Below are 57,671 nucleotides of genomic sequence, written 5' to 3'. Positions count from 1 at the left end.
AAAGAGGTGAACGTGTTTTTACTGATTCCCCAGAAATCAACTCTGATTGACTCGTTTTATCTAAACAAGAATAAAATAAAGTATTTAAAACGTAATAATATTAAATCTCCAAATATTCAGTTGAATACAAATTAATTTTATGGAATTCTCCCATTATTGCGTCTTAACATAGTTTAATGCATATCTTGAAGAAACTATAAAGAAAGAATTTCAAATAAACTTTAGCTTATTCACCAATTCTTTAAAATAAACTGCCCTCTTAAACCATCGAATAGGTATCGTATTGAATAAATCTCAGTTAAAATGTATCAGATGAAAGTACTTCTTTCTTTTTTATTTATATCATTCACTTCTTACTTATTAGCTCAATTCTCCCCAAAGCCATTTACTATATACGGTAAAATAAAAAATCAATCTTCAGGTTTTATTAAATTAGAATATATAAATTATAAGGGCGAATATATAACAGACAGTGCTGAGGTTATTAACGAGTCTTTTATTTTCAAAGGGTATATCCCACATCCTATAAATGCAGATATTTATGGTGATAGGGTTTTCAAAAATACCAGTGACATTAATTCTAATTCCATTTTCATAGAACCGGGTATTATGAACCTTGTTTTGGAAAAAGATAAATTTAAAGATTTAAAACTTAGGGGCTCTAACACGCAAAATCAAATTGATTCGCTTAATAATACCTACCACCATAAGAAAATAGTAGATTCTTTGGATAAACGTATTTTTTATTTTGATTTGGCATATAAATATAATTCAACAAAAAATCAATTTAAGGATAGTGCAAAAAAAATCAGACAGCAATTAAACCCTTATTATCGTGATATTAATATGCGAACTGAAAATTTTGTCCATAAAAATATTAACTCCTATTATAGTGCTTTTTATTTGGAAGTCCTCCTTCACCGACTTCCACTTGATACTGTAATAAAAACATTTAATTCATTTTCTAGTGAAATTCAAAATAGTTATTATGGTCAAAGAATCGCAGCCAATATTAGAGCGATTCAAGGAAGTAGTCCAGGATCAAAAGCAAAGAATTTCAATACCATTGATATTAACGGCGATTCTATCTCTTTAGAGCAGTTTAAAGGTAAAAATTATGTTTTATTAGACTTTTGGGCTACTTGGTGTAAACCATGTAGAGATGAATCTCCCTTTTTAATAGAGTTGCATACAAAATTTAAATCAAAAGGGCTTGAAATTATAAGCATAGCCAATGATGATGAAAGAAAGGAAGCATGGAAAAAAGCTATTCAAGATGACAAAACTGGAGCTTGGAGACATATTTTGCAAGGCGCAGGAACCTTATATGATTTAGGTATACTTTATAGTATTCAACCAATTCCAGCCAAACTACTTATTGGAAAAGATGGCACTATACTAATGCGTTATGAAGGTACACAGGGAAATAAATCATTAATGGAGGCGCTGACAAAAAATTTAAAATAATTCTTGTTTAGCCGGTACTTATCTAACAATTAATTATGACCTTAATTTATAATCATTGCTTTCATCAAAAATCTAATATGTTAAATGAAAATAATAATGAATTAAGACTAGGTATTTCTATTCTATTTCTTTTACTACTTAATTCAATATTTTCTCATTTTTTGGTATTGGGAAATCCTATCAATGTATACAATAATTCACTTTTGAATAAAAATTTTGTGTCACAGGATAGTATTATTTATTTTAAAATCATTGATTCTATTACAAAGGAATCTATTCCATTTGCGACAATCGTTTTTATTGAAAATGACACAACTAAAATGTCTATTGTTTCAAATGAAGATGGCTCATTTTCTATTCCCAATTCAAGCTCCCCCAAAAAGGTAAAAATTTCTGCAGTTGGTTATGAAGAACAACTATTTTATTTGTTTCATGTTAATCGGTTGCTTTTGAAGCCATTAAAGAGCTTATTACCTGAAATTATTATTAGAAGTAAGGCAAAGAAAACAAAAAGCGCAAACGCAATAATTAAACATGTAGCCAATCGCTTTGTGGATAACTATGGTAATTTTTCTTTTAGTCAAATTTTAAAATTTTCCTCAGAAATTTATAATTACGACACTTTAAAAGAAAAGGCTGAAGAATTTGTAAAGGTATATTATCGAAATGCTGATAAAAGCATGAAATCTCCAAATTGGATTAAAGACACTTTATATCAGGATAAACTTTTCACCAATTTTATTGGAGTTCCCCAATTATGTACAGGTGATATTATTCCATGGTTTGATATGCTCCGAAAAGGGTTGCCGATTGACGGAAATAATAATAAAGGATTAGACTTTAAACTTATTTCCAAATACAAGGATGAAAAATATGGTCTTGTTTATATTGTAAGTTTCATGCCCAATCAATCTTTTAAAGATTCATTTTTAGGTCGAACTGTTGGAGGATTAGCAAGAGGGTACCTGAAAGGGGAAATTAGGATAAGAGAATTTGATTATTCAATTATTAGATTGAAATATATCTGGGAAATGAAAGTTGAATCTCTCAATGGATTTATAACCAATTTATTTCATACTAAAACATGGCATGCAAATCGTGTTACAAAAATGATATCAGATAAAATAATTTATAAGTATGATTATATATATAATAAGGATGTTCTTACTGGTAAATATTTTATTGACTCAATCAATGCGGAATGCTTTAATTCTGGGTATCAAATAGAAACTAATCGTAATTTACTATTGAATTTAAAATTCAATGTTAGTAGTATCGGGATTGAGAAGGAAAAATGAGACTAAAACCATAGTTTATTTGTCGACTGTAAACGACAAAATATTGTTGAAATTGTCGACTGCAAACGACAATTTAATTAAGCTTTAGCTTAGTCACCAATTCTTTAAAATAATCTGGCCCCCAAATCTTAAGACCTGTATTGTCTGGTATAAAGCGAATAATGTCTTCCTTTATGGCCTCAAATGATACAGTGGTTATTTTCGATAGAAGTAGCTCTTTTAATTCTTTTTCTGTAATACTTGACTTTCCCCAATCTCCTGAATCATTCGCTCTAAATACGAAATGTGAAAGGTTTAATGGTACTCCTTTTTTAATATACCATTCTAGATCGTACCAGTCTCTTCCTTTCACTCTATGCTTCCATTGTCTAAATAATAATGCATGCATTTTGCCGGCAAATAAATGGGGAAGGGTAAAGCATTTAACATAAAATGAATAGGGGCGTAAGAGTAATTTTTCTTCTGTTTCAAATCCCAGTGGTGGGTTAGTATCAACCTCTAATTTGATTTTTATTCTTGGCGATAGCTCTAAACCAAGTTGCGGAATCATTTTTTCAAGCACGAATACATTTTTTTCCTGCACACTTACTTTCATGCCGACTGCTTCGAATTCTTGTAACATTCCTTCAAAAAATGGTTCCAAAGAAAACGATTGATTTGTTGCTAATAAAGAAAAATCTAAGTCTTCTGAATAACGATCTAATCCATGAAAAATTCTTAAAGCTGTACCACCATAGAATGCAGCTTTCTCAAAAAAGCCACTGCGGTTTAATCCCGCCAAAGCAACATCTTGCATTATCTCACGTAATGCAGATTCAGCTTCGATTCTGTTTTTAGGTTGGTATTGTTCTAGCCACTCTTTAATCATAATTGGTTGATCATTTTTAGTAGTATCGCTAAACTGCTTTGCTTAGGTGAGTCAACTATCCAGCTTTTCATCATTGCTAAGTTTAATTTTTTTAGAAGGGTTTCTTCCATTCTATAATCTTCTATTAGTAATTCTCTTGCTTGGCTTGTACTCCTAATTACAATGCCTGAAGTCATGATGATTTTATCGAACAAGGCTTTTTCAGGGGACGCAATCATAACCATTTGTTTAGCACTTAGCGCGACGCTTTGAATGCCAAATGTATAATACGGTGCTTTGGCATGTAAATAATTAAAACGCCCCATTACTGTTTTAAATGTTTTAGTTGGCTTCAGCGAGATTGAACTGATTTCATATACTCGTTCTGGAATCATTCCCCAATAAGACAAGGCCGATTCAAGGGAAATATAACTTGGTCCCCATAAATGATTAGCGATTAAAAATGGATCCGGTTGTTTTAAGTGACTGTTTGGTCCTGGCATATATAGCCCTCTTTTAATTGAGGTCAATACATTTTGCTTAACCAATTCATTGATTTTATCATTGGGCCTCTTATACTCCTTAAGAAGGTCCAATACCAATTGCCTGGTGATTGGCTCTTCTTCAAATTCCTTAAGGGCATATATAAAATCCATTTATGTAAAATTATTATACAATAATCGGATAAATTCCGATTATTAGCAAAAATAACATACATAAATCTACAGTATCGGCCTCAACCATTTCTCCGCAGTGGCTTCATCCATGCTTTTTTGTTAAAAAATTAACATATGCTGGGGGTAAAAATACCCCCCGGTTGTTTTTGAATGTATAATTGTTTTGTAAGATATTTAATTATCAAAGAAAAGCTTTTGTGCCTTTTTTCGATTTAATGTAAAGATTTTCAATTACTTATGGGTATCAAAGCTTTTTCAGTTTGTTTATTTATATTGATTTATAGTCAAACCAATGCTCAACAGCCCAATATTGGCGTAATAAGTGGAGTGGTAAAAGACAGCGCAAGCAAAAAGCCATTAAGCTTGGCGACTGTTTCCGTTTTTAAGTTAACGGATTCAAGTATTGTTTCTTTTAAGTTATGTGATGAAAAGGGCGGTTTTGAAATAAGGAATATACCAATCAATCAAACCTTAAAATTAGTCACCACATTTGAAGGGTATGAAGTAGACCGAAGAGAAGTGCGATTAACTGCTTCTGCTAATTATCCTATTGGTCCAATTTTGTTAAAGCCAACTTCAAAATCTTTGGATGAAGTGATTGTGAAATCGGAAAGGCCACCCATTATCGTTAAAAAAGATACTATTGAATTTAATGCGACGGCTTTTAAAACATTACCGAATGCACTGGTGGAAGACCTTTTTAAAAAATTGCCAGGTATGCAGGTGGATCGGGACGGTAATATTACCTACAACGGCAGACCTGTTTCAAGAATATATGTAGATGGCAAGAGTTTCTTTAATGACAATTATAAAGCGGCTACACAAATTTTGCCAAGTGCAATAGTAGCTAATGTGCAAGTTTATGATGATAAAGAGCAATTAGATGCTACACAAAAAAATACTGATTACAATAAGATTATCAATCTGAAACTGAAACAAAATATCAAGAAAAGTACTTTTGGCAAAGTGTCTTCTTCAGGCGGAACCGATAACCGATATGAACTTGCTGGTGCAGTCAATTTTTTAAGAGATACAGTCCAACTTACATTAATAGGCTATAAAAACAATCTAAACAGAGGGGTTTTTAATAGTTCAGAAATGCGGGCATTAGGTGCGTTTAATCGAAGTCAATACAAAATGAGTTTTAATGATGATAGAAATTCTTACACCTTTAATGATATATCCTTTGGAGGCGGAGTGACTGCTGAGACAGAGTCAACTGGTGGGGGTATTAATTTTAATCATGCACCTACAAAGAATACTTCATTTTATGCGCAATATTTTGTATCACATGAAGACGGCTATACGAATGAAAATACTAAAACACTTTTTTACAATAACGACACAATAAATGAGTATAAAATTAAAAATCAGTTTGCTTCAATTAAGACTGTTCAGAATTTAAATTTTGGGTTGAAGAGCAAAAGTAAATCTGGTAATAGAGATTTAACTTTAAATGTAGGAAATCAGTGGTCTGCTATAAATTCAAATACACTGAATACAACAATTAATTCGAATGATAAAGTTGGAGAAATACTTAATTCTAATGGGAAACTTGAACAAACTATCGATCCTAAGAATTATTATCATGCTTTATATTTTTTTTCACGATTATTTCAGAAAAATGATAAATACAAAGCAATCACTTTTCAGCAATCTTATAAATTATCGCAAGATGCTACAAATTTTTTAACTGAAATTGATAATTTAAGTTTGATTCCAACACCGACTACTTCAATTATAAGGCAACTACGAATCTTTAATCCCCGAAATCAAAATATAATTAATCGTTTGGTTTTATCTGGTTGGAGTGCTAAAAAATTTCAATTTGCCTTAGCTAGTAATTTTGATGTTAATAATGAGAAAAATGCAATTGTTACATACTTGCAACCCATAGGTCATATCAATTATGATAGTATAGACGCAAATTTAACAAGTGATGTTAGTGTAGCTAATTCTATTTTTAAAGTAACTCCACAACTAGATTTTGAAATAATGAAATATACTTTATCAATTCGACCCACATATTTTTCTGCACATCAAAATTTAAATATTAGTAATAAGTTATTTGATAATTATAAGAATACTTATACTTATCCTTTATTAAATGTACTCTTTTATAAAAGAGGTGGTATAAGTTTGTCTTTTAATCAGCAGGTTAATTTACCTCGAGCTAGAGACCTAACCCCAATCATGGATAATACAAATCCATTGTTTGTATTTAATGGTAATGTTAATTTAAGAGCTGAAAAAGCCACTACATTTAGTATTTCATACCGAGAATATGATGTGAAGAAACAGGTCAATTTTAATTCTGAACTTTACTATGAAGGCACTCAAAATCCAATAATTCAATCTGTTAGAATCTTGAATACTGGTAAGCAGGAAATTCAATCAATGAATGCTGGAAATAGACATTCACTTGTAATGAGATTAGGAATTAGTAAAAGTTTCCAAAAAATCAACCGCTATAATCACTCAATTAACTTAAATCTGAGTTATCAAAATATGGTTACCCCAGCTGTATTTAATGAAACTGAATTTTCTCAGAAAGTAAATGTTTTTAAAACAACTGTGGGCAACAGTTTTAATTGGCAAGATAAGTTTAGTTTTTACTATAGTTATTCTTATACTGCTAATATCAATCGGTTCACCAATAATTTTACAGCTGATGTATTATCGAATGTTCAAAATCTTGATGTAGAAGTAACTGCTCGATTATTTAAAAAAGTCTCCTTTAATACTACCTTATTGGCAAATAAAATTGTCTATGAAAATCTACCAGCCTTGCCTGTTAATTTGTTTATCAATCCATCTGTATCCGTTTATTGTTTAAAAGAGGATAAGGGTGAAATTAAACTTATTATTCGCGACCTACTCAATCGAAACAATAATTTTAGCAGAAATGTCATCGGGAATAATATTACTGAAACGAATACCAATGTTTTAGGCAGGTATTTTATGCTGACGTTTTCTTATAATTTCAAGACTTTCAAGAACGAGCAGAATAATAAAGTTAACTGGTGATGCTGGGGGTAAAAATACCCCCCGCTTTAATTTCCTATTCAGATGATTTTGTAATATCTTTTTCTTCGATATCCTTTAAATGAAGGGTATAAAAATCTTGGTAAGAATGGTCATCTTCAAAGCAAAGCCTCTATTTACTCTTATTGCATTATTTTTTAGTTGTGAAATCTTATCGCAAAGTTTAAGCTTAACTAAATTCCAATCTATTCATGGGAATTCCATTTTTAATACAATTCCTATTGGTACACTTAAATCTAAATTTCATTTAGCTATTAATAGTTATCCTAAAAATTTCAGCCCAGTATCAATAAAGGAATTCAAATTTCAGAACGGTTTAAATGACGAGGATTTTAATAAATTAAAAAGAGTCAAAATAATATTTGGTTTTATAAATGGAAATGAATATTTCATCATTGATTCAAATAACGACAATATTTTTTTAAATGAAAAGATATATGATGTTAAGAAATTAGATTATATTATAGTCCTACGAGATGTTGAATTTTTATTGAATAATCAAGTATTAAAAAAATCTGTCACTATCAAATATGTAAAAAGCGGGCTCTCGTTTGGTAATAATTATCTTAAAAATATTTTTGTTCTTGTTCCTTTTTATAATCAGACCAATTTTGTAGTAGATAAACAAACTTATTTCTTAAATTTTATTAATTATGATTATGACAATTTAAGTGTAAAGAATAAGATGGTCTTTTCAATATCCACTAATTCCAAAATTAAAAATTCACCAAAGGATGAAATTATTTACTATAAAATTGGTGATACTGTTTTGATCAATAAACATCAAGTTATTTTACAAGGCTATTATGATAATCCAATGTCAATTGGCATTAAGCTAATTAAAATGGATGATAATTTTGGTTATGACATTAATTTTAAAGCCTACGACTTTAAGTTCAAAGATATAATGACTAATAAGTCTTTTAATATTCAAAATTCGAACCAATTTATTTTATTGGACTTTTGGGGAACATGGTGTAAGCCATGCCTTGATTTACTTCCAGATCTGAAAAGTATTTTTGATCGATATGGCAGAGATAAGTTTAATATTTATGGTGTTGCACACGATGATGACCTTAGTGGAGTAAAAAATTATTTGAAATCAAAAAACGTTATATGGCCCAATGTATTTGATAAGCGAAGTAGTGCTGAATTAGTTAAAATGTATAAAATTACAAGTTTTCCAACATTCATTCTGATTGATCCCAAAGGAAAAATAATTTTTAGAGGTATTGGAAAAACGTCATTGAATTCTATTGATAACATATTATCCAATCATTATTAATTTTTAATTCTATTCCATAAATCAATTTTAACCTACAATATCGGCCTCAACCATTTCTCAGCAGTAGCTTCATCCATGCCTTTGCGGGCTGCATAGTCTTTAAATTGGTCTTGCTCAATTTTGCCAATTCCAAAATACTGACTCTGCGGATGCGAAAAATACCAACCACATACAGACGATGCTGGATACATGGCCAAGCTTTCTGTTAAGCTAATGCCTGCATTGTTTTGCGCATTCAGCAAATCAAATAACTTGTATTTCTCTGTATGATCTGGACATGCTGGATAGCCTGGTGCGGGGCGGATGCCCTTGTATTGTTCTTTAATTAATTCTTCTGGGCTTAATTGTTCCTGTGCATCATAACCCCAATATTCTTTACGCGTATGCAAGTGTAAGGCTTCTGCAAATGCTTCTGCAAAGCGATCGGCCAATGCTTGCAACATAATTTTATTGTAGTCGTCGTGTGCCGCTTCAAATTTTTCTAAATGCGGTTCTATGCCATGAATACTTACGGCAAAAGCACCGATATAATCTTTTTTATTAGCTGTTGCTGGGCTAATAAAATCTGCTAATGATAAATTGGGTTGCCCTGGTGCTTTCTTGATTTGTTGGCGATGAAAACTCAATTGTACTTTTTCTTTTTCAGAGCGTACTTCTACATCATCATTATTGCTGGCTGCTTCCCAAAATCCTATCACACCTTTTGCGGTTAACCATTTCTCTGCAATGATTTTATCTAATAAAGCATTGGCATCATTGTACAATTTAGTGGCTTCTGTACCTACCACTTCATCGGTTAAGATGGCTGGAAAATTGCCATGCATTTCCCAAGTAATAAAAAATGGTTTCCAATCAATGAATGTTCTTAACTCATTCAAATCATAATGATCAAATACTTTGGTTCCAGTAAAGCTGGGTGTGGGTGGAGTATAACTGTCCCAATTAATAGCCACTTTATTTTTCAACGCTTCTGCATAAGGCAGGTATTGCTTTACTGATTTCTTATTGTCGAATCCTTCTTTTAGTTTGCTGTACTCTTGAACCAACTCATCTAAGAATGGGGTCTTTTGTTCTTTATTCAATAAGGAACCCGCAACCGTTACACTTCTGGATGCATCTAGTACATGCACAACGCCATTTTGGTATTCTGGTGCAATCTTTACGGCCGTATGCATTCTTGATGTGGTAGCACCTCCAATCAACAAAGGCTGCTTCATATTCCTGCGCTTCATCTCTTTGGCTATATGCACCATTTCATCTAAAGACGGAGTGATTAATCCACTCAATCCAATAATATCTGCTTTCTCTCTTTCTGCTGCTTCTAATATTTTATCGGCAGGTACCATTACGCCCATGTCTACAATATCGTAGCCATTACATCCTAATACTACGCCTACAATATTTTTTCCAATATCGTGTACATCGCCTTTTACAGTGGCCAATAATATTTTTGCTGCGCCTGCTGTTTCTTCATTTACTGTTCCTGCTGCTAAGTGCGCTTGTTTTCTGTCTTCTTTTTCTTGTTCTATAAAGGGTGTTAAGATGGCCACACTTTTCTTCATCACTCGAGCACTTTTTACTACCTGTGGTAAGAACATTTTTCCTGCACCAAATAAATCGCCTACGATATTCATGCCATCCATCAATGGACCTTCTATCACATCCAATGGTCTTGGATATTTTTGTCTGGCTTCTTCTGTGTCGTCATTTATATAATCGGTAATGCCATTAATTAAAGAATGCGCCAATCTTTTTTCTACCGGCTCTTTTCTCCAAGCTTCATCTTTTATTGCTACTTTTCCCTTGGCTTTTACGGTTTCTGCGTGCTGTATTAATTTTTCTGTGGCTTCGTTGTTGTCGTTGTTTCTATTCAAGATCACGTCTTCGCACAATGCCCTTAGGGTGGGTTCTATTTCGTCGTACACTACCAACTGTCCGGCGTTTACAATCCCCATATCCATACCTGCTTTAATAGCGTGCAATAAGAAGACTGAATGGATCGCTTCTCTTACATGGTCGTTGCCTCTAAATGAAAATGATACATTCGATACACCGCCTGAAACCTTTGCCAATGGCATTAATCGCTTGATTTCTCTGGTGGCTTCTATAAAATCTACTGCATAGTTATTGTGTTCTTCTATTCCTGTTGCAATAGCAAATATATTGGGGTCGAATATGATGTCTTGTGGATCAAACCCTACTTGCTCCGTTAATATTTTGTAGGCGCGATGACAGATTTCTATTTTTCTTTCCTTAGTATCCGCTTGTCCTACTTCATCAAATGCCATCACAATTACTGCTGCACCAAATGATTTGCAAATGAATGCTTGCTCAATGAATTTGGCTTCGCCTTCTTTCATAGAGATAGAGTTCACAATACATTTTCCTTGCACACATTTTAATCCAGCTTCAATGATCTCAAATTTTGAGCTATCAATCATGATGGGAATGCGCGCAATATCTGGTTCGCTTTGTAATAAGTTTAAATAAGTGGTCATAGCACTCACGCCTTCTAACAAAGCGTCGTCCATGTTCACGTCTAATATTTGCGCACCGCTTTCTACTTGTTGTCTGGCAACGGATAGGGCTTCTTCAAATTTATTTTCTCTAATTAGTCGTGCAAATTTCTTTGAACCAGTTACATTGGTTCTTTCACCTACGTTTACAAAATTGGTCTCTGGTCTAATGACCAAAGGTTCTAATCCGGCAAGCCTTAAATATGGTTTGATTGTACTCATTGTTTAAATGGTTGGTTCAACCACAGGTAATTGTCTGGGTTGCATTTTTTGTACGTTGTCTGCAATATGTTTAATATGGTCGGGTGTTGTTCCGCAACAGCCTCCTACAATATTTACGAATCCTTGCTTGGCCCACTCTTCTATAAAGTGTGCGGTTTCGTGTGGTGCTTCATCGTATTCTCCCATGGCATTCGGTAATCCTGCATTGGGATAGGCCGATGTATAACAAGCTGCTATTTGTGATAACTCTTCTATATGACTTCTCATTTCTGCGGCACCCAATGCACAGTTTAATCCAATGCTGATGGGGTTGGCATGCATCACCGATGTGTAAAATGCTTCTAATGTTTGTCCACTCAGTGTTCTACCTGATGCATCGGTAATAGTGCCGCTGATCATGATGGGTAGTTCTGGTATTCCCTTGTCTCTGAAATATTTTTTGGCTGCGTAGATTGCTCCTTTTGCATTCAATGTATCAAAGATGGTTTCTATCAATATTAAATCTACTCCTCCGTTTACTAGTCCATCTATTTGTTCATAATAGGCGTTGGCTACTTCGTCAAAGGTTACGGCTCTGAATCCTGGATTGTTCACGTCTGGTGATAAGCTCAATGTTTTATTCAATGGGCCAATGGCACCTGCTACAAATTTGGGTCCGGTGTCTGGATGTTTTTGTTTAAACTCCGCTACTGCTTCGCGGGCACATTTAGCGGCGGCTACGTTCAACTCATACGCCAAACTTTGCATATCGTAGTCTGCCATGGCAATGGTCGTACTACTGAATGTATTGGTTTCAATAATATCTGCACCTGCTTCTAAATACAATAAGTGGATGCCCTTAATAATTTGTGGTTGTGTGATGCAGAGCAAATCATTGTTACCCTTTACGTCTAGATGCCAGTCCTTAAATTGTTCGCCTCTGTAATCGGCTTCAGTAAGTTTATGCCGCTGTATCATGGTACCCATGGCACCATCAATTACTAGGATTCTTTTCTGGAGTTCTTCTTTTATTAGCATATGTATTGGTTCAAACACCTTTTGGTGATTTAATTACCAATAAACGCCAGAATGTGGGGGGAGGCACTTCAAACGTTTATTAGTTCTAAAAACTAACCCATAGCGGTATAGTACCGTATTGGCTAGGACCTTGGCTGAACAATAAACAAATCCACCAAAGTCGGTGCAAAGATACACCCATATTGTATTCTAGCAAAATATAGCCCTTCGTAAATGGCTATTGATACAAGGCATTGATGTCTGCATTCACTTTTTCTGTTACTGCAGATGCATCAATTTTGTAGTCTTTCATTACTATTGGAAATTTTCCTGTTGCTGAAACCTTGCCTGCTTTAACGGTGATGAAACCGTTGACTGTTAAGGGTTGTGTTACTCCATGTAGGGTTAAGTTCCCTTTTACCACGGCTTTATAACTACCATCTTTCGTAAAATTGATCTCTTTAATATTGCTGATGCTTCCTTTGAATTCTGCTCTTGGAAATTTATTGCTCTCTGCATAATCGTTGTTGAACTTCTCTTGCATTTCTGCATACTCAAACTTAAACCCTTTGATGAGTAGGCTAAAACTCAGTTGTCCATTATCGGATAATCTGCTGGCTACTTCGTTGTTTACTGCTTTTACATCTTCGTCGTTGGTGGCAATAAAACTCACTTTGGCATTGCGGGTGCCAAATTGTTTTTGTGCATTCAATTGTGTAAAGCCAATAATTAAAGCGGCGAGTAATAGTATTTTTTTCATATCAGCTAATTAGTGGATGTTATTATTTTTTTACGAAATGGTTAATTAGGGTACGAGTACGCCTTCGTTAATCACCACATTGGCGTCTGGTATATAGCCGGTACATATTCCTTTAAAACGGATGGTACTGCCGGGTTTTAGTTCACCGGGGTTGGTTTTAAATGTACAATTGATTACAAAAAATGCATCGTCTGTTTTAAAATTTACCACCGATTGTCCGTCTTGATTGGTACTCTGGTCTAATACTTCTCCTTCAATTTCAATGGCTTTGTCTAAATATTTTGTGTTGGCTGCCGCTTCATCATTTTTAAATGCTTCAAATAATGCCTGAGCCTTAATCGCAATCGCTTTTTCAGTGGTTACGTCACGGTGCGGCTTCGTAAATATTTTATAAACAATGATCCCGCCGGTAACGGCACCTACCAATACCAGGGTTAATATGATTTTAGTCCATTTTTTCATGACGGCTCTATTTTAATGTTTAAACAACGAAGTTAAGATTTTGTTTGGATTCGGCATTCAAAACTTATTGCACATACTGCTGTACAGGCAATCTATTGGCAATACTTCTCGCCAAGGTCATTTCATCTGCATATTCCAACTCTCCCCCAAATGCTATGCCACGTGCGATGGTAGTGACTTTGCATTTTAAATGAGCAATCTTTTTCTGTATAAAATAGATGGTGGTATCCCCCTGTATATTCGGGCTGAGCGCAAATACCAGTTCGTCTACTTGTTCTTGGGTAATTCGGTTCACGAGTAACTCAATGCTCAACTGATCGGGACCTATTCCATCCAAGGGAGATATAATCCCCCCTAACACATGGTAGGTGCCATTGAATTGTTGCGTGCTCTCGATGGCTATTACATCTCTGATATTTTCTACTACACAAATAATTTGTTGATTGCGTAAGTTATTGGCACAAATGGAACAGGTTTCTCCGTCGCTGATATTATTGCATCTTTTACAAAATTGTATATCCCTTCTCATTTTTGCAATCGTGTCTCCAAACAATGCAACATCGTTGATGTCTTGTTTTAATAAGTGTAACACCAGTCTTAACGCTGTTTTTTTTCCTATGCCGGGCAGCTTAGAAAATTGTGCTACCGCATTTTCTAATAAGGTTGATGGGAGTTGCATTATGTAAAGATAATCGGTTTACTTTGTGCTTTAGATTTTGTATATGAAGCTGCATAATTTTAATTCTGGTCCTTCCATTTTACCTCAACCCGTTTTAACCCAAGCGGCTGAAGCGGTGTTGAATTATAATAATACTGGTTTGTCTTTGTTAGAAATTGGCCATAGAACGGCTTGGTTTCAAGAAATTTTACAAGAAGCCAACAATTCGGTGAAGCAATTAATGGAATTAGACGACTCTTATGAAATCCTTTTTTTACACGGGGGAGCAACAACGCAGTTTATGCAAGTGCCTATGAATTTGTTAGACACCCAGGCTACCGCAGCGTATTGCGACCACGGTGTTTGGGGCAACAAAGCATGGAAAGAAGCCAGCTTATTCGGAAAGGTGAAAGTGGTGGCCGATAGCAGCGACCAGCAATATCGTTACATTAATAAAGGCTTTGACATTCCTACTGATGCGGCTTACTTGCATTTGACTTCTAACAATACAGTGGAAGGTACGCAGTGGCATCAATTTCCCAACACGACTGTTCCTTTAGTGGCCGATATGAGTAGTGATATTTTTAGTAGGCCTGCTAATTATTCGGCTTTCTCTTTAATTTATGCGGGGGCTCAAAAAAATATGGGTGCTGCTGGTGTAAACTTGGTAGTGATTAAAAAAGAGATCTTAGGAAAAGTAGCGCGTACAATCCCCACCATCATGAATTACCAGAAACATATTGAAGCGGGTTCTTTAATGAATACGCCTCCTGTGTTTGCAGTATACGTGAGTATGCTTACCCTTCGTTGGATTATTCAAGAAGGGGGCTTAGATGCAATGGGTATTCGCAATCAAAAAAAATCATCTTTATTATACGATACCATTGATGCCAATCCTTTATTTGATGCACCGGTTGCGGTTGAAGATAGGAGTCAAATGAATGCGGTTTTCTTTTTAAAAGACCATGCATTGGAAGCGCCGTTTTTAGACCTTTGTAAAAAAGAAGGCATGATTGGTGTGAAAGGATATAGAACAGTGGGGGGTATTAGAGTGAGCATGTACAATGCTTTGCCTATTGAAAGCGTAACCAGTTTTTGTGACTTGTTGCATTTCTTTACCCAAAAGCATGGGTAATATCCGATTATCATAACTTTTCATTTAAGAATATATCACCGATATTTGCCCAATGGCAATTATTAAACCTTTCAAGGCATTAAGACCTCAACCTCAACTTGCTAAACAAGTTGCGAGTTTACCTTATGATGTATTAAATAGTGTAGAAGCTAAATTGGCTGCTCAAGGAAATTCTTATTCTTTTTTGCATATTACTAAAAGTGAAATTGATTTATCGGATAAAATTGATATTCATGCCCCTGAAGTATATGCACAAGCAAAAGATAATTTAGATGCTTTTATTAAGCGGGATGTATTGTTTAGAGAATCTAAAGACTGCTATTATATTTATCAGTTGGTGATGAATGGTAGAAGTCAAACGGGTTTGGTTTGTGTAAGCAGTGTAGATGATTATGAAAATGATATCATTAAAAAGCACGAGTTTACCCGTCCTGAAAAAGAACAAGATCGCATTAATCATATTAAAACCACTGGCGCTCAAACGGGCAATGTGTTTTTAGCTTATCGCAATCACGCTGCTGTGGACGCCATCATCAATCATTGGAAGCAAGCCAAGTCTCCTGTGTACGATTTTACTGCCGATGATGGTATTCAACACAGTATTTGGATTGTAAGTGATTCTGATATTGTTCAGTCTATTACCGCAGCATTTGAAAAAGAAATTCCTTGCACTTATATTGCAGATGGTCACCATAGAGCTGCTTCTGCTGCTAAAGTGCGCCAACAAATGCAAGAGAAAGCACCTGATGGGGCTAGTTATTTTTTAACTACGCTCTTTCCTTCGAATCAATTGCATATCATGGATTACAACAGGGTGGTAAAGGATTTGAATGGATTATCGGTATCCGATTTTTTAGCAGCTTTAGGAAAATCTTTCGAAGTTAGTTTAGTGGGCAAGCAAGTAGTGAAGCCCGAAGAAATTCATACCATGGGTTTATATATAGATGGTCAATGGTATAAATTAACTGCAAAAGAAGGTACTTATTCTAATGACCCCATTGGTGTGTTAGATGTTTCTATTTTACAAGAACAAATACTAGGTCCTATCTTAGGAATTCTAGACCAGCGTACCGATAAAAGAATTGATTTTGTTGGGGGCATCCGTGGATTGGGCGCATTAGAGCAAAGAGTAGACAGCGGTGAAATGGCTGCTGCTATTAGTTTGTATCCTGTTACCATTGATCAATTGTTTGCTATTGCAGACAGTGGTAATGTAATGCCTCCTAAAAGCACTTGGTTTGAGCCTAAGTTGAGAGATGGTTTATTAACGCATTTAATTGCAGATTAATTAAGCATGAAAAAAATATTCTTTATCCTATTTGCCTTGGTGTTAGCTGTTGGCGTAACCGCGCAAACACCTACTGTTAAACAGTTTCAGGAGTCTGCCATGGCCCTCATGCAACAAGGTGATTTTACGAATGCAATGGTTGCGCTTGAAAAAGCGAAAGCCCTTGATCCCCAAAATATAGAAACGATTAAGAATATTTCTTTCTGTTATTATTTGCAAAGGGAATTTGCACAAGCAATTGATGCAGGCAAGTTGGCGATTGAGTTACCCAATGCAGACCAGCAAAGTTTTCAGATTTTAGGCATGGCATATAAGTCTATTGCAGATTATGCAGCTGCTAATAAAATGTATAAGCGTGCTTTGAAAAAATTTCCTGATGGTGGGGTTATTTACAGTGAATATGGAGAGAGCTTACTGCAAGAAAATAAAAAAGACGAAGCCATTGCTACCTGGGAAAAAGGGATAGAGTTGGCGCCTTCTTATAGTGGTAATTATTACCATGCGGCTAAGTATTATTACAAAGAAATGAATTGGATTAGGGTCTTAATTCATGGCGAATTGTTTGTGAATTTAGAGAGTTATTCTGCTAGAACCAATGAGGTCAAAAAAGCCATGTTAGATGCGTATAAAAATATGTTAAGACCTATTGTTAAAACGCCTTATCATTTGGTTCCAAAATATGCCGACTTTGAAAAAAAGCAATTGGATATTTACGAAAAGACCAAACAGCAAGTGGCTGAAGGATTAACCATTGATCATATTGGCAGCATTAGAACCCGTTTGCTCATGGAATGGATGTCGGACAATGCTAAACAGTATCCTTACCAATTATTTTTGCATTGGCAACATATGATTAGAGAAGGCATTTTTGAAGCCTATAATCAATGGTTATTTGGCGCTTCATTTGGTGCGGATGCTTACCAGAATTGGCAAAACACCCATGCAGAAGAAGCACAAAAGTTCAAGGAGTTTCAACAAAGTAGAATCTATCGACAGCCAGGTGGTCAGTATTATTTAAACTAGCCTTATTCAAGATAGTTGTTAAGCCAGTGCAAACTGGCTTTTTTATTTGTTTTTATTTGCCTAATTTGACTCTCTAAATAAAGTGAATTCACTTTAAACGATTGCATTATGAATACGAAGCGTTTATTTGATGCGGTAACACATCAGTTGGAAAACTTTCCTAAGAATGATATGTTGGCTGCCAAAGAAAATGGGAAATGGAAAACTTATAGTACCCAACAAGTAGCTGATACAGTTAATAAATTAAGTGCTGGTTTGGTTTCGCTGGGTGTTAAAGCCAATGATTTTACACCAGAATCGAGTGATAAAATTGCCATCATCAGCAATAATAGACCTGAGTGGGTTTTTACCGATTTGGCTGTTCAACAAGTTGGCGCCATCTTGGTTCCCGTTTATCCTACTACCAATCCCAATGAATTGGCGTTTATTTTAAATGATGCTGCTGTTAAATTCATTTTTGTAAGTAGCGAAGACTTGTTGTTGAAAGTGCAAAGCATTATTGATAAAGTTCCTTCTATTCAGGGCATTTATACTTTTGATACTATTGCTGGTGCAAAGCATTGGACCGAAGTAAGTGCTTTAGCTACCGATGACTTATTGACCCAGGTTGACGCAATTAAAAAGGAAATTCCAGCTGAACAGTTGGCTACCATTATTTATACTTCAGGCACAACCGGTACGCCAAAGGGTGTAATGCTTTCTCATGCAAATATTTATACCAATGTTCAATTTAGTAAGAAGAGTTTTCCTTTCAATGATTCACCTGAATCGAAAGTGTTGAGCTTCTTGCCCTTGAATCATATTTTTGAAAAGACCTGCACCTATATTTATTTATACAGTGGCATTAGTATTTATTATGCGGAAAGCCTTGAAACCATTGGTGATAATTTAAAAGAAATTAAACCCAATGGATTTACTACTGTTCCCAGGTTACTAGAAAAAGTATTTGAAAAAATTATGGCCAAGGGCAGTGAGTTAACTGGTACTAAAAGAAAATTATTTTTCTGGGCAGTTGATTTAGCTGAGAAGTATGATAATAGAGTGAGTGGCGGTGCTTGGTACAATATTCAATTGGCCATTGCCAATAAATTGATCTTCTCAAAATGGAGAGAGGCATTGGGTGGTAATATTTCTTTTATTATTACTGGTGGTGCAGCTTGTCAGGTAAAATTGTTGCGCATTTTTAATGCAGCAGGAGTGCCTGTTTACGAAGGTTATGGCCCTACAGAAAATAGCCCTGTTATTTGCGTAAACAGACAAGAGAAAGGAGGAACAAAATTTGGTACAGTAGGTCCTCCTATTGAAGGTATTCAAGTGAAGTTGGCCGAAGACGGTGAAATCATGGTAACCGGACCTTGTGTTATGAAGGGCTATTATAAGCGCCCAGACCTAACTGCAGAAACCATGAAAGACGAATGGTTGCTTACAGGGGATATTGGTGTTTGGGACGAAAACAAATTCTTAAAAATAACCGATCGTAAAAAAGAACTCTTCAAAACCAGTGGTGGCAAGTATGTTGCGCCTCAGCCTATCGAAAATAAATTGAAAGAAAGTCCATTTGTGGAGCAAGTGATGGTGGTGGGATCGGAGCGTAAGTTTGTAGGTGCTTTAATTGTTCCTTCTTTTGCAACGCTAAAAGAATGGATGCGAGAAAAAGGAATTCCTTATACCACCAATGAAGACGTGATTCATCATCCTAAAGTATTAGAGTTGTATCGTGAATTGGTAGAGAGCTTTAATAAATTCTTTAATCATGTAGAGCAGATAAAGAAGTTTGAATTACTGCCAAGAGAATGGACCGTAGATACTGGAGAAATGACACCTAAGTTAAGTTTGAAGCGTAAAGTAGTGAACGAGAAATTTAAAGACGCCATAGAAAGAATCTATGCCTGAACCTAATGCTTTATTGTGTATTTTAATAGTAGAAGATAATCCTGCTGATTTATTTGTACTAGAAGGACTATTATGGAAAACCAGATTGCCCATTGGGCAAATCATCAAAGCAAGTAGCAACGAAGAGGCCGACCATTTGCTAAAAAATGAAAAACCGAGTTTAATTTTACTGGATCTTTCTTTACCTGATAGTGTAGGGATTGAATCGTTTAAGCATATTAATCAACTTGCGCCGAATATTCCCATCATAGTCTTAACGGGCTTATCTGATATGGACATGGCGCTCGAAACCATGGCTGCTGGTGCACAAGATTACTTGGTTAAAGCAGAGTTCGACGAAAAACTACTTTCTAAATCTATTCAATACAGTATTGAGCGTAAGCGCAACTTAGAAAATATTAGAGTTAGTAATGAACGATATAATATTGTGGTGAAAGCCACCAGTGATGCGGTTTGGGAATTGAATATTAACGATCAATCGGTTTTATGGGTGGGTGATAATTTTAAAAAGACTTTTGGGTATGATTTAGTGGATGTATATGTAGATGCCAACGATTGGATTTTTAAAATTCATCCTGATGATAGAGACCGAGTTCAAAAAAGCATCACAGACGCTTATTCAAATTCAGACAGTCCTTATTGGAAAGAAGAATATCGATTTTTAAAATCGAATGGTCAATACGCATATGTGCTTGATCGTGGTTACATCATTTATGAAAATGAGCAACCAGTTAGAATGATTGGGGCTATGCAAGATATTACGGAACGCAAGGAAAACGCGGAGATGATTATGCTTTCCGAAAAACGGTATCGAAGTTTATTCTACTATAATCCCATGGCTATTTTTATTTGGGATTTGCAGTCGCACCAAATTTTGGAAGTAAATGATATGGCCGAAAAGGAATACGGCTATACCCGTGATGAATTTGTACAATTGACCTTATGGGATTTAAGAACCCCTGATAATTTTGGCAAGCTCAAATTATTTATTGAACATATTGCTAGCTCTGATGAAATGGATTCTGGGGGAACCTGGGAACATATTACCAAAAATGGGGAGCGAATATTCATGAATATTTTTTCGCATCGCATTCAATACAATGGAAAAGATGCGGTAATGGCTATTGCACAAAATGTAACAGGTAAATTATTGCTCGAGAAAAAATTGGAAGAAGAGCGCTTGATTAAGCAAAAAGAAATTGCTGAAGCAGTAATTAATACGCAAGAAACTGAACGTCACGATATAAGCCGAGAATTGCACGACAATGTGAACCAACAGTTAACTGTAGCCATGATGTACATTGCTTCTGCCGAAAAAAAACAACTACCTGGTTCAGATTTACTTCGCCAATCGGCCGATTTTATATTGCACGCAATTGAGGAAATACGTAGGCTTTCTAAAGGATTGGTTACTCCTTTAATTAAAGACTTTGGATTGGTTAAAGCAATCGAAAGTGTGTTAGAAGACTTAACAGCAGTGAATGATATGCAGATTGAATTTGTTTCGGATACTTTTTTTGAAGACGATATCCATTACGATTTTAAGCTTAGTATTTTTAGGATTGTGCAAGAACAAGTGAATAATATTTTAAAACATTCTGGCGCCAGTCAATTAAAAATTGATTTGGGTAGAAATATCAATAGCATTTATTTATCTATTTATGATAACGGGGTAGGCTTTGATTTGGCGGTACAAAAAAAGGGAATCGGTTTGTACAATATAACCAGTAGGGTTGAACTGTTTAATGGCAGCATTAGTATTCATACTGCCCCTACCTCTGGCTGTGCAATGCATATGAGTTTTCCTATTACCCAAGAAATTATGCGTCACTAATTCTTTTAGTTGCTGCTATAAATTTTTGACGAATAATACTCTGTACTGGTTTTCGTTGAATTTTACTCTCAAGCCATGAAATAAAATCGAGGTACATAAATGCCCTTGTTTCCATTCTGTCGTTGGCCATTCCTTTTAGTTCGGTCAATAGTTGTTGAAATAATGGTTTAACCTTATTGGGAGAACTATGAAAGGATTGTTTTAAGAAACTAAATACGGCTTCTTCTGCTGCACTTAGGTTTTGCATCTTAGCCATGAATCGATAAACAGATTTCAGTAAATATTTAAGTAAGTCAAAATTGCCCATTTCATAATGTGCTATCATATGTAAGAGTCGGGCATAACATTGTAAATCTGTTCTGAGGTCTACTTTTAAGTTGATGATCTTATTTAAATAATCAATGCTTTTTGCTGCGTCGCCACTACCAAAATACAGGGAAGCAATTTTATAATAAAAGACTAAGGTTCTATGTCTGTCTAAATACAATTCGTATTCCAATAGTCTTTCTTCTATTTCTGGAACCAAGGATAAGCCCTTTGTAAAAGTTCCCTCCATGAAATGTTTATTCAGTTTGGCGGTGTACAAATACGTGAAGCATTGCACTTTGTTGTTAATATTATTTTGAACTACTGGGGTTTCAATAAATGCTTCAAATTCCTTGATGGTTTCATTAAATTTTCTATAATTCCTCAAATCAAAATGAGCGCCCAATAAATTATGCATGCCCTTGATATAGTGGGCTGTTTCAATCTCAATCATTTTAGGTTCTGCATTAAATAGTTCTGTCCATTTAATGCAGTATCTATAGTACATCAAAAATTCTTGGGTAATAAATGCATACCAACAATAACACTGGTATAAGTAGAGTTTTTCATAAAAACCTTTTCCCTGTTCGTTTTCATGCAAAATGGGATGCTTGAAATATAGATCCAATGCTTGCTTATCTGCTTCGTTTCGGGCATGCCCATTTCTAATATACCACTCGTACAACAACAACGATAAATTGGAAAGTGTGCTAATATTGACCAATCTTTCATTGGTTTCGTCTGATTCCGCGCAAAGCTTTTCTGCTCTATCCTGCATACTTCTGGTAATATGCAACGATTCAATTTTTTTCTCTAAAAAAAGTACCTGTTGAATATAAGTTACTTGATTATTGGCCTTGGCTAATTCTTTTACCTTGTCTAATATTTTTAAACTTTGAATATTGAGTCCTTTATTGTACAAGATTCTAGCGAAGTCTAATTGTTCATGCAGCTGCAAGTCTATATTTTCCTCTTGCTTTAATAAACGAACACTTGCTAGTATTTCTTGGTACAAATGTGCTTTTAAATTAGATAGTTGTTGCTTTTGTATGCTGGGTGTTTTCTTCAGTAAAATGGCTTCATCATATTGAGCCATTTTATCTAATGCATCAAATAATTGAACCACTTTTAAGTTACCGGTTCCCGAATTACGGGTCATATATAGTTTGAAATTGCGCTTTTCGGCTCTTTCAAGCGATTGAATTAATTGAAATAAGGCGTCTGTTGTTCTGTTGGGCATCGTAATTGAGTTGGGCTATAATTCAATACTGTATTGACTTTTATGGTTTTTGAGCGGCTTTACACAGCGTAAAAACCTCCTTGTTTTGTTTCAGAACTAAAGATAAGGCAATCTAAATTCGAATACGACAGGCCGTACTGTTGTTATTAAAGGCAATCAATAGCAATAGCTACGCGCCTGTCTTTTTATATTAAAAATACCATTGAATATGGCCGAAAAGATTCACATTTTTGATACTACCCTTAGAGATGGGGAGCAAGTGCCTGGTTGTAAACTCAACACCAAAGAAAAATTGGGCTTGGCATTACAGTTAGAAGAACTGGGTGTAGACATTATTGAAGCAGGGTTTCCTGTTTCTAGTCCAGGCGATTTTGAGTCGGTTACCCAAATTGCCAAGCATATTAAAAATGCAACGGTTTGTGGGTTAACCAGAGCAGTACAAAAAGACATTGAAGTGGCTGCACAAGCATTAAAATATGCAGTGAGACCAAGAATTCATACTGGAATTGGCACTTCAGATTTTCATATTAAAGCCAAGTTCAATTCTACACAAGATGAAATTCTAGCTCGTGCCATTCAATGTGTTAAATGGGCTAGAAATTTTACCGATGATGTAGAATTTTATGCAGAAGATGCAGGTAGAACAGATAATGAATACTTAGCCAGGGTAGTTGAAGCCGTGATTGCAGTAGGTGCTACGGTAGTGAATATTCCGGATACCACTGGTTATTGCTTGCCTCATCAGTATGGTGAAAAAATTGCATTTTTAAGAAACAATGTTCCCAATATTGACAAAGCCATTCTTTCTTGTCATTGTCACAATGATTTGGGTTTGGCTACAGCCAATTCTATAAGCGGGGTAATGAATGGGGCTCGTCAAATAGAATGTACTATTAATGGATTAGGTGAACGTGCGGGCAACACTTCATTAGAAGAAGTAGTAATGATTATTGCTCAACACAAACAATTGAACTTATATACCAATATCAACACCCAGATGCTGAATCCATTAAGCAGAGAAGTGTCTGATATTATGCGTATGCCTGTTCAACCCAATAAGGCCATTGTTGGTTCTAATGCATTTTCTCATTCATCCGGAATTCACCAAGATGGTTTCTTAAAGTCTGCTGAAACTTACGAAATCATTAATCCAGAATTGGTAGGTGCCGAAGGGAGCAAAATTGTACTAACTGCAAGAAGCGGGAGAAGCGCTCTGGCACACCGTTTTCAAAAATTGGGATACGAATTTAATAGAGATGATATAGACGCTTTATACGAACATTTTTTACAAGTTGCCGATGGTAAAAAAGAAGTAGTAGAGGCCGATTTGCAAAGTTTAGCAATCAGCTACAATAAGGTTAGGGCAATAGCATAATTAAGAGAAAATGAAGCAAACATTATTTGATAAAATTTGGGATGCACACGTTGTAGAAAAAATACAAGACGGGCCTTCCGTATTATATATAGACAAACATTTTATTCATGAAGTAACGAGTCCGCAAGCGTTTAAAGGAATTGAAAACCGCGGATTAAGTTTATTTAGACCCAAGCAAACCATTGCAACCGCCGACCACAATGTACCTACTTTAAATCAGCACTTACCTATCAAGGACTTGTTGAGCAAAATGCAGGTAGATCAATTGATAGAAAATTGTGAAAAGCATGGGGTTGAATTATATGGATTAGGACATCCTTATCAAGGTATTGTACATGTGATTGGTCCAGAATTGGGTATTACACAACCAGGTATGACCATTGTTTGTGGAGATAGCCATACCAGTACGCATGGCGCATTCGGAACCATTGCATTTGGAATTGGAACCAGTGAAGTAGAAATGGTTTTTGCTTCTCAATGTGTTTTGCAAACCAAGCCCAAAACCATGCGCATCAATATTGATGGAGTATTACCGAATGGGGTTGTTTCAAAAGACATTATTTTGTACATCATTGCTAAAATTTCTGCAAGCGGAGCTACTGGATATTTTGTGGAGTATGCAGGGAGTACTATTCGCTCCCTTTCTATGGAAGCTAGAATGACCATTTGCAATATGAGTATTGAAATGGGCGCTAGAGGTGGTATGATTGCGCCAGACGAAATTACTTTTGAGTACATAAAAGGAAGAACCTACGCACCCAAAGGAGCAGACTGGGATCAAAAATTAGCCAATTGGAAAAAATTGTATTCGGATGATGATGCAGTATTTGATGTTGAAATAAATATTGATGCTGCTGAAATTACTCCGATGATTACCTATGGTACCAATCCAGGACTGGGTATGTCGATTGATGCAAGTATTCCATTAATTGAATCAAAACAGAACGAAGGAGAAAAGAAAAACCTAGCGAATGCTTTAACCTATATGGGTTTAACTAGCGGTACTGCTTTGTTGGGTATGCCTATTCAGCATGTATTTATAGGAAGTTGTACCAATTCTAGAATTGAAGATCTAAGATTAGTAGCCGAATTGGTAAAAGGTAGAAAAAAACATGAATCGGTAAAAGTGATGATTGTACCTGGCTCTCAACAAGTAGCTAAGCAAGTTCATGCTGAAGGATTAGATAGAATATTTGCAGAAGCGGGTTTTCAAATAAGACAAGCAGGATGTAGCGCTTGTTTGGGAATGAATGAAGACAAAATTCCAGCCGGCGAATATTGTATTAGTACCAGTAATAGAAACTTTGAAGGTAGACAGGGTGCTGGTGCTAGAACATTATTGGCTAGCCCATTAACTGCAGCGGCTGCAGCCATCACTGGTGTAGTTACAGATGTAAGAGATTTAATTAATCATAATTAGTAGTTCATATAATATGCAAGCTTTACAGCAAATAAAAAGTTCATTTGTTCCGCTACCCATTGAAAACGTGGATACGGATCAAATTATTCCTGCACGTTTTTTAAAAGCGACTACCAGAGATGGTTTTGGTAAAAACCTTTTTAGAGATTGGCGCTATGAACAAGATGATGAATCAAAACCAAAGGCTGATTTTGTTTTGAATCAAAGGGTATTTTCTGGAGATATATTGGTGGCAGGAAAAAACTTTGGTTGCGGTTCTTCTAGAGAGCACGCGGCATGGGCTTTATTAGATTATGGATTTAAGGCAGTGGTCTCAAGTTTCTTTGCAGATATTTTTAAAAACAATGCACTAAACAATGGGGTATTGCCAGTAATTGTGTCGGATGATTTTTTACAGCAAATTTTTGCTTTGGGTGCTTCAGACACGCTGAGTATTGATGTAGCTGCACAAACTATTACCATAGATGCTTCGGGTGCACAAGCTTCTTTTGAATTGAATCCGTATAAAAAAACTTGCTTGTTGAATGGATACGACGACATCGATTTTTTGATTAGTCGAAAAGCAACGATTGAAAAATTTGAACTAGAAAAAGGCTAATATGGAAAAGAAAATTGCAGTCATTAATGGGGATGGAATTGGTCCTGAAGTAACGGCTCAATCTATTAAAGTGCTCAACGCAATTGCAGAAGAGTTTGGTCATCAGTTTACGTATACGCATGGATTAATGGGCGCGGTTTCCATTGATGCAACAGGCGCTGCCTTGCCAGAAGAAACATTGGCAATTTGTAAGGAAAGCGATGCCATTTTATTCGGTGCAATTGGTCATCCAAAATTCGATAATGATCCCTCTGCAAAAGTGAGACCCGAACAAGGTTTGTTGCAATTGCGTAAGGAATTGGGCCTATTTGCCAATATTCGTCCAATCAATACTTATCAATCGCTCCATCATCTTTCTCCATTAAAGAGCAAGCAATTGGAAGGTGTTGATTTTATTATATTCAGAGAATTGACGGGGGGTATTTATTTTGGTAAGCGAACACTTACCGAAGATAAAACCTATGCTACTGATGAATGTGCTTACCATGAATTAGAAATAGTTCGAGTGTCTAAAATGGCTTTTCAATACGCACAGAAAAGAAGAAAAAAATTAACGCTGATAGATAAGGCCAATGTGTTAGAAACATCCAGACTATGGCGCCGAATTGTTCAGGCCATGGCAATGCAATTTCCTGAAGTAGCCGTAGATTATATGTTTGTAGATAATGCTGCTATGCAGATTATTGTTAATCCAGCCCAATTTGATGTTGTATTAACCGAGAATATGTTTGGTGATATTATTAGCGATGAAGCCAGTGTATTAAGTGGTTCTTTGGGTTTATTACCATCCGCGTCTGTTGGAAAAACGGTTGCTATGTTTGAACCTATTCATGGATCTTATCCGCAAGCTGCTGGTAAAGACATTGCCAATCCTTTAGGATCTGTTTTATCTGCTGCAATGATGCTAGACCATTTTGGTTTAATGGCAGAAGCCAATGCAGTTAGAGATGCAGTGAATTGGACCTTAACGCATGCTTTTGTTACAAAAGATATTGATCCTATAAATAATTATGGTACCGAGGCAGTGGGCGATTTATTAGCCGATTATATTAGAAAGAAGCACGAAACTAATCAAGGTGCCAATGCTTCTTTGAATGCTTCTACTATTATTTAGTAGGGATTAGAAAAAGTACTTTTTAAAAAAATCAACTCAAATGAATTATTACCAAGCCGATACCATTATTTATCACAATGGGGAATTTGTAAAAGCTGCCGACGCAAAAATGGATTTGTATAGCCAATCGCTTCATTATGGCTATTCTGTATTCGAAGGCATCCGTTCTTATAAAACAACTACTGGCTCAACGGCTATTTTTAAAGCGGTAGAGCATTTTGAGCGTTTTAAAATTTCCGCTGAGGCAATTAATCTTCCTTATTCTTTTGATACTCAGGAATTAATTGATGCTACTTATGAAGTGCTGAAACAAAATAATTTAGGCGATGCATATATAAGACCTGTTGTGTATGCTCCGGCGAATATGAGTTTTGCAAAAAATACTGAATCCTATGTTTTTATTGAAGCTTGGGAAATGGCTCCTTTTTTAGGAGATAAATTATTGCGCATCATGACTTCTTCTTTTCAGCGTCCTAATCCTAAAGCTTTTAAAATTCATGCTAAAGCAGCTGGGCACTATGTGAACTCCATATTAGCCAGTCAGGAAGCCAAAGACAAAGGTTATGATGAAGCTTTTTTATTAGACATGAATGATCAAGCGGCTGAAGGTCCTGGAGCCAATGTTTTTTTTGAAAAAGATGGCATACTGTACACGCCTCAACCTGGTCATATTTTGGCTGGAATTACAAGAGCAACAGTAGTAGAAATTTGCGCCCAACTGAATATTGAAGTGAAAGAAGGGGTGTATTCCATCAACGATATTAAAGATGCAGATGCTGCATTTTTCTGTGGTACAGCTGCTGAAGTAATTGGTTGGCAGTCTTTGGATGAATATGTATTTCCTAAAGCTTGGAATGAAACCAATAGTTATAAAATACAGCAAGCTTATAAGCAATTGGTGGTAAAGCCATTGTAGGCACAGTTTAAATAGCAATTATGATGGAATTAAATAGATACAGTAAAACCATTACACAAGATCCTACGCAGCCTGCTGCACAAGCCATGTTTTATGGGATTGGCTTAACAGATGCCGATTTAAAAAAAGCACAAGTAGGTATTGTTAGCATGGGGTATGATGGCAACACGTGTAATATGCATTTGAATGACCTAGCTAAGTTGGTAAAGAAAGGTGTTTGGGATAATGATTTGGTGGGGTTAATTTTTAATACCATTGGGGTTAGTGATGGTATGAGTAATGGAACACCGGGTATGCGTTACTCTTTGGTAAGTAGAGATATTATTGCAGATTCCATTGAAACCGTTTGTGGTGCACAGTATTACGATTCAATTATTGCAATACCGGGATGCGACAAAAATATGCCTGGTGCTTTAATTGCGATGGGTAGATTAAATAGACCTGCTATTATGGTGTATGGTGGTACCATTGCACCGGGTCATTACAAGGGCCAAGATCTAAATATTGTTTCTGCTTTTGAAGCACTAGGGCAAAAATTAGCTGGTCAATTAGACGAGAACGATTTTAAAGGAATCATTCAACATGCTTGCCCTGGGGCAGGCGCTTGTGGTGGAATGTACACTGCAAATACCATGGCTTCTGCTATTGAAGCGTTGGGAATGAGTTTGCCTTTTTCTTCTTCCAATCCTGCATTGAGTATAGAGAAGCAACAGGAATGTTTGAATGCGGGTAAAGCCATTCAAATTTTAATGGAAAAGAATATTCTTCCTTCTGATATCATGACGCGTAATGCATTTGAGAATGCCATTACGATTATCATGGTATTGGGCGGTAGTACCAATGCTGTTTTGCATTTGATTGCAATGGCCAAGAGTGTGGGGGTTGCTTTAACGCAAGATGATTTTCAAACCATTTCAGATAGGGTTCCTGTGCTTGCAGATTTTAAACCTAGCGGAAAATATTTAATGCAAGACCTACACCAATATGGGGGGGTGCCTGCGGTAATGAAATACTTGTTGTCTAAAGGATTATTGCACGGAGATTGTTTAACCGTGACAGGAAAAACAATTGCAGAAAATTTAGTGAACGTACCCAATTTAGATTTTGAAGAACAAAAAATAATTCTTCCTATTGAAGCGCCTTTAAAAGCAACGGGTCATTTGCAAATTCTTTATGGCAATTTGGCTACTGGTGGTAGTGTTGCAAAAATCAGTGGTAAGGAAGGTGAATTATTTGAAGGTCCTGCTAGGGTTTTTGATGGTGAACATGAATTAATTGAAGGTATACATAGCGGTAAAATAAAACAAGGAGATGTAGTTGTGATCAGAAATGTTGGGCCTGTTGGCGCCCCAGGCATGCCTGAAATGTTGAAGCCTACTTCGGCCATTATTGGTGCTGGATTAGGTAAGTCTGTTGCCCTTATAACAGATGGTCGTTTTAGTGGAGGAACCCACGGTTTTGTGGTGGGTCATATTACCCCAGAAGCGGTAAATGGTGGTTTAATTGGATTGGTACATGATAATGATATTATTGAATTAAATGTGGCCACTAAAAAAATGACTTTGAAAGTTTCGGATGAAATAATTGCTGAACGTAAAGCTAAATGGGTTAAACCTGCTCTGAATGCAACCAAGGGAGTTTTATTTAAATATGCGTTATCTGTTAAAGATGCTTCTGAAGGTTGTGTAACCGATGAAGCTTAAATATTTTTTGTATGAGTTCAATTGTAAAAGAAGCCGATAAAAAAGACACACTAATTCAACTCAGTTCAACTGCACCTGTTGAAGCTAGGGAGATTTCTGGTTCACAGGCTGTATTAGAAGCTTGTATTGCAGAAGGGGTAGACACCATATTTGGATATCCGGGCGGTGCCATCATGCCTATTTATGATGCGCTGTACGATTACAATGATCGTTTGAAACATGTGTTAGTAAGGCATGAGCAAGGAGGAATTCACGCAGGTCAAGGCTACGCAAGAAGCAGTGGTAAAGTAGGGGTGGTATTTGCTACAAGTGGTCCAGGTGCTACCAATTTAGTTACCGGTTTAGCAGATGCTATGATTGATAGTACACCATTGGTTTGTATTACCGGACAAGTGTTTGCTCATTTATTAGGTACCGATGCTTTTCAAGAAACGGATGTAATTAATATTACGACTCCTGTTACTAAATGGAATTATCAAATTACCGATGCAACAGAAATTCCACATGTTTTATCAAAAGCTTTTTATATAGCGGGTTCTGGAAGGCCGGGTCCTGTATTAATTGATATTAGTAAGAATGCACAGATTCAAAAATTTAATTACGAAGGATATACCAAGTGCAATCATATTAGAAGTTATAGACCCAAACCAATTGTTCGAAAAGAATACATTGAAGCTGCCGCTCAATTAATTAACGAAGCTAAAAAACCCTTTGTGATTTTTGGTCAAGGTGTAATATTGGGAAGGGCCGAAAAAGAATTTAAAGCATTTATAGAAAAAGGAGGGTTGCCTGCTGCTTGGACTATTTTAGGGTTAAGTGCTTTGCCCACTGATCATCCACAAAACGTGGGTATGTTGGGTATGCATGGTAATTATGGTCCGAATGTGTTAACCAACGAATGCGATGTGTTAATTGCAGTTGGGATGCGTTTTGATGATCGTGTAACGGGTAGACTAGACAAATATGCCAAGCAAGCAAAAATTATTCATTTAGATATTGATCCTGCGGAAATAAATAAGAATGTTACTGCAACAGTTCCAGTATGGGGAGATTGTAAAGAAACATTGCCATTGCTAACACAGTTGATTCAAGAAAAGCAACACAAAGAATGGTTGGCCTTGTTTAATCAATATACAAAAGACGAACAAGATGCAGTGATTCAGGCAGAATTACATCCTACTCAAGGTGAGTTAACCATGGGTGAAGTAATTCAATTATTGAATGAATTGACAGATGGGAATGCAATTGTAGTAACCGATGTAGGTCAGCATCAAATGGTTGCCTGCAGATATGCAAAGTTTAACGAAACCAAAAGCAATATTACTTCTGGTGGATTAGGTACCATGGGCTTTGCTTTACCCGCTGCTATTGGAGCAAAGTTTGGAGCGCTGCACAGAACGGTTGTTGCTGTTATTGGGGATGGTGGCTTTCAAATGACTTTACAAGAGATGGGTACCATTATGCAAACTGGATTGAATGTAAAAATCTTGATTTTAAATAATCGATTCTTAGGGATGGTTCGTCAGTGGCAAGAATTATTTAATGATAGAAGGTACTCATTCGTAGATATACAAAGCCCTGATTTTGTTCAGTTGGCAAAAGCTTATGGTATTGATGGGGCAAGTATAGACAACAGAGGTTTACTGAAAAACGCGTTACAAAAAATGTTGGATCATGATGGGTCTTATTTGTTAGAAGTGATGGTAGGAAAAGAAAATAATGTATTTCCCATGGTGCCGCAAGGTTGTAGCGTTTCTGAAATCAGGTTAAAATAATTGCTATGAAAAAAGAATATACCATTACCGTTTATACTGAGAACCAAGTTGGGTTGCTCAACCGTATTGCAATTATTTTTTCTAGAAGAAAAATTAATATAGACAGTTTAAATGTTTCTCCTTCTGAAGTAGAATCTATTCATCGTTTTACCATTGTAATTAATGAAACAGTTGAAGTAGTTAGGAAGCTGTGCTTGCAAATTGAAAAACAAGTAGAAGTTTTAAAAGCTTATTACAATACCAATGAAGAAATCATTTGGCAGGAAATGGCTTTATACAAAGTACCTACAGATGCTGTAGCAGAAAAATTAAAAGTAGAAAGGTTATTAAGAGAATATGGTGCTAGAGCTGTGGTGATTAGAAAAGACTATACCATTTTTGAAACGACGGGTCATAGAGAAGAAACCGATCGCTTGGTTCAATTTTTAGAACCCTATGGCTTAATTGAATTTGTAAGAACAGCTAGAATTGCTATCATTAAAGCGAGTAGTGGATTTCATGATAAGATTCGTGAGTTTGAAGCAGTAGAGCCTGCTGAAGAACTCATTGAAAATGAATTTCTAGATAAGGGTCAGGCTGTTTTTACTATGTAACCTACAATTTTTTAAAAATATCAAAATAAATAATATGGCAAACTATTTCAATTCTCTACCACTGCGTGAGCAACTAAATCAATTAGGTGTTTGCGAATTCATGGACCAATCTGCTTTTGCAGATGGGATTAATGCATTGGTTGGGAAAAAACTAGTCATTATCGGATGTGGTGCTCAAGGGCTGAACCAAGGATTAAATATGCGTGATTCAGGATTAGACATATCTTATGCTTTGCGCAAAGAAGCTATTGAACAGAAAAGGGCTTCTTTTGTGAATGCTTCCGAAAATAATTTCCCAATTGGAACCTACGAGGAATTAATTCCAATGGCAGATGTGGTAATCAACCTTACTCCTGATAAGCAACATAGTGCTGTTATAAATGCTGTTATGCCATTAATGAAAAAAGGTGCAACACTTTCCTACTCACATGGTTTCAATATTGTAGAAGAAGGCATGCAAATTAGAAAAGACCTTACGGTTATTATGGTTGCACCAAAATGTCCGGGAACGGAAGTGCGCGAAGAATATAAAAGAGGATTTGGGGTTCCCACTTTAATTGCTGTTCATCCTGAAAATGATCCGGAAGGAAAGGGCTGGGATTATGCCAAAGCTTATTGTGTTGCTACTGGTGGTCATAAAGCTGGCGTTTTGAAATCTTCTTTTGTTGCCGAAGTAAAGTCAGACTTAATGGGAGAACAAACCATTCTTTGCGGGTTACTTCAAACCGGTTCTATTTTATCGTTCAATAAAATGATTGAAAAAGGAATTAATGCAGGCTATGCTGCTAAACTAATTCAATATGGATGGGAAGTAATTACCGAAGCCCTTAAGCAAGGTGGTATTACTGCTATGATGGATCGATTGTCTAATCCTGCTAAGTTGAAAGCTTTTGAATTATCTGAAGAGCTAAAACAAATCATGCGTCCTTTATTCCAAAAACACCAAGATGATATCATGAGTGGTGCTTTTTCTTCGGGTATGATGGAAGACTGGGCCAATGGCGATAAAAAACTATTGACTTGGAGAGAAGCAACAGGTGCAACTGCTTTTGAAAAAACAGCACCAGGCACTATGAAAATAGGAGAGCAAGAATATTTTGACAATGCACTATTATTGGTTGCTTTTGTTAGATCAGGTGTTGAGTTGGCTTTTGAAACAATGGTAGAAGCTGGAATTAAAGAAGAATCTGCTTATTATGAATCCTTGCATGAAACACCATTAATTGCCAATACCATTGCCAGAAAAAAACTATATGAAATGAATCGGGTTATTTCTGATACTGCAGAATATGGATGTTATTTATTTGATCATGCATGCAAACCATTGTTGGCTGGCTTTATGGAGAAAATTGAAACCGATACCATTGGTAAAAATTTTAACGAGGCTAAAGACAATGGGGTAGATAATAAAACTTTAATAGCGGTTAATGCAGTGATACGTTATCATCCAGTAGAAATAGTGGGCGAAAAATTAAGACAAGCAATGACCGAAATGAAAACCATTGCAACAAACCTTTGATTCAATCTATCATGATAGGCAACCATACAACCATACCATCTTTTGGTTTAGATATTGATGCAGCAAGTTTAAAACTGCGTCAAGTGGTTAAGCATACACCATTAATTTTTAATGCTTCACTCTCTAAAAAATACAATTGTACTATTTATCTGAAAAGAGAAGATTTACAAATAGTACGATCGTATAAATTACGTGGTGCCTATAATATGATTAGTAGTTTGTCCGAAGCACAAAGAGCGAATGGAGTGGTTTGCGCTAGTGCAGGCAACCATGCACAGGGTTTTGCCTACAGCTGCAAATTGCTCAATATTAAGGGGGTCGTATTTATGCCCATCATTACTCCAAATCAGAAAGTGACGCAAACAAAAATGTTTGGGGATGGTCATATTGAAATTAAATTAGTGGGAGACACTTTTGATGATTGTGCCACTGCAGCAAAAGCATATACGGAAGTCAACGGAATGACTTTTATTCCTCCTTTTGATGATGTGAAAATTATAGAAGGACAAGCAACAGTAGGGGTAGAGATTTTAGAAGAATTGGCGCATATTGATTATTTGTTTGCTCCTGTGGGTGGTGGAGGATTAGTTGCTGGAGTTGGGGCTTATTTTCACGATAAGTCTCCATCCACCAAAATTATTGGTGTAGAACCTGAAGGTGCACCTTCTATGACTGCTGCGTTGCAAGCTGGTCATCCGGTTAAGTTAGATAATATTGATCCTTTTGTAGATGGAGCTGCAGTTAAAAGAGTGGGCGATCAAACTTTTGCTATTTGTAAAGAAGTGATTAACGAAATGACATTGGTTAATGAAGGGAAAGTGTGCGCTACCATTTTGAAACTATACAACGAAGATGCAATTGTAGTGGAACCTGCAGGTGCATTATCTATTGCGGCATTAGATGATTTTACAGAAGCAATAAAAGGCAAAACGGTGGTATGTATTGTGAGTGGTAGCAATAACGATATTGATCGGATGCAAGAAATTAAGGAACGTTCCTTGCAATTTGAAGGATTGAAACATTTCTTCTTAATTCGGTTTGCACAAAGACCAGGCGCTCTGAAGGAATTTGTAAACCATGTATTAGGTCCTACCGATGATATTGTACGTTTTGAATATATGCAAAAGCACAATAAAGAAACGGGGCCTGCTTTAGTAGGAATTGAAATGCAGGATAAAGGTGATTATGAGCGTTTATTAGCAAATATGAAACAGTATCATATCAACTTTACCCCTATCAATAAAAATGATAACTTATTTGGGTACTTAATTTAATAATGAATGTATATGCAGGTATTGAAGTTTGGGGGGAGTTCTGTTTCTAATGCAGAAAATATTAGTAAAGTAGCATCTATAGCTGCAAAAGCCATTCAAACAGCACCTACTATCTTAGTGGTTTCTGCATTAGGAGGGGTTACCGATCAATTAATTGAAATTGGTGTTAAAGCAGCTTCAGGAAATGAATTGTATAAAGCGCAAATTCAATTACTAGAAAACAAGCATTTAGAAACGGTCAGGTCTTTACTGCATATACAAAATCAAAGTGCAACCTTAAGTTGGGTAAAACAACAGCTCAATGAATTAGAAAGGGTATGTGATGGTATTTTTTTATTGGGAGAATTGTCTGCTCGAATTAAAGATCGATTGGTGAGTTATGGGGAATTGTTATCGTCTTATATTATTACTGCAAAATTGGCTGAGATGAATTTACAGCCCATTTGGGCAGACGCCAGACAATTGATATTAACCAATGAACAATATGGCAATGCAACCGTTCAATTTGAAAAAACAAATGCCAATATTGAAGCTTTTTTACAAGCGCATCCTGCACAGTTGTATGTAGCTCCTGGTTTTATTGCATCCAACGATAAAAATTACACCACTACATTGGGTAGGGGTGGATCTGATTATACCGGTGCCATTTTTGCTGCAGCCATCAACGCAAGTACTTTAGAAATTTGGACGGATGTAACTGGTATGATGACTGCTGATCCACGATTGGTGCAAAATCCCAAACCCATTGAAGCCATTTCTTATCAGGAAGCGATGGAGCTTTCTCATTTTGGGGCAAAGATTATTTATCCGCCAACGATACAACCGGTAATGAAAAAGAATATTCCGGTTTGGGTGAAGAATACATTTGAGCCTGAAGCTGCAGGCACAGTAATTCAACAACATGCAGTTACCAATAATGATATTGTTAGAGGTATTTCTAGCATTAATAAAATTGCTTTGCTCAGTTTGGAAGGTAGTGGCATGATTGGTATACCTGGCTTTAGTAAGCGTTTGTTTGAAGTACTGGCCATGCGCAATATTAATGTGATTTTAATTACGCAAAGTTCTTCAGAGTATTCCATTTGTGTAGCCATTAATGAAGCAGATGCTTCTGTTGCACAACATTCTATTGATGCATTCTTTGCTTATGAAATTGAAAATGGAAAAGTGAATCCAGTAACGGTAGAAACCAACTTGAGTATTATTGCAGTGGTAGGAGAACAAATGAAAAGTCATCCAGGTATAAGTGGTAAAATGTTTGGTGGCTTAGGACGGAATGGTATTAATGTTCGTGCAATTGCGCAAGGTTCTTCAGAAAAAAATATTTCTGCCGTCATTGCTGCAGCCGATGTAAAAAAAGCCATCAATGTATTGCACGAAGACTTTTTTGAAACTACGTATAAACAATTGAATGTATTTATTGCTGGTGCTGGAAATGTGGGAGGTAAGTTGTTGAGTCAGTTGCACCAACAAATGCAATACCTAAAAGAGCATATGCGTTTGCAAATACAAGTTGTAGGAATTGCCAACAGTAAAAGATTAATTTTAGATGATTCCGGTATTGACTTAACCAATTGGAAGTCTTTATTAGAAGAAGCGCCAGAAGCGAATATTCATTCATTTGTGGAATCGATTATTCAAAAAAACTTACGCAATAGTGTTTTTGTTGATGTAACAGCCAATGATACCGTTGCTTCTGTGTATGGTAGTTTATTGCAGAAGAGTATTGCTGTAGTTGCTTGTAATAAAATTGCTTGTTCGGCAAAGTTTGCTGATTATAAAAAGTTGAAATCATTAGCCAGAACATTTAATACACAGTTTTTATACGAGACCAATGTAGGAGCTGGCCTTCCCATTATTGGCACTTTAAATGATTTATTAAGAAGCGGTGATAAAATCAATAAAATTCAAGCAGTGCTATCGGGCACATTGAATTTTGTATTTAATCACTATGATGGAACGATTCCATTTGCGCATGTAGTAAAGCGTGCGCAAACCGAAGGGTACACAGAACCTGATCCCCGATTGGATTTGGGTGGAACCGATGTGATGCGTAAAATCATGATTTTAGCAAGAGAAGCAGGAGAGCCTATGGAAATGGAGCAAATTGCCAACGAATCTTTTTTACCTGCCAGTTGTTTTCAAGGGTCTGTTGACGACTTTTATGCAGAAATGGAAAAACAAGAACCTCATTTTAAAGGGTTGTTTGAAGCTGCAAAAGCAACCAATGCTAAATTGAAATTTGTTGCTGAGTTTGATAATGGTGTAGCTAAAGTTGGTTTGCAGCATATTCCTGCCAATTCTGATTTTTATCATTTGTACGGGAAAGACAATCTGGTTCTTTTTTATACAGCTCGTTATCCCGAACAACCTTTGGTTGTTAAAGGTGCAGGTGCTGGAGCAGAAGTAACTGCATCAGGCGTATTTGCCGATATTATTAGAGTAGCGTAATTATTTTATGGCATCAAAAATTAAGATACATAGTCCTGCTACCGTTGCCAATATGGTTTGTGGTTTTGATGTATTAGGATTTGCAGTAAATGAACCCTATGATATCATGTATATTGAATACAAAGCCGAACCTGGTATTACTATTGTAAATGAAGATGCCTACAATTTACCTACAGATCCTTTGCAAAATGTTGCTGGCGCTGCTTTATTGGCGCTGCTAGAAGCATATGATAAGCCTGTAGGTTTTAAGCTTACTATTAATAAACAAATTAAACCCGGTAGTGGGGTGGGCTCAAGCGCAGCTAGTTCTGCTGGTGCTGTTGCTGGGGCTAATGCATTACTCGGAAATCCGTTTACAAAAGAAGACTTGGTAAGGTTTGCCATGAACGGCGAAAAACTAGCTTCTGGCGTAAAACATGCAGACAATATTGCTCCATGTATTTATGGAGGCGTCACACTAATTCGTTCCGTTTTTCCACTCGATATTATTAAACTATCTGTTCCAGATTTATTTGTAACCATTGTACATCCTCAAATTGAAGTGAGAACGGCTGATGCAAGAAGCATTTTGAAACAACAGATTCTATTGAAAGATGCCATTAAACAGTGGGGTAATATTGCAGGCTTAGTAGCTGGTTTGGAGCAAGGAGATTATGATTTAATTGGGCGTTCTTTAGAAGATGTGTTAATAGAACCTACCCGAAGTATTTTAATTCCTTCTTTTGATCAAGTAAAAAAAATTAGTAAAGAATTGGGTGCATTGGGCGGAGGTATTTCTGGCTCAGGTCCATCCATTTTTATGTTGAGCAAAAATGAAAAAACTGCTAAAGCGGTACAATTGGCAATGGGTCAAATTTATGATTCAATTGGATTAAGCTGTCATACTTATGTAACTACCATTAATACCAATGGTATACAACTAATGGAAGCGTCATGAAATATTTTAGTTTAAATAATCAATCGCCTATTGTTAATTTTAAAGAGGCTACGTTACTGGGGCAAGCACCCGATAAGGGTTTGTACTTTCCTGAAACAATACCACAGCATCCAGCTAATTTTTTTTCGAGTATCCGTTCGTTTTCAAAAGAAGAACTTGCTTACAGAGTGGTGGAACCCTTTGTGGGTGATGCTATACCTGCTGATGAATTATATCGAATAGTAAGTGAAACAGTCGATTTTCCTTTCCCTTTAAAGTCAATTCAACCTTCAATTGCTTCACTAGAATTATACCATGGCCCCACATTTGCATTTAAAGATGTTGGCGCTAGATTTATGAGTAGGTGTCTCTCGTATTTCTCCAAATATCAACAAAATAAAATCACCATTTTGGTAGCCACTTCTGGAGATACAGGCGGTGCAGTGGCAAATGGTTTTTTAGGGGTAGAAGGAATTGATGTAATCATTTTATATCCTTCTGGTAAAGTAAGCCCGGTTCAGGAATTACAATTAACCACCTGTGGTGAAAATATTACTGCCCTTGAAATTGATGGAAGTTTTGATGATTGTCAGGCTATGGTGAAAGCTGCATTTGCAGATAAAGATATTAATACCAAGATGCAGTTGAGTTCTGCCAACTCTATTAATATTTCCCGATGGCTTTCGCAGCAGATTTATTATTTTCTAGCTTATCAACAATGGGAGGAACCTACTGCTCCAGTGATTGCAGTGCCCAGTGGTAATTTTGGAAATCTTTGTGCAGGTATAATGGCGTACAAAACAGGATTACCTGTGAAACATTTTATTGCTGCATGTAATGTAAATGATGCTGTACCTGATTATTTACAAACGGGTATTTTTAAGTCCAAACCAACTACTCCCACCATTTCAAATGCTATGGATGTGGGTAATCCCAGTAATTTTATTCGAATATTAGCATTGATGAATCACGATTACCACGCTTTTAGTTCTTTGGTAACCGGATATGTTATTTCTGATGAAACAACCCTTCAAACCATACAGGGTGTTTACAACCAATTTGGTTATTTGTTAGATCCTCATGGTGCAGTGGCTTATGCAGGATTAAAACAATACCAACAACATCATACGGTTGCCAATGGGTATATTTTAGAAACAGCAGATCCTGTGAAATTTCCTGATGCGGTTAAAGCAGCTATTGGTATTGCTCCTGCTATCCCCTTTGCTGCAGAAGCATTATTTCATAAAGAAAAAAGAAGCATACCCATGTTAAACGAATATGCTCCTTTTAAAGATTATTTATTAGGTAGGTAGTTAATCTCTATAATTCAATGCAGGTTTTCTATCTCCTAATAAGGGCTTGTATTGATAATTGCCTACGCTTTTCACAAACTCTTCTTTTGCTTTTATAATTACAGCTGGTTTATTGAATAAATCAATAGCGGTTAATGTCATTGTTTTGGCCGCAACCAACATTCCCTTTGTTCCAATTTCAGTGCCTCCACAAGCAACTGCTTGCCAGCTATGGGCAGATGTTCCAGGAATCCAAGTGGCTGCTTCTAGCCCAACAGTAGGAACTACATAACTAACATCACTCACATCGCTTGAACCTCCGCCTGCATCTGTTTCTTTTTGTAAAGGTTTAATGGTACTAGCTTCTTCTACTGCTGGCGCTTTATTAAAAAAACTTGCTTGTAATTTCTTTCCAAAAGCTTTTTCTTCTTCTGTATACACTACTCCGCCCACTTTTTCAAGGTTCTCTTGCATTACAGTAGCCAATGTTTTATTTATTAATAAGTCATGTGTTCCTCCCACTATTTCAAATTTCATTGTAGTACCTGTGCCCAGTGCTGCTCCTTCTGCAGCTTTGGTAATTCTATCAAATACATCAACAGCAACTTCTCTTTTAGGGTGTCGAACATAATAATACACTTCTGCATAATCTGGAACTACATTTGGGGCTTTTCCGCCATTGGTAATTACATAATGTATTCTTGTTTCTTGTGGTATATGCTCCCGCATCATATTGGCCATACTGTTCATGGCTTCTACTGCATCTAAAGAAGAGCGTCCATTTTCAGGTGACATGGCTGCATGAGAAGCAGTGCCATAAAATTTAAACTTGGCAGATTTATTGGCAATAAAGCTGGTCATGTACACTTTGTTTTCATCATCTGGATGCCAATGAATTACAGCGTCTACATTTTTAAATAATCCCTCGCGTACCATATATACTTTTCCACTTCCTCCTTCTTCTGCTGGGCATCCATATACTTTAATCGTGCCTGTAAATTTCTTTTCTTCTATTAATTTCTTAATTGTTATACCTGCGGAAACAGAAGCTGTTCCAAACAAATGATGACCACATCCATGTCCTCCCTGCTTTCCTTCAATTGACTTTTTTTCGGCAATGGCTTCTTGCGCTAAACCTGGTAATGCATCATATTCTGCTAGAATACCAATAACTGGGCTACCTGTTCCATATGTTGCAACAAATGAAGTAGGTATTCCTGCAACACCTGTTTCTACGGTGAATCCTGCTTCTTTTAGGTTTTGTATGTGCAATGCTGCACTCTTGGTTTCCTTATAACCCAATTCGGCATAATCCCATATTTGTAAAGCTGTTCGCTTATCAGCGGCGTATGATCCCTCCAAAAATTGAATGGCAGCTGCTTTGGCATTGTTTATTGCCGTTTCTGCTGTATTAGGGCTGCTCCTTTTTTGCGCATAGCTATTCATAGTAATCAACAATAATAGTACAGTTACTCTTTTCATGGCTTGAATTTGGTTTATCTATAGATGAAGATAAAAGGGATTTTTATTAGATAGACCAATAAATTGATTACGTATATGATAATTGTCATAGAACTGTCTGATTGAACGCAGCATTTAAGTTTTAGTTATTGACAACCTTTGTGTAGAATAAAATTTAAGATCATGAAATTCATCAACAGTGTTAAGTTCTGGATAATGACTACAGTAATATGCCTAGTGGGCTATGCAGTCAGCTGTACCAAGAATGACCAGGTAATTATGCCTGCAACATCAGAAAGTTCTAATGTGTTATTGTCTTTAAAGACTTCAACTGCTCCAACCATTGATGCCTCAATTGATGCTTCATGGGCAAGTGCGCAAAAACTGTCTTTTTCTGCTACAGTTCCTGATCCAGGTAACGGGCTTTTTGCTGGTTATATTGGCGAAAACTATACTGGTACCATGCGTTCTATGTATGATAATGCCAATATTTATTTCTTAGTAGAAGTAGAAGACAGGCAAAAAGACATACTTAGATCTCCTTGGTATTTTAATCCAACTACTCAACGTTGGGCAATAGAGCCAGGCTTAAAGCAGTTTGATGTAAACGGGAAGCTTACCAGAGATGGTTTTGGCGAAGACAAATTTGCCATGTTATGGGATATTGATAATTCAACTCCTAAATTTGCGACTCAAACTTGTTACGCATCTTGCCACGTTTTTACTTCATATTTAAATGTAGCAGTAACTCCTGCAGTAATGGTTTCAAATGCTGGAAGTGGTAATCACTATACCAATGGAACAAATGAGAAACTTGATATGTGGTGGTTGCACCCTAGTAGAGGATTTGCATTTGGTAAAATGGATGACAACTATCAAGACTGGGCTGGTGGACCTGCAGTAATGAACTTAGTTGGCGGAAATGGAAATGGAAGACATTTTGACGATTTAGTCGTGAGTGGTACCTCTACTACTTGGCCTAATAGACCTACTTATACTGCTGATGCAACACAGGGCCCAGCTACAAATACTCAACAGTTAAAACTAGATGGTACTGGAGCTTTGGTAAGTGTTCCAAAGTATGTAATACCAGGAAGTACTGGCGACTATATTACCGTTGCTGATACAACTGCCGGAACCGCCAAACTTGTTACAGGTGTTAGCTCAACTGGTGTGCTAACTTATGTTGGGGGATCAATAGACCCTAATGTTGGTACAGATTATCAAAGAATTGGAGATCCTGTTACTGGTAGTGTTGGTCCTAAGCGTATTCCAGGTTATGTTTTAAGTCCGGTATTAAGAGGCCGTGCTGATATTGATATGAAAGCGAGCTTTACTGGTTCAGGTTGGGTGTATGAATTTAAACGTGCGCTTAAAACTGGAGATGTGCTTAAACAAGACGTAGACTTTACCAGTCTTGCAGATCAGCCATTTGGCATTGCTTATTGGAATAAATCTAATAATCAACACGGAATTCATCCCAACTTATTATTGAAGTTTCAGAAATAAGTGAGTCCATCGGTTTACAATAAAAAAATAGCATCATGTTTCAGAAAAAAATTGCAATACTCACTGGCTCAATTGTTTTACTGGTAAGCATACTTGTAGGCTGTGTTAAAACAACTACTGTTGTAAAAAGTGCAGGAGCAAGTATTACAGAAACAATGAGTTTTTCCAAAGATATTCTACCCATTTTCGACAAAAGCTGCGCAATGAGTGGATGTCATGGAGCAGGGGGTAAAACTCCAGTGTTAACAGCAGCAAGCGCATATAGTTCTTTAACTATTGGCAAGTATTTTAAAGCAAACGATCCAGAAAATAGCTTATTGATATTATGGATGAACGGGAAAAAATCACCTGTAATGCCATTGGGTGCTGCTCCTGATGCTACTAATACTGCAAAGATTTATGCTTGGATAAACCAAGGGGCTAAAAACAACTAAATCAATCAAAATGAAAAAAAATATATTTCATAATACTGTAAATAACTTCAGCGTACTGTTGTTAATATTGGTAGCCATTGGTATCAACACTGTTGAATTAGTTGCTCAAGATTCTACAGCAGTAACCGAAACAATAGTTAAGAAAAAATCATACACTAGAAATACTTTTGAGGGTAATTTTTTAATTGACAATCAAACCGTAATGGTACCTATTAAAGGAACATTCGAATTTGATATTTATCACCGTTTTGCCCCAATAGATAAAGGCTTTACCGACTTGTTTGGCCTTTTTGGAAGTGCCAATATGCGTTTAGGATTTAGTTATTCTTTATTGAATGATTTGCAAATTGGTTTTGGTGCCAATAACCATAATATGCAAGTAGACTTTAACGCAAAATATGCAATTGTAAAGCAAACACGTGATAATGCCATGCCTGTTTCCGTAACCTTTTTTGGAGACATTGCAATGGATACAAGAGCAAAAAGCAGTGTATTGCCAATTGTAAATACTACAGATCGGTTAAGTTATTTTAGTCAGATAATGGTAGCTAGAAAAATTTCAGAAAAATTTTCACTTCAGGGTAGTATTAACTATACCCATTTTAATAATGTAGAAGGTTATTTAGACGATAAAAATGTAGTGCAGCCTAAAATGAAAAATGATCATTTATCTTTTGCGCTAACAAGCAGGTATAAAATTTCTCCTAAAACTTCTATTGTATTTAATTATGAGCAGCCCCTCACTACTCATTATATGAATAATCCCAAACCAAATTTGAGTTTAGGATTAGATATGAAGTCTAGCGGACACGATTTTCAGGTATTCTTTGGAAACTATGGTTATACCGTTCCGCAGAATAATAGTTTTTTGAATCAAAATGATTATGCAAAAGGCCAATATGTAATAGGTTTTAATATGTCTAGGCTTTGGAATTTTTAACAACCAACTAAAAAAAATATACAATGAAGAACATTTTTTTAATGTCGTTTGCAGTTCTCTTTATAACAGTTTCAAATGTAAATTTCTTTCAAGGCAAACCATGGGTTGCTCCTGATAAAGCCAATAAAACAGTCAATCCGGTAAAGTCTAGTGCAGCAAGTATTGCAGCAGGTAAAACTTTATGGATTCAACACTGTGCTTCTTGTCATGGTAAAACTGGTGCTGGTGATGGAAATAAAGCCGCACAATTAGAAACACCAGTAGGAGACTTTAGAACTGCAGGATTCCAAAATCAATCTGATGGCTCTATGTATTATAAAGTAGCTGAGGGAAGAGATGATATGCCTGCATTCAAGAAGAAAATTCCTGATCAAGAAGACTTGTGGAATTTGGTTGTATTCATGCGCTCACTGAAAAAATAAGGATAATGCCTAATTCAAATAATTTAAATATTCCCTCTGCCAATCCCCGAAGAAAAATTTTGTTCGGGGTTGGTTTGTTTTCATTCTTTTCTCTGTTTTCTTTTTCACGTCTGAATATTTTCTCTAGAAAAAAAGATGTGATTGCTTGTGCACCTGAAAAGGAAACTAGAATGGTCAGAATGCTCACGCAAGACGGGCAACTAGTAGAAGTAGAAGTTTCCAAATTAGGTGAAACAAAAGGGAAAGCGACCAATCAAGAATTGCAAAACTGGATAAAAAGTTAGCAATCATTAATTTGTTTTTATGAGTCTAGATAATAGTTCAAGAAGAGATTTTATTGCTGCAGGAATTTTAGGAAGTATTGCAGTTGCAGGATGCAGCAGCCCTTTTGATCCTGCTGCTAACGAAGTTGTAAAGCCTTCAGGCGAAATGGTAAAGTTGCTTTCAGTAGACGGTGAAATAATTGAAGTTGATAAAGCGTTTCTAAAACCGGTTCCTGAGTTATCAGCAATGACCAATCAAGCAGAGCGAATGGGAATTCCTGGTAGGAAATTTGTAATGGTTATAGATTTATCAAGGTGTAAAAATCTAAAAAAATGTCAGGCTTCCTGTAATCATGCTCACCAAATTCATCCAGATCAAAATTGGATTAAACTTCATCCTGTTCAAGAGTCTGAAAAAACAGCTCCTTATTGGCAACCTACTACCTGCATGCATTGCGATGAACCACCTTGTGTAAAAGTTTGTCCAGTAGATGCTACTTTTAAACGTCAAGATGGTATTGTTTTAATTGATAGTGATCGATGTATTGGTTGTAGATTCTGTATGGCTGCTTGTCCTTATTCTACCCGAGTATTCAATTGGGAAGAGTTGGATTTACCTAAAGCCATTGCAGAGAAGCCCTATTCTTGTGAAACAAGTATGCCTCAAAAAGTTGGTACTGTTGGAAAATGTGATTTCTGCCCCGATATGGTTAGAAAAGGGGAACTACCTCACTGTGTTTCTGCTTGTCCTAATGGTGTTTTCTTTTTTGGAGATAGCAATGAAGACTCAGTTACCAATGGTGCTGAAACTTTTAGATTCAGCGAATTATTAAGAGATAAAGCAGGCTATCGCTTAATGGAAGATTTAGGTACTAAGCCTAGTGTATATTACTTGCCTCCTGTTAATAGAAACTTTGCTTTTGAAGGCGAAGATCAAGGTGATGTAAAACATTAATATTCAATTAAACTACTTCTTGTGGAAATTTCAGCTAAGAATAAAATTATTCAGGATTTACTTCCCCAAAAATTTGGCAAGCCTGGTAAAATTTGGGTAAGCGTGTTATTGCTTTTTTGTGCCGTAGGTATGTATGCATATTATAGACAGTTAACAAAAGGGTTGGTAGTTACCGGCTTAAGAGATTATGTGTCTTGGGGAATTTATATTTCGAATTTTGTTTTTTTTGTTGCCATTAGTTTGGTAGGGTCTTTAATTACAGCAGTATTAAGATTAAGTGATGTTCATTGGAGTACGCCATTAACTAGAATTGCAGAAATAATTGCAGTATCTGCCATCACTTTTGCGTCCTTAATCATTATTGTAGATATGGGACGTCCTGAAAGGTTCTATAATTTATTTATTCATGGAAGACTACAGAGCCCTATCATGTGGGATGTAATAGTAATCACTACTTATTTCTTTGTGAGTATTTTACTTTTGTATTTTCCACTATTGCCAGACTTAGCTATTTTAATTAAGCTTAAAGGGAAAACAACTACTTGGTTAGATCGTATATATCATTTTTTAGGTTCTTTTTGGAAAAATACTACTGAGCAAATTAATATTAGTAACAAAGCAGTTAATATTCTTTCAATCACGATTATTCCAGTTGCCTTTGCTATTCATACAGTAACTTCTTGGTTATTTGCTACTACATATCGTCCTGGTTGGGATAGTACCAATTTTGGTGCTTATTTTATTTCTGGAGCATTTTTGGTGGGAGCAGGCGGAGTAATTGTAGCAATGTACGTATTTAGAAAATCTTATAAACTTGAAAAATACATTACCGACAGTCATTTTGATAAAATGGGCAAAGTATTGGTATTGTTGGCTTTGCTTTATCTATATTTTAATGTGAATGAATTTCTAGTGCCGGCATTCAAAATGAAAAAATCTGAGGAAGAGCACTTATTGGGTTTATTTACTGGTGAATTTTCGGTATTGTTCTGGTTTGCTATTACGACTGCAATGATTATTCCTATTATTATTTTATTATTTAAAGGGGGAAGAAAGCCATTGCCTGCATTTATTGCTGGTGTATTGGTAGTGATTGGTTCTTGGTTTAAAAGATATTTGATAGTAACCCCAACATTGTTGCATCCTTTTTTACCAATGCGAGACGTTCCGGCTAATTATCGTCACTATTTTCCTTCATGGGAAGAGTGGGCCATTGCAATGGGATCTTTAGCAGGGGCTATGTTAGTGATTACTTTTTTTGCAAGAATTTTCCCAATTATACCTATACAGGAAACTATTACTGAAACAGAAGAATTAGCACATGAAAAAGTTTAAAATTATATTATTAAGTGCTTTATGTCTTTTATTGGTTACCCAATATTTGTTTGCACAACCAATAAAAAATGATTTGCTATTAAGCTTGGCTTATTTTAATAATAATAACCAAACACAATACCTAAAAGCTACTGCAAAATCAAAAGTAAACGGAAAGTTTCAGCAAGTGGCTAATGTTTCAATTGCTTTTTATATTGATGATGCTTCTAGTAAAGTTCTTTTAGGGAAAGCTACAACAGACCATAGCGGTAATGCAATTATGCAAATTAAATCGGTTGCAAGTGAAATTTGGAAATCATCTGCTACTCAAAACTTTTCTGTTTCAACTCAAGAAGACAAATTATATAATGCTTCTGAAGCAAACCTCGCAATTGTGAAAGCAAAAATAAGTTTAGATACATTGGAAGATAAATCAATTGTTGCTACTCTTTTGGAGTTAAAGGATAGTAATTGGTTACCAATAAAAGAGGTAGATATTAGAGTGGCAGTAAAAAGAATGTTAGGTGAATTGAATGTTGCCGAAACCGCTACTTATACTTCTGATTCCCTTGGAATGGTTACTGCTGAGTTTACTAGGGATAGTTTACCAGGAGACTCAAAGGGTAATTTGATACTTATTGCAAAATTAGATGAACATGAATTATATGGTAATCTAACAGCTGAAATGATTGTACCCTGGGGTATAAAGCCTCTTGTACATTCTACTTTTAATGACCGATCTCTTTTTGCTCGAAAAGGATTAACGCCTATATGGCTTGAGCTCTTAGCTTATTCTATTATTTTGATAGTATGGTCTATTATTATTTATTTGATATTCCAGATCAAAAAAATCATAAAGCTGGGCGTTTAATTTCCTTCAATTTGTTCCGCAATCAATAATTGAATATATTACTTTATATAAAGTAGTATATGAATAAAAAATTGGCCATTTGGTCTATTACAGTTGGTTTAGGTGGTCTTTTATTTGGACTAGATGTTGCCGTAATTTCTGGCGCAGAGCAAGCCATTCAACAACTGTGGTCGCTATCTGATTGGATGCATGGAACCGCCATTGCCATGGCTTTATACGGCACAGCATTTGGCGCAGCATTGGGTAATATCCCTGCGAATAAAATAGGTAGAAAACAGACTTTAATTTGGATTGGGATTCTCTTTTTGGTTACTTCTATTGGTGCTGCCTTATCTACCAACGTGTATGTATTTATGTTTTTCCGATTTGTTAGTGGATTAAGTATTGGCGCTTCATCTGTTGTTGCCCCTGTTTATATTTCAGAAATAGCCCCTCCTAAATACAGAGGCCGAATGGTTATTTCATTTCAATTAAATGTTGTTGCAGGAATATTGATAGCTTACTTCTCTAATTATTTGTTAGCTGGAGTGGGTGGAGAAAATGATTGGCGTTGGATGTTGGGAGTGGTTGCAATCCCTTCCTTATTTTTCTCATTATTAATGTTGATTACTCCAGAAACACCACGTTGGTTGGTTTTATTTAAAAAAGACGAAGCTGCTGCCGCCAAAGTTTTGGCACTAACAGGTGAAGACGCTCCTAAAGTAATTGCGGATATTAAAGCCTCAGTTGGAAAAACAGTAACGGAGTCGTTGTTTAATAAAAAGTTTTTTAAACCCCTTTTACTCGCTTTCTTGATAGCTTTCTTTAATCAGCTATCTGGCATTAATGCCATTATTTATTTTGCGCCAAAGGTTTTTGAAATGGCTGGAATTGGCCGTGAGGGAGCATTGCTGTCTACAGTCGGGATTGGCGTGATGAATCTGATATTCACTATTACGGGGTGGTATCTGATAGACCGATTTGGTAGAAGGGTTTTGATGTTTATAGGTTCAATCGGTTATATTTTTTCACTTACTATGATTGCTGTATCATTCAATAGTACAGATCAATCAATGGTTGTGTACTATGTTTTTGTATTTATTGCAGCACATGCTGTAGGGCAAGGTGCTGTTATTTGGGTTTTCTTATCTGAGTTGTTTCCTAATTCTGTTCGAGCAAGTGGTACTTCCTTTGGGTCTTTAGTACATTGGGTATTTGCTGCTCTAATAGCACAAGTGTTCCCTTATTTTGCAGCCAATATTTCTGGCACCATCATTTTTGGCTTTTTTGCTTTCATGATGGTTTTGCAATTATTATATGTTTGGAAAATGATGCCAGAAACAAAAGGGGTTGCTTTAGAAGATATGGGTGACACAATCATCTTACACTAAAATTATTGTCATGAAAAAAATCATTATTGCTTTAGTAGGTTTCTTGTGTTTGCATTCAGCCTTTGCACAAGAGGGACTGTATTTAAGAACTCAGTTTTGGGGAGGTGGCAGTTTGGATATTAGTTGGCTCTATTTTACTAAGGATGGCGTAATCTGTAAAAATCCAGCATATGGTATCAATCCCTTTAACTTGCAAAAAGAATTAGAATTAAACAAAGTAAATACGGGTAAATTCAGTGTAGCAGCTAATAAAATGAATATTAACTGGGGAAGCGGTAAATCACAATCTATCAAAGCTGAGTTTAACGGTGGAGTTTTAAAAGGATTAGATGGAGGCATTTGTACCAAAGCTAAACCCTTTTTAGCAAAGAGTTTGGGAGGTAAAACGTATTCAGGTTATGCATCAGCTGGTGCTGTATCACAGTCAACCGTAATTGAGTTTAAAGTAGACGGAAGTTTTGTAATGAATAAAAAAGGAGCTATTACAGGATCGGGAAATATTAGCGGTTCTGCAAGTTCACAGGGAACCCAAAAAGGGAAATATAGCGTTACTGGGAATACCATAGTTTTTAAATATGATGATGGTACCGAATGGAGAACACTCGCGCAGCCTTATGACTTATGTAAGGATGAAATTATTTTAAACGATAAACTATTTAGAAAAAAATAAACCATTAATTCTTCCAACCCCATGGGGCAAGAGGTGTTTCAATTGGTTGTTTTAGATTGAAGGAAACAGTAAATAATCTATCAGATCCAATTCTTCTGAGGTTATAAGTGAAACTGCTATCATTGATGGTAATCCACCAAATATTAGACGCTGCTGCAGGAATCGTTTTTTGTGTTTGAATATCAGCGGGAAAAATTTGCATCTGCGAAAACCCTGGGTTGGTAGTAGTGCCCCCGTATTGGGTTACTTTGTCTTCTGAACCATCTTCGTGTCTATGGTCGTGTTTTAAAGTAATTCCTAACTTATTTTTAGTAAGCACCCATGTTCTAGATCTATTATCCCCTACATTAAATGGAATCCTTATCCGATTTTCTTCGCAGGCTTTCACATGCATAACCAATTTCTTATCCTTAAAATCTGCTGTAGCACCACTAGTAATCACTCCTTCATAAGCTTTGCCGCAATGTTGTTGAAGGGTATTCCAAAAACTATCAATTGTACTAGTGGGTTTTTGCGCAAATCCTTTTAGAGTTATAAACAATGCTATAAAGGTTATATATTTCATTTAGTAATTTTGAAACAATATACAGCATTACTTTTTTTTCAATTAAAATAAATATCCAGTAATCTCATTTCTAAAAACATAGCTTAGCCATACTACATCATTAATGGACATGATGCTAAATACTTGAAATTTATTATTACCTAAGAGGGCTTCATTTTTATACTCTAGTATATACAGTAATCCTCCATTGATTTTTCTTGGTACTCCTTGGTAAAATTCAATTGGCTCACCGTTAGGTTTCAAAAAAAGTTTTACTTCTTCTGCTACTTGAAAAGCCAATTGATAAGCGGTTTGTTCCGCATCATAACGATCGGCACTTTTTTCTAGTGGCACCATGAATTGATAGGTATTTAGTTTTGTTTTTTTATACATTACTTGCCCAGCTGCTCTAGGCTCCAATACATACAATTCGGTCGGAATCATTGATCCACCAGTCTTTACTTCCCAACTACTTCCTTTCTTATATAAGTCTCTGTAATCACTATGATTGGCATATGCAACCAAGGCTTTTTGCATGACTTCTATAATATTTTTAATCCTAAAATCTTTAGGTGGTTTCGATTCTGTCCATGTGATATAATTACTATTATTTTCAACAGTATAATACAGGTCATGGTTAGCTAAAAATCCTATTTCAGGAAAGATGGCTGCATTCTCTTTGCCAGGAATTCTGATATACAAATACTCAGTTTTATTTACCCAATAGCTAAAAAGATAATAAGCTTTTAATTTAGCTAAATTTTCAGTAGACAGAGTGCTTACCCCTTTGGGCCAAAGGTTGGCATTTTCTGATCTTAAGAATTCTGTTGAATCCGCTTTAAAAAGTCTTTTCATCCTGGCAGCTTTTATTTGCAAATCAGGAGGTCTTGTTACATAATAGGAAGTTGATGCTTTATAAGTGTTTAATTTATTTAGTTGAATAGGATATTGTGTATATGCTTGTATGTTTTTTGTTTGCTTACTGGTATCTGCAATTTGTTGAATTTTATTGAAATCGCTTCTGTATACTACAAAATAGTGATCTATTACTAAACAAAATGGTTTCTTAAATTTATATTCAGCAGGCACATGTTCATTCACACTTGGAAAAAACTCCAGCACTCTGTATTCATTGGATAATGCCAATATATTAAATCCATTTAGGGTTTGAATTATTTTTTCTTCTTCTGCACTAATCCCATCTTGAATCCATGCTGGCTGACCTTCTTTTTCTAATCCGTTCAATACTCTCTTTGCTTCTGAACCTGAATAGCCCCAACCATCTTGTAAATCTTTGCTGGTTGAATTTTTTGTTGCTTTATCTTTTACCATAGGGGCATCTAATACTATACCCTTTGCACTTAGTATTCGGTATTTATACATATCGCTGATATATACTTCGCTTATTTTAGATAGGGCTATTTTATTAAATCCCATCAGCAAAAGAATAAAAATAAAATAGCGTGTGTTTCTAGTAATCATAACAAAATAATTAGTAAGCAAAATAAACTTCTATTAACTTTAATGTGATACCGTTGAAACGGTATTTTAAAATTAGAATTATATGCGAATTATTCAATGCTTGCTATTAATCAGTACATCAATACTGTGCTTTGTTGAATTAGCTGCTCAAAATTCTGTACCACAATCAATAGGTCCATTATTTAGCAATGCCCCATCCTTAAAAGGGAAGCCAGCATTTTTAGCTACACCCTATGCTACTGCAGGAGAAAAGGTATACATGATTGGGCACCAGGATGGATGTTTTCCAGATTTAGGTTGGCATGTAAAAGATGAAATGGGGGGTATTTGGCATCATCCTATTAAATTAATGGATGGGTTTGATATAAGTATAACAATTGGTGAAAAAACACATCAGCTTAATAAAGCAGACCTATTTGTAAATTATCCATTTGGGAATAAACATATTTTTTCTGTGGGATTAACACCACTAAGTATTGAAAGGTATCAGTTTGTTCCAGACCAGTTGGGAGGGGTTTACATTGAATATGCTATAAAGAATAATAGTAATCAAACACAAAAAATTCAATTTGATTTCCGAGCAATTGCTAACCTTAGACCGGTATGGTTGGGTGAAAGAACGGGAATGATAGATTCGAAAGATTTAGCCAGTTATGATTTGATCAATCAACGCTGGATTGTAAAAGATTCTATGAATTCTTGGTATGTAATTTATGGATCACCTATTAAAGGGAAAGTAAGTAATTCAATTACTGCAAAAAAAAATAAGCCCAACACTACTGTCACTAATTCAGTATTTGAAATAATAATTAAGCCAAATAGTGTTTATATTTTGCCATTTACTATTGCTGGTTCGTATATATCAAAAGAAAAGGCAGAAACTACTTACCATCAACTTAGCCAATACCCATCTAGGTTGCTTGCAGAAAAGAAGAATAGAGTGTTAAGGTTGAATAAGAATTCTAAATTGACTTTAAGCGATAAAGCTATTGAAACTAGTTTTGAATGGTTAAAGTACAATAGTGATTGGTTAATCCAAGAAGTAGACGGAATAGGTAAGGGGGTAGTAGCTGGTTTGCCTGATTATCCCTGGTGGTTTGGTGGTGATATGGTTTATACCCTAAAAGGATTAATTGCGATGGGTAGAAAAGACTTGGTTTACAGTACGATTGATTTGGTGCATGCTATTTCTGAGAAAACTAACGGGAATGGTAGAATTATTCATGAAGTATCTACCAATGGTGCTGTATTTAATCCTGGCAATGTAAATGAGACACCCCAGTTTGTTTCATTAATCTGGGATGTATTTTGTTGGACAGGTGATTCCGTTTTTTTACAAAAATATTTTCCTTCTGTTATAAAAGGGTTGAATTGGGTTTTAAATGAAAATGATGCAGATAAAAATTTGTTACCAGATGGGGCTGGGATGATGGAAATTCATGGGCTTACTTCTGAAATGATAGATGTGGCAACCTACACGCAAAAGGCTTTTGATGATGCAGCTAAAATGGCTAGATACTTAAATCATGTGGGCTTAGCAGATAATTATCAGCAAAAAGCTAATTTGATTAAAGTAAAAATTAATGAACAGTTTTGGGTAGAAAAAGATCATTCTTATGCTGACTTTATAGCAACTAAACCCCAGGCTTTACAATTGATTCAAGATGCTATTGTTAGAGCTGATACACTTGATAACCAGTGGGCAGTAAACGAACTAAAAAAGGTGCAAGCACAAACTATTGCCGATACGGTTAGTAAAAGTAAAGGATTTGTCATGCATCATAATTGGGTAGTGAATACGCCTTTAGAAACAGGAATTGCAGATAAGGACAAAGCAATAAAAGCTTTAAATACTGCTAAAAGGTTTACCAATGGATTTGGAATGTATGTAACTGGAATTGATAAAAACGAAAAGAGAGATCAGAAAGAATATTCTTATGCAGCAAGTGTAGGCAAGAATGATTTCACTTATACAGGAACTGTTATGACTTTGCCTACTGCAGTGCAAATTATAGCAGAAAATAATTATGGGAGACCCGATGAAGCTTTTGAATTATTAAAAAGGGTAAATAAAACATTTGGTTATGCATTGCCTGGCTCTATGTATGAAGTGTCTCCTGATTATGGCATGATGACACAGGCTTGGAATGTATATGCTTATGGAGAACCAATTGTTAAACAGTTTTTTGGAATTAAACCACAGGCGTATAAAAAACAACTCAAACTTTCTCCTTTATTGCCTTCAGCTTTAACTAATGGTAAATTAGACAATGTTGTTATGGGTAATAATAGTGTTTCAGTTGCGTTTTCCAAGACAAAAACAAGAACAACGTTCAAAATAACACAAACATCCAATGAGTGGACGATTCTGTTTGAGCAACCTATTGGAAAATATAAATTTTGGAAATTGAATGGGAAAACCATTAAACCTGAAGTTGTTGGTTTGGTTGAGCAAATCAAAATTTTCTCAAAACAAGCTTTAGTTTCTTTGATTAATGATTAGTTATTTTATAAGCATAATTGATTGATTTTTAATAATAAAAAAAGAATAAGTAGTAGACTAAAGATCAAAATCTTAATAATTAATATTTAATTATTAATAAGTGATACTTTAAAACAATATGAGGTACTTATGTCCTGAATGCTATGACGTATTTTTGTAAAAATCCATCGCCCAAAAATATCTTCTAGCTAATCATGCATATTTTTTTTCAATACTTTAATACAATTGCCTTTTCGTTTTCCCTCTTTTGTTTAATTATAGTTTTTACTAAAGGGAAAAGAAAGTCACCAATATTTTATTTGTTTATTTCAAATACAGTATTGATTTTATCTTCAATTCTTTATTGGTTATTTGAATCTAAATTAATTTTTCAATACCCTCATTATTTAAGAATTCCTGGACCGTTTTTATATTTATTAGGTCCAAGTATGTATTTATTCGTTAGGTCTTTGCTTTATAGGGAAACTAATTTTAGAAAAAACGATTGGTTGCATATTATACCATTTGTATTAAGTATTGCCGAATTATTTCCATTTTATTTTAGTGGGGCAGAACAAAAATTAGAAATTCTTCAAATCGCTAATTTTGATTTTTCTACACATATTTCTAATTTCAATGAAGGCATTATAGGGAAAGAATTACATTATATTTTTAAGGCAGGTAGTTGGGCTATTTATTTTTATTTCTCTCTAAAAACTTATTTGACTTTCAGAAAAAATATAAAGACTGATATTATATCAGATTATAATAGAATGTTCTCTTTTGTAAGATTCTTTTTATTATCTCGATTAATTGGTTTTTTTCTTCTGAACATTACAACACTATTTGTTCATGGCAATTATTTATATACTATCATTTTAATTGCAGGTAATTTTATTAGTTTAGTTAATATATTTCTTTTGGCTTTTGAATACCCTGAAATGATTTATGGTAATGACTTCTATTCTGTGAACAATAATAATAGAGAGAATCTGATGAAGATTGTTATGAGCCAAAACGAAAACTTGAAGTTACTTGAGAATAGTAAATATGAGGGTAATTTGTTGCTTGATGTAAATTATAAGGTGATTTATTTCAACAAGCTGGCAGAGTTGAAATTTTCTGATTTATATGGTCATCAATTAAAACTAAATGAGAATTTTATTAGCTATTTAGACCCAGCTTCAAAAGCTAATTTCCTTTATTACTTTGAACAATCACTTCAAGGTAAAACTATTCAAGTTGAAGAAAAGTTCATGCTATATGACAATTCCGATTTTACCTGGTTGTTAATGAGTTTTACTTCTCACCATGCAAAAAATGGCGATTTAATTGGAGTATCAATCAGTACAACTGAGATTGATGCAAAGAAAAAAATGGAGCAATTACAAACCAAGTACTTGCATAGTTTAGATGAATTGGCCTGGAACAGCTCACATACTTTAAGAGCACCCGTTGCTAATATGCTAGGAATTTTGCAACTTTTAAAAGAAACTGACTTTGAATTAGATGCGTCAGAGAAAAAAATGTTTTTAGAACATTTATCAAAAGAAGTAAAAGGCCTAGATATAGTTATCAATAGTATGGTTAGAAATGCAAGGCAGGAGTTGGATAACTAGTATCAGTTAGATTTAAATATGCTGAAAGTGTGAATGATACAACTATTTCACTTGTGCTTGTAACTTATTTGCTGCTTATCATTTGAAACTTTACATGTTAGACTTTGATCTAAATGTATTCAAATGAAGAGTAAAATCATAAATATCCTTTTTGCCAGTATCATTTATATATTTCCAATATTTCTTTTTGGACAATTACCCAATTTAAGATCTACTGTAACTTTTGCTTTGTTCACAAATGCTGGTGCATTCGACAATGTAGGTGCTTCATCTGTTAAAGGTGATATTGGTAGTAAAACCTATACTCCTACCGGTTTCCCTCCTGGCATAATCAGTGGAAGTATTTTTAATGCGTCTGATGGCCAATCAACTTTAGCAGCTACGGATGTAGCACTTCTTTATGATGATTTATCAAGAACGCCTACAGGAGTAGTTTCCCCTACATTAGGAGGTCAAGTACTTATTGCGGGTGTTTATTCTACGGGAGTTGGTGCTGCAGCAAATTTAAGCGGGGATATAACTTTAGATGCACAAGGAAATCCAGATGCCTTGTTTATTATCCGAATTGATGGAGCATTGGGTGTTAGTGGTTCTGCAAATGTTTTGTTGATTAATTCCGCATCTCCTAATAATGTGTTTTGGCAGATTAATGGTGCTTTTAGTTTAGGTATTAGTGGGGTGTTTAGAGGCACAATTGTATCGGCGGGAGCAATTTCTTTATTGTCTAATTCTACATTAATAGGTAAAGGTTTAACTAAGGCTGGAGCTATTGAATTAAATGCAAATACGGTCATAACAAATATAAATCCAGCGGATCCAACACTTACTATCATTCAACCTACTTGTGCGGTGGCAACTGGAAGTATAACTGTTACTGCTCCTATTGCTACCGGTATGACTTATAGTATTGATGGATTTACTTATAGCAATACTTCTGGTGTTTTTTCTTCATTAGCTGCAGGTAATTATAATGTTATTGCGAAAGATATTGATGGGTTTGTGTCTGGAATCACTGTAGCTACAATCAATACGCAACCACCTACACCCACGGCACCAATAGTTGGAGCAATTACACAACCTACTTGTACAGTTGCAACGGGCAGTGTTCAACTGAGTGGTTTACCACTGGGCAACTGGACGATTAACCCAGGTGCGATCACAGGCAGCGGTGCAACAACAACGATTAATAATTTAGTAGCAGGTACATACAACTATACCGTTACGAACGCAGATGGTTGTACTTCATTGGCATCAGCGAACGTGCTCATCAACACCCAACCCCCTACACCCACTGCACCAATAGTTGGTGCAATTACACAACCTACTTGTACGGTTGCAACCGGCAGTGTTGAGTTAAGTGGTTTACCACTGGGCAACTGGACGATTAATCCAGGTGCAATCAACGGAACAGGAACAAGTACAACGATTAATAATTTA

General features: G+C 35.7%; 44 protein-coding genes and 1 pseudogene. 35 read left to right on the top strand and 10 right to left on the bottom strand.

Annotation, left to right across the window (positions count from 1 at the left end; genetic code table 11):
• The first annotated feature begins 312 nt into the window (after positions 1-312).
• The gene (locus tag Q8S25_RS11005; protein WP_305537694.1) at positions 313-1,467 is read left to right on the top strand and encodes a TlpA disulfide reductase family protein; all 1,155 of its coding nucleotides are present in this window, start codon (positions 313-315) and stop codon (positions 1,465-1,467) included.
• 35 nt (positions 1,468-1,502) lie between these two features.
• Positions 1,503-2,765, top strand: a complete 1,263-nt coding sequence (locus Q8S25_RS11000; protein WP_305537692.1) for a hypothetical protein — start codon at positions 1,503-1,505, stop codon at positions 2,763-2,765.
• A gap of 73 nt (positions 2,766-2,838) precedes the next feature.
• Here Q8S25_RS11000 and Q8S25_RS10995 read toward each other — a convergent pair whose 3' ends face one another.
• On the bottom strand, positions 2,839-3,633 hold the full coding sequence (locus tag Q8S25_RS10995; RefSeq protein WP_305537690.1) for a nucleotidyl transferase AbiEii/AbiGii toxin family protein: 795 nt from the start codon (positions 3,631-3,633) through the stop codon (positions 2,839-2,841).
• Positions 3,630-4,268 carry a hypothetical protein gene (locus tag Q8S25_RS10990; protein WP_305537688.1) on the bottom strand — a complete coding sequence of 213 codons (639 nt, stop codon included), beginning with the start codon at positions 4,266-4,268 and terminating at the stop codon, positions 3,630-3,632. The genes Q8S25_RS10995 and Q8S25_RS10990 overlap by 4 nt, the downstream gene beginning before the upstream one ends.
• Positions 4,269-4,616: 348 nt before the next feature.
• Here Q8S25_RS10990 and Q8S25_RS10985 point away from each other — a divergent pair, with 348 nt between their 5' ends.
• Both Q8S25_RS10985 and Q8S25_RS10980 read left to right on the top strand, forming a co-directional pair.
• Positions 4,617-7,316: an outer membrane beta-barrel protein gene (locus Q8S25_RS10985; RefSeq protein WP_305537686.1), complete on the top strand. Its 2,700-nt coding sequence runs from the start codon at positions 4,617-4,619 to the stop codon at positions 7,314-7,316.
• A 106-nt stretch (positions 7,317-7,422) separates the two neighbouring features.
• Entirely contained in the window at positions 7,423-8,619 is a 1,197-nt protein-coding gene (locus Q8S25_RS10980) for a TlpA disulfide reductase family protein (RefSeq protein WP_305537684.1), read from the top strand.
• Between the two features lie 32 nt (positions 8,620-8,651).
• Here the strand turns inward: Q8S25_RS10980 and metH are convergent.
• The 4 genes and pseudogenes from metH to recR form a co-directional block, all read right to left on the bottom strand.
• Positions 8,652-12,374 (bottom strand): annotated as a pseudogene (gene metH / locus Q8S25_RS10975) (methionine synthase).
• A gap of 217 nt (positions 12,375-12,591) precedes the next feature.
• Entirely contained in the window at positions 12,592-13,113 is a 522-nt protein-coding gene (locus Q8S25_RS10965) for a YceI family protein (RefSeq protein WP_305537677.1), read from the bottom strand.
• A 45-nt stretch (positions 13,114-13,158) separates the two neighbouring features.
• Complete coding sequence (locus Q8S25_RS10960; RefSeq protein WP_305537675.1) at positions 13,159-13,575, bottom strand: hypothetical protein; 417 nt, start codon at positions 13,573-13,575, stop codon at positions 13,159-13,161.
• Between the two features lie 64 nt (positions 13,576-13,639).
• Entirely contained in the window at positions 13,640-14,254 is a 615-nt protein-coding gene (recR, locus tag Q8S25_RS10955) for a recombination mediator RecR (protein WP_305537673.1), read from the bottom strand.
• A 43-nt stretch (positions 14,255-14,297) separates the two neighbouring features.
• On the opposite strand from recR, the gene serC reads away from it, so the two are divergent.
• The 5 genes from serC to Q8S25_RS10930 all read left to right on the top strand — a co-directional run bounded on the left by serC (position 14,298) and on the right by Q8S25_RS10930 (position 21,406).
• Positions 14,298-15,368 carry a 3-phosphoserine/phosphohydroxythreonine transaminase gene (gene serC / locus Q8S25_RS10950; protein ID WP_305537661.1) on the top strand — a complete coding sequence of 357 codons (1,071 nt, stop codon included), beginning with the start codon at positions 14,298-14,300 and terminating at the stop codon, positions 15,366-15,368.
• A 52-nt stretch (positions 15,369-15,420) separates the two neighbouring features.
• The gene (locus Q8S25_RS10945) at positions 15,421-16,656 is read left to right on the top strand and encodes a DUF1015 domain-containing protein (RefSeq protein ID WP_305537659.1); all 1,236 of its coding nucleotides are present in this window, start codon (positions 15,421-15,423) and stop codon (positions 16,654-16,656) included.
• A gap of 6 nt (positions 16,657-16,662) precedes the next feature.
• Complete coding sequence (locus Q8S25_RS10940) at positions 16,663-17,679, top strand: tetratricopeptide repeat protein (RefSeq protein ID WP_305537657.1); 1,017 nt, start codon at positions 16,663-16,665, stop codon at positions 17,677-17,679.
• Between the two features lie 108 nt (positions 17,680-17,787).
• On the top strand, positions 17,788-19,572 hold the full coding sequence (locus Q8S25_RS10935) for a long-chain fatty acid--CoA ligase (protein WP_305537655.1): 1,785 nt from the start codon (positions 17,788-17,790) through the stop codon (positions 19,570-19,572).
• Entirely contained in the window at positions 19,565-21,406 is a 1,842-nt protein-coding gene (locus Q8S25_RS10930) for a PAS domain S-box protein (protein WP_305537653.1), read from the top strand. The genes Q8S25_RS10935 and Q8S25_RS10930 overlap by 8 nt, the downstream gene beginning before the upstream one ends.
• Here the strand turns inward: Q8S25_RS10930 and Q8S25_RS10925 are convergent.
• A complete protein-coding gene (locus Q8S25_RS10925; RefSeq protein ID WP_305537651.1) occupies positions 21,393-22,952 on the bottom strand; it encodes a hypothetical protein in 1,560 nt (519 codons plus the stop codon). The two genes, Q8S25_RS10930 and Q8S25_RS10925, sit on opposite strands and share 14 nt — an antisense overlap.
• A gap of 208 nt (positions 22,953-23,160) precedes the next feature.
• On the opposite strand from Q8S25_RS10925, the gene Q8S25_RS10920 reads away from it, so the two are divergent.
• Genes Q8S25_RS10920 through thrC form a run of 13 tightly spaced genes read left to right on the top strand, consistent with a single transcriptional unit; the run spans position 23,161 to position 39,919 of the window.
• Positions 23,161-24,327, top strand: coding sequence for a 2-isopropylmalate synthase (locus Q8S25_RS10920; RefSeq protein ID WP_305537649.1), 1,167 nt, complete (start codon positions 23,161-23,163; stop codon positions 24,325-24,327).
• A gap of 10 nt (positions 24,328-24,337) precedes the next feature.
• Complete coding sequence (leuC, locus tag Q8S25_RS10915) at positions 24,338-25,747, top strand: 3-isopropylmalate dehydratase large subunit (RefSeq protein ID WP_305537647.1); 1,410 nt, start codon at positions 24,338-24,340, stop codon at positions 25,745-25,747.
• 13 nt (positions 25,748-25,760) lie between these two features.
• The gene (leuD, locus tag Q8S25_RS10910; RefSeq protein ID WP_305537645.1) at positions 25,761-26,345 is read left to right on the top strand and encodes a 3-isopropylmalate dehydratase small subunit; all 585 of its coding nucleotides are present in this window, start codon (positions 25,761-25,763) and stop codon (positions 26,343-26,345) included.
• 1 nt (position 26,346) lies between these two features.
• A complete protein-coding gene (gene leuB, locus Q8S25_RS10905; protein ID WP_305537643.1) occupies positions 26,347-27,459 on the top strand; it encodes a 3-isopropylmalate dehydrogenase in 1,113 nt (370 codons plus the stop codon).
• Positions 27,460-27,499: 40 nt separating this feature from the next.
• Positions 27,500-28,375, top strand: coding sequence for a branched-chain-amino-acid transaminase (gene ilvE / locus Q8S25_RS10900; RefSeq protein WP_305537641.1), 876 nt, complete (start codon positions 27,500-27,502; stop codon positions 28,373-28,375).
• 20 nt (positions 28,376-28,395) lie between these two features.
• Positions 28,396-30,078: a dihydroxy-acid dehydratase gene (ilvD, locus tag Q8S25_RS10895; RefSeq protein WP_305537639.1), complete on the top strand. Its 1,683-nt coding sequence runs from the start codon at positions 28,396-28,398 to the stop codon at positions 30,076-30,078.
• A gap of 11 nt (positions 30,079-30,089) precedes the next feature.
• Positions 30,090-31,853: a biosynthetic-type acetolactate synthase large subunit gene (ilvB, locus tag Q8S25_RS10890; protein ID WP_305537637.1), complete on the top strand. Its 1,764-nt coding sequence runs from the start codon at positions 30,090-30,092 to the stop codon at positions 31,851-31,853.
• Positions 31,854-31,858: 5 nt separating this feature from the next.
• Positions 31,859-32,446 (top strand): acetolactate synthase small subunit, encoded by a 588-nt coding sequence (ilvN, locus tag Q8S25_RS10885; protein ID WP_305537635.1) that lies wholly within the window; start codon positions 31,859-31,861, stop codon positions 32,444-32,446.
• Positions 32,447-32,480: 34 nt separating this feature from the next.
• A complete protein-coding gene (ilvC, locus tag Q8S25_RS10880; protein WP_305537633.1) occupies positions 32,481-33,965 on the top strand; it encodes a ketol-acid reductoisomerase in 1,485 nt (494 codons plus the stop codon).
• Between the two features lie 11 nt (positions 33,966-33,976).
• Positions 33,977-35,239, top strand: a complete 1,263-nt coding sequence (ilvA, locus tag Q8S25_RS10875; protein ID WP_305537632.1) for a threonine ammonia-lyase — start codon at positions 33,977-33,979, stop codon at positions 35,237-35,239.
• A gap of 12 nt (positions 35,240-35,251) precedes the next feature.
• Positions 35,252-37,690 carry a bifunctional aspartate kinase/homoserine dehydrogenase I gene (gene thrA, locus Q8S25_RS10870; RefSeq protein WP_305537631.1) on the top strand — a complete coding sequence of 813 codons (2,439 nt, stop codon included), beginning with the start codon at positions 35,252-35,254 and terminating at the stop codon, positions 37,688-37,690.
• A gap of 7 nt (positions 37,691-37,697) precedes the next feature.
• Positions 37,698-38,627, top strand: a complete 930-nt coding sequence (locus Q8S25_RS10865) for a homoserine kinase (RefSeq protein WP_305537630.1) — start codon at positions 37,698-37,700, stop codon at positions 38,625-38,627.
• Positions 38,624-39,919 carry a threonine synthase gene (thrC, locus tag Q8S25_RS10860; protein WP_305537629.1) on the top strand — a complete coding sequence of 432 codons (1,296 nt, stop codon included), beginning with the start codon at positions 38,624-38,626 and terminating at the stop codon, positions 39,917-39,919. The genes Q8S25_RS10865 and thrC overlap by 4 nt, the downstream gene beginning before the upstream one ends.
• Here thrC and Q8S25_RS10855 read toward each other — a convergent pair whose 3' ends face one another.
• Positions 39,920-41,380: an amidohydrolase gene (locus Q8S25_RS10855; protein ID WP_305537628.1), complete on the bottom strand. Its 1,461-nt coding sequence runs from the start codon at positions 41,378-41,380 to the stop codon at positions 39,920-39,922.
• A gap of 162 nt (positions 41,381-41,542) precedes the next feature.
• Between Q8S25_RS10855 and Q8S25_RS10850 the strand changes: the two genes are divergently transcribed.
• From Q8S25_RS10850 to Q8S25_RS10805, 10 genes are read left to right on the top strand one after another with little or no spacing between them, the layout of a single operon-like run.
• Positions 41,543-42,868: an ethylbenzene dehydrogenase-related protein gene (locus Q8S25_RS10850; protein WP_305537626.1), complete on the top strand. Its 1,326-nt coding sequence runs from the start codon at positions 41,543-41,545 to the stop codon at positions 42,866-42,868.
• Positions 42,869-42,903: 35 nt separating this feature from the next.
• Positions 42,904-43,302: a hypothetical protein gene (locus tag Q8S25_RS10845; protein ID WP_305537624.1), complete on the top strand. Its 399-nt coding sequence runs from the start codon at positions 42,904-42,906 to the stop codon at positions 43,300-43,302.
• A gap of 10 nt (positions 43,303-43,312) precedes the next feature.
• Positions 43,313-44,242, top strand: coding sequence for a DUF5777 family beta-barrel protein (locus tag Q8S25_RS10840; protein WP_305537622.1), 930 nt, complete (start codon positions 43,313-43,315; stop codon positions 44,240-44,242).
• A gap of 23 nt (positions 44,243-44,265) precedes the next feature.
• A complete protein-coding gene (locus tag Q8S25_RS10835; protein ID WP_305537621.1) occupies positions 44,266-44,664 on the top strand; it encodes a cytochrome c in 399 nt (132 codons plus the stop codon).
• Positions 44,665-44,669: 5 nt separating this feature from the next.
• Complete coding sequence (locus Q8S25_RS10830; protein WP_305537620.1) at positions 44,670-44,948, top strand: hypothetical protein; 279 nt, start codon at positions 44,670-44,672, stop codon at positions 44,946-44,948.
• Positions 44,949-44,967: 19 nt separating this feature from the next.
• On the top strand, positions 44,968-45,882 hold the full coding sequence (locus Q8S25_RS10825; protein ID WP_305537618.1) for a 4Fe-4S dicluster domain-containing protein: 915 nt from the start codon (positions 44,968-44,970) through the stop codon (positions 45,880-45,882).
• 21 nt (positions 45,883-45,903) lie between these two features.
• Positions 45,904-47,217 (top strand): NrfD/PsrC family molybdoenzyme membrane anchor subunit, encoded by a 1,314-nt coding sequence (gene nrfD / locus Q8S25_RS10820; RefSeq protein WP_305537614.1) that lies wholly within the window; start codon positions 45,904-45,906, stop codon positions 47,215-47,217.
• Positions 47,204-48,067, top strand: coding sequence for a hypothetical protein (locus tag Q8S25_RS10815; RefSeq protein ID WP_305537612.1), 864 nt, complete (start codon positions 47,204-47,206; stop codon positions 48,065-48,067). The genes nrfD and Q8S25_RS10815 overlap by 14 nt, the downstream gene beginning before the upstream one ends.
• Positions 48,068-48,126: 59 nt before the next feature.
• Positions 48,127-49,437: a sugar porter family MFS transporter gene (locus Q8S25_RS10810; RefSeq protein WP_305537610.1), complete on the top strand. Its 1,311-nt coding sequence runs from the start codon at positions 48,127-48,129 to the stop codon at positions 49,435-49,437.
• Positions 49,438-49,447: 10 nt separating this feature from the next.
• A complete protein-coding gene (locus tag Q8S25_RS10805; RefSeq protein ID WP_305537608.1) occupies positions 49,448-50,107 on the top strand; it encodes a hypothetical protein in 660 nt (219 codons plus the stop codon).
• Between the two features lie 4 nt (positions 50,108-50,111).
• Here Q8S25_RS10805 and Q8S25_RS10800 read toward each other — a convergent pair whose 3' ends face one another.
• Both Q8S25_RS10800 and Q8S25_RS10795 read right to left on the bottom strand, forming a co-directional pair.
• Complete coding sequence (locus Q8S25_RS10800; RefSeq protein ID WP_305537606.1) at positions 50,112-50,672, bottom strand: hypothetical protein; 561 nt, start codon at positions 50,670-50,672, stop codon at positions 50,112-50,114.
• Between the two features lie 42 nt (positions 50,673-50,714).
• Positions 50,715-52,133 carry a hypothetical protein gene (locus tag Q8S25_RS10795; protein WP_305537604.1) on the bottom strand — a complete coding sequence of 473 codons (1,419 nt, stop codon included), beginning with the start codon at positions 52,131-52,133 and terminating at the stop codon, positions 50,715-50,717.
• A gap of 82 nt (positions 52,134-52,215) precedes the next feature.
• Between Q8S25_RS10795 and Q8S25_RS10790 the strand changes: the two genes are divergently transcribed.
• From Q8S25_RS10790 to Q8S25_RS10780, 3 genes are all read left to right on the top strand, one after another.
• The gene (locus Q8S25_RS10790) at positions 52,216-54,636 is read left to right on the top strand and encodes a hypothetical protein (protein ID WP_305537602.1); all 2,421 of its coding nucleotides are present in this window, start codon (positions 52,216-52,218) and stop codon (positions 54,634-54,636) included.
• A 428-nt stretch (positions 54,637-55,064) separates the two neighbouring features.
• Positions 55,065-56,234, top strand: coding sequence for a hypothetical protein (locus tag Q8S25_RS10785; protein ID WP_305537600.1), 1,170 nt, complete (start codon positions 55,065-55,067; stop codon positions 56,232-56,234).
• Positions 56,235-56,357: 123 nt separating this feature from the next.
• Positions 56,358-57,671 (top strand): ice-binding family protein (locus tag Q8S25_RS10780; RefSeq protein ID WP_305537598.1); only part of this gene is annotated, 1,314 nt, incomplete at its 3' end.

Origin of the sequence: Sediminibacterium sp., assembly GCF_030695065.1 — a bacterium.
Taxonomy (GTDB): domain Bacteria; phylum Bacteroidota; class Bacteroidia; order Chitinophagales; family Chitinophagaceae; genus Sediminibacterium.
Note: the sequence above shows the minus strand (reverse complement) of the source record. Positions and strands in the feature narration are given on the sequence as shown.

Excerpts from the sequence above, each read along its gene's own strand:
- Q8S25_RS10830 (WP_305537620.1), top strand. The coding sequence starts at position 44,670 with ATGCCTAATTCAAATAATTTAAATATTCCCTCTGCCAATCCCCGAAGA.
- ilvA (WP_305537632.1), top strand. The coding sequence starts at position 33,977 with ATGATAGGCAACCATACAACCATACCATCTTTTGGTTTAGATATTGAT.
- Q8S25_RS11005 (WP_305537694.1), top strand. The coding sequence starts at position 313 with ATGAAAGTACTTCTTTCTTTTTTATTTATATCATTCACTTCTTACTTA.
- Q8S25_RS10920 (WP_305537649.1), top strand. The coding sequence starts at position 23,161 with ATGGCCGAAAAGATTCACATTTTTGATACTACCCTTAGAGATGGGGAG.
- Q8S25_RS10850 (WP_305537626.1), top strand. The coding sequence starts at position 41,543 with ATGAAATTCATCAACAGTGTTAAGTTCTGGATAATGACTACAGTAATA.
- Q8S25_RS10980 (WP_305537684.1), top strand. The coding sequence starts at position 7,423 with ATGGTCATCTTCAAAGCAAAGCCTCTATTTACTCTTATTGCATTATTT.
- Q8S25_RS10795 (WP_305537604.1), bottom strand. The coding sequence starts at position 52,133 with ATGATTACTAGAAACACACGCTATTTTATTTTTATTCTTTTGCTGATG.
- Q8S25_RS10785 (WP_305537600.1), top strand. The coding sequence starts at position 55,065 with ATGTATTTATTCGTTAGGTCTTTGCTTTATAGGGAAACTAATTTTAGA.
- Q8S25_RS10805 (WP_305537608.1), top strand. The coding sequence starts at position 49,448 with ATGAAAAAAATCATTATTGCTTTAGTAGGTTTCTTGTGTTTGCATTCA.
- Q8S25_RS10965 (WP_305537677.1), bottom strand. The coding sequence starts at position 13,113 with ATGAAAAAAATACTATTACTCGCCGCTTTAATTATTGGCTTTACACAA.
- leuB (WP_305537643.1), top strand. The coding sequence starts at position 26,347 with ATGGAAAAGAAAATTGCAGTCATTAATGGGGATGGAATTGGTCCTGAA.
- ilvE (WP_305537641.1), top strand. The coding sequence starts at position 27,500 with ATGAATTATTACCAAGCCGATACCATTATTTATCACAATGGGGAATTT.
- ilvB (WP_305537637.1), top strand. The coding sequence starts at position 30,090 with ATGAGTTCAATTGTAAAAGAAGCCGATAAAAAAGACACACTAATTCAA.
- ilvC (WP_305537633.1), top strand. The coding sequence starts at position 32,481 with ATGGCAAACTATTTCAATTCTCTACCACTGCGTGAGCAACTAAATCAA.
- thrC (WP_305537629.1), top strand. The coding sequence starts at position 38,624 with ATGAAATATTTTAGTTTAAATAATCAATCGCCTATTGTTAATTTTAAA.
- Q8S25_RS10810 (WP_305537610.1), top strand. The coding sequence starts at position 48,127 with ATGAATAAAAAATTGGCCATTTGGTCTATTACAGTTGGTTTAGGTGGT.
- thrA (WP_305537631.1), top strand. The coding sequence starts at position 35,252 with ATGCAGGTATTGAAGTTTGGGGGGAGTTCTGTTTCTAATGCAGAAAAT.
- Q8S25_RS10865 (WP_305537630.1), top strand. The coding sequence starts at position 37,698 with ATGGCATCAAAAATTAAGATACATAGTCCTGCTACCGTTGCCAATATG.
- Q8S25_RS10800 (WP_305537606.1), bottom strand. The coding sequence starts at position 50,672 with ATGAAATATATAACCTTTATAGCATTGTTTATAACTCTAAAAGGATTT.
- Q8S25_RS10855 (WP_305537628.1), bottom strand. The coding sequence starts at position 41,380 with ATGAAAAGAGTAACTGTACTATTATTGTTGATTACTATGAATAGCTAT.
- Q8S25_RS10925 (WP_305537651.1), bottom strand. The coding sequence starts at position 22,952 with ATGCCCAACAGAACAACAGACGCCTTATTTCAATTAATTCAATCGCTT.
- Q8S25_RS10940 (WP_305537657.1), top strand. The coding sequence starts at position 16,663 with ATGAAAAAAATATTCTTTATCCTATTTGCCTTGGTGTTAGCTGTTGGC.
- Q8S25_RS10835 (WP_305537621.1), top strand. The coding sequence starts at position 44,266 with ATGAAGAACATTTTTTTAATGTCGTTTGCAGTTCTCTTTATAACAGTT.
- Q8S25_RS10825 (WP_305537618.1), top strand. The coding sequence starts at position 44,968 with ATGAGTCTAGATAATAGTTCAAGAAGAGATTTTATTGCTGCAGGAATT.
- Q8S25_RS10930 (WP_305537653.1), top strand. The coding sequence starts at position 19,565 with ATGCCTGAACCTAATGCTTTATTGTGTATTTTAATAGTAGAAGATAAT.
- Q8S25_RS10790 (WP_305537602.1), top strand. The coding sequence starts at position 52,216 with ATGCGAATTATTCAATGCTTGCTATTAATCAGTACATCAATACTGTGC.
- ilvN (WP_305537635.1), top strand. The coding sequence starts at position 31,859 with ATGAAAAAAGAATATACCATTACCGTTTATACTGAGAACCAAGTTGGG.
- Q8S25_RS10990 (WP_305537688.1), bottom strand. The coding sequence starts at position 4,268 with ATGGATTTTATATATGCCCTTAAGGAATTTGAAGAAGAGCCAATCACC.
- leuD (WP_305537645.1), top strand. The coding sequence starts at position 25,761 with ATGCAAGCTTTACAGCAAATAAAAAGTTCATTTGTTCCGCTACCCATT.
- leuC (WP_305537647.1), top strand. The coding sequence starts at position 24,338 with ATGAAGCAAACATTATTTGATAAAATTTGGGATGCACACGTTGTAGAA.
- Q8S25_RS10840 (WP_305537622.1), top strand. The coding sequence starts at position 43,313 with ATGAAAAAAAATATATTTCATAATACTGTAAATAACTTCAGCGTACTG.
- Q8S25_RS10815 (WP_305537612.1), top strand. The coding sequence starts at position 47,204 with ATGAAAAAGTTTAAAATTATATTATTAAGTGCTTTATGTCTTTTATTG.
- Q8S25_RS10845 (WP_305537624.1), top strand. The coding sequence starts at position 42,904 with ATGTTTCAGAAAAAAATTGCAATACTCACTGGCTCAATTGTTTTACTG.
- recR (WP_305537673.1), bottom strand. The coding sequence starts at position 14,254 with ATGCAACTCCCATCAACCTTATTAGAAAATGCGGTAGCACAATTTTCT.
- Q8S25_RS10960 (WP_305537675.1), bottom strand. The coding sequence starts at position 13,575 with ATGAAAAAATGGACTAAAATCATATTAACCCTGGTATTGGTAGGTGCC.
- Q8S25_RS10935 (WP_305537655.1), top strand. The coding sequence starts at position 17,788 with ATGAATACGAAGCGTTTATTTGATGCGGTAACACATCAGTTGGAAAAC.
- Q8S25_RS10945 (WP_305537659.1), top strand. The coding sequence starts at position 15,421 with ATGGCAATTATTAAACCTTTCAAGGCATTAAGACCTCAACCTCAACTT.
- Q8S25_RS11000 (WP_305537692.1), top strand. The coding sequence starts at position 1,503 with ATGACCTTAATTTATAATCATTGCTTTCATCAAAAATCTAATATGTTA.
- ilvD (WP_305537639.1), top strand. The coding sequence starts at position 28,396 with ATGATGGAATTAAATAGATACAGTAAAACCATTACACAAGATCCTACG.
- serC (WP_305537661.1), top strand. The coding sequence starts at position 14,298 with ATGAAGCTGCATAATTTTAATTCTGGTCCTTCCATTTTACCTCAACCC.
- Q8S25_RS10995 (WP_305537690.1), bottom strand. The coding sequence starts at position 3,633 with ATGATTAAAGAGTGGCTAGAACAATACCAACCTAAAAACAGAATCGAA.